At 64.3% G+C, this 55,991-nt stretch carries 54 protein-coding genes, 3 tRNA genes and 1 pseudogene (1 of these 58 running past the window's edge); 8 read left to right on the top strand and 50 right to left on the bottom strand.

From position 1 onward, the window contains the following. The 28 genes from ACYVL5_RS15930 to sppA form a co-directional block, all read right to left on the bottom strand. Positions 1-114, bottom strand: the start of a protein-coding gene (locus ACYVL5_RS15930) for a PilN domain-containing protein (protein WP_460596561.1). The gene continues 405 nt to the left of window position 1, outside the view; 114 of the gene's 519 nt are visible here — the first part of the coding sequence; its start codon is at positions 112-114; its stop codon lies off the left edge, out of view. Then, positions 115-1,029, bottom strand: a complete 915-nt coding sequence (gene pilM / locus ACYVL5_RS15925) for a type IV pilus biogenesis protein PilM (RefSeq protein ID WP_460596560.1) — start codon at positions 1,027-1,029, stop codon at positions 115-117. It lies immediately after the preceding gene. Between the two features lie 6 nt (positions 1,030-1,035). Further along, the gene (locus tag ACYVL5_RS15920; protein WP_460596559.1) at positions 1,036-2,757 is read right to left on the bottom strand and encodes a GspE/PulE family protein; all 1,722 of its coding nucleotides are present in this window, start codon (positions 2,755-2,757) and stop codon (positions 1,036-1,038) included. 4 nt (positions 2,758-2,761) lie between these two features. After that, entirely contained in the window at positions 2,762-3,967 is a 1,206-nt protein-coding gene (locus ACYVL5_RS15915) for a type II secretion system F family protein (protein ID WP_460596558.1), read from the bottom strand. 151 nt (positions 3,968-4,118) lie between these two features. Beyond that, complete coding sequence (locus ACYVL5_RS15910; RefSeq protein WP_460596557.1) at positions 4,119-4,304, bottom strand: hypothetical protein; 186 nt, start codon at positions 4,302-4,304, stop codon at positions 4,119-4,121. Position 4,305: 1 nt separating this feature from the next. Beyond that, the gene (locus tag ACYVL5_RS15905) at positions 4,306-5,031 is read right to left on the bottom strand and encodes a polyprenol monophosphomannose synthase (RefSeq protein WP_460596579.1); all 726 of its coding nucleotides are present in this window, start codon (positions 5,029-5,031) and stop codon (positions 4,306-4,308) included. A gap of 200 nt (positions 5,032-5,231) precedes the next feature. Further along, positions 5,232-5,308: transfer RNA gene (locus ACYVL5_RS15900), tRNA-Asp, on the bottom strand. A 69-nt stretch (positions 5,309-5,377) separates the two neighbouring features. Beyond that, positions 5,378-5,453, bottom strand: a tRNA-Val gene (locus ACYVL5_RS15895). 11 nt (positions 5,454-5,464) lie between these two features. Further along, positions 5,465-5,541: transfer RNA gene (locus ACYVL5_RS15890), tRNA-Asp, on the bottom strand. 31 nt (positions 5,542-5,572) lie between these two features. After that, positions 5,573-5,917 (bottom strand): HU family DNA-binding protein, encoded by a 345-nt coding sequence (locus tag ACYVL5_RS15885; protein WP_460596556.1) that lies wholly within the window; start codon positions 5,915-5,917, stop codon positions 5,573-5,575. Positions 5,918-5,925: 8 nt separating this feature from the next. Further along, positions 5,926-8,358, bottom strand: coding sequence for an endopeptidase La (gene lon, locus ACYVL5_RS15880; protein WP_460596555.1), 2,433 nt, complete (start codon positions 8,356-8,358; stop codon positions 5,926-5,928). A gap of 15 nt (positions 8,359-8,373) precedes the next feature. Then, positions 8,374-9,627 (bottom strand): ATP-dependent Clp protease ATP-binding subunit ClpX, encoded by a 1,254-nt coding sequence (gene clpX / locus ACYVL5_RS15875; RefSeq protein WP_460596554.1) that lies wholly within the window; start codon positions 9,625-9,627, stop codon positions 8,374-8,376. Beyond that, complete coding sequence (gene clpP / locus ACYVL5_RS15870; RefSeq protein WP_460596553.1) at positions 9,624-10,223, bottom strand: ATP-dependent Clp protease proteolytic subunit; 600 nt, start codon at positions 10,221-10,223, stop codon at positions 9,624-9,626. Before clpP ends, clpX begins: the two co-directional genes overlap by 4 nt. An 8-nt stretch (positions 10,224-10,231) precedes the next feature. After that, a complete protein-coding gene (gene tig, locus ACYVL5_RS15865; protein WP_460596552.1) occupies positions 10,232-11,542 on the bottom strand; it encodes a trigger factor in 1,311 nt (436 codons plus the stop codon). A 309-nt stretch (positions 11,543-11,851) separates the two neighbouring features. Then, positions 11,852-12,880, bottom strand: coding sequence for a cytochrome d ubiquinol oxidase subunit II (gene cydB, locus ACYVL5_RS15860; RefSeq protein WP_460596551.1), 1,029 nt, complete (start codon positions 12,878-12,880; stop codon positions 11,852-11,854). A 13-nt stretch (positions 12,881-12,893) separates the two neighbouring features. Next, positions 12,894-14,267 carry a cytochrome ubiquinol oxidase subunit I gene (locus ACYVL5_RS15855; RefSeq protein WP_460596550.1) on the bottom strand — a complete coding sequence of 458 codons (1,374 nt, stop codon included), beginning with the start codon at positions 14,265-14,267 and terminating at the stop codon, positions 12,894-12,896. 167 nt (positions 14,268-14,434) lie between these two features. Then, positions 14,435-14,860 (bottom strand): RrF2 family transcriptional regulator, encoded by a 426-nt coding sequence (locus ACYVL5_RS15850; RefSeq protein WP_460596549.1) that lies wholly within the window; start codon positions 14,858-14,860, stop codon positions 14,435-14,437. Between the two features lie 175 nt (positions 14,861-15,035). Continuing rightward, a complete protein-coding gene (glyA, locus tag ACYVL5_RS15845; protein WP_460596548.1) occupies positions 15,036-16,283 on the bottom strand; it encodes a serine hydroxymethyltransferase in 1,248 nt (415 codons plus the stop codon). 97 nt (positions 16,284-16,380) lie between these two features. Next, on the bottom strand, positions 16,381-16,836 hold the full coding sequence (gene rpiB / locus ACYVL5_RS15840; RefSeq protein ID WP_460596547.1) for an RpiB/LacA/LacB family sugar-phosphate isomerase: 456 nt from the start codon (positions 16,834-16,836) through the stop codon (positions 16,381-16,383). A gap of 3 nt (positions 16,837-16,839) precedes the next feature. After that, positions 16,840-18,072, bottom strand: a complete 1,233-nt coding sequence (gene fabF / locus ACYVL5_RS15835; RefSeq protein WP_460596546.1) for a beta-ketoacyl-[acyl-carrier-protein] synthase II — start codon at positions 18,070-18,072, stop codon at positions 16,840-16,842. Between the two features lie 94 nt (positions 18,073-18,166). Beyond that, positions 18,167-18,400, bottom strand: coding sequence for an acyl carrier protein (acpP, locus tag ACYVL5_RS15830; protein WP_012531540.1), 234 nt, complete (start codon positions 18,398-18,400; stop codon positions 18,167-18,169). A gap of 133 nt (positions 18,401-18,533) precedes the next feature. After that, positions 18,534-19,274 carry a beta-ketoacyl-ACP reductase gene (gene fabG, locus ACYVL5_RS15825; RefSeq protein ID WP_460596545.1) on the bottom strand — a complete coding sequence of 247 codons (741 nt, stop codon included), beginning with the start codon at positions 19,272-19,274 and terminating at the stop codon, positions 18,534-18,536. Beyond that, complete coding sequence (gene fabD, locus ACYVL5_RS15820; protein ID WP_460596544.1) at positions 19,271-20,203, bottom strand: ACP S-malonyltransferase; 933 nt, start codon at positions 20,201-20,203, stop codon at positions 19,271-19,273. Before fabD ends, fabG begins: the two co-directional genes overlap by 4 nt. A gap of 156 nt (positions 20,204-20,359) precedes the next feature. Continuing rightward, a complete protein-coding gene (locus ACYVL5_RS15815; RefSeq protein ID WP_460596543.1) occupies positions 20,360-21,340 on the bottom strand; it encodes a beta-ketoacyl-ACP synthase III in 981 nt (326 codons plus the stop codon). Then, on the bottom strand, positions 21,337-22,395 hold the full coding sequence (plsX, locus tag ACYVL5_RS15810) for a phosphate acyltransferase PlsX (RefSeq protein WP_460596542.1): 1,059 nt from the start codon (positions 22,393-22,395) through the stop codon (positions 21,337-21,339). The genes ACYVL5_RS15815 and plsX overlap by 4 nt, the downstream gene beginning before the upstream one ends. A 55-nt stretch (positions 22,396-22,450) precedes the next feature. Then, on the bottom strand, positions 22,451-22,633 hold the full coding sequence (gene rpmF, locus ACYVL5_RS15805) for a 50S ribosomal protein L32 (protein ID WP_250678561.1): 183 nt from the start codon (positions 22,631-22,633) through the stop codon (positions 22,451-22,453). 12 nt (positions 22,634-22,645) lie between these two features. Continuing rightward, complete coding sequence (locus ACYVL5_RS15800; protein ID WP_460596541.1) at positions 22,646-23,182, bottom strand: YceD family protein; 537 nt, start codon at positions 23,180-23,182, stop codon at positions 22,646-22,648. 72 nt (positions 23,183-23,254) lie between these two features. Then, positions 23,255-24,145, bottom strand: a complete 891-nt coding sequence (sppA, locus tag ACYVL5_RS15795; RefSeq protein ID WP_460596540.1) for a S49 family peptidase — start codon at positions 24,143-24,145, stop codon at positions 23,255-23,257. A 208-nt stretch (positions 24,146-24,353) separates the two neighbouring features. On the opposite strand from sppA, the gene ACYVL5_RS15790 reads away from it, so the two are divergent. Continuing rightward, positions 24,354-24,824, top strand: coding sequence for a metallophosphoesterase family protein (locus tag ACYVL5_RS15790; RefSeq protein WP_460596539.1), 471 nt, complete (start codon positions 24,354-24,356; stop codon positions 24,822-24,824). A 57-nt stretch (positions 24,825-24,881) separates the two neighbouring features. Here the strand turns inward: ACYVL5_RS15790 and ACYVL5_RS15785 are convergent, their stop codons facing one another. The 11 genes from ACYVL5_RS15785 to ACYVL5_RS15735 form a co-directional block, all read right to left on the bottom strand. Continuing rightward, on the bottom strand, positions 24,882-25,271 hold the full coding sequence (locus tag ACYVL5_RS15785; protein ID WP_460596538.1) for a hypothetical protein: 390 nt from the start codon (positions 25,269-25,271) through the stop codon (positions 24,882-24,884). A gap of 100 nt (positions 25,272-25,371) precedes the next feature. Beyond that, complete coding sequence (locus tag ACYVL5_RS15780; protein ID WP_460596537.1) at positions 25,372-25,758, bottom strand: response regulator transcription factor; 387 nt, start codon at positions 25,756-25,758, stop codon at positions 25,372-25,374. 15 nt (positions 25,759-25,773) lie between these two features. Then, positions 25,774-26,652 (bottom strand): ABC transporter substrate-binding protein, encoded by an 879-nt coding sequence (locus ACYVL5_RS15775; protein WP_460596536.1) that lies wholly within the window; start codon positions 26,650-26,652, stop codon positions 25,774-25,776. A gap of 98 nt (positions 26,653-26,750) precedes the next feature. Next, a complete protein-coding gene (locus ACYVL5_RS15770) occupies positions 26,751-28,886 on the bottom strand; it encodes an MtrB/PioB family outer membrane beta-barrel protein (RefSeq protein WP_460596535.1) in 2,136 nt (711 codons plus the stop codon). Beyond that, a complete protein-coding gene (locus tag ACYVL5_RS15765; protein WP_460596534.1) occupies positions 28,883-29,887 on the bottom strand; it encodes a DmsE family decaheme c-type cytochrome in 1,005 nt (334 codons plus the stop codon). The genes ACYVL5_RS15770 and ACYVL5_RS15765 overlap by 4 nt, the downstream gene beginning before the upstream one ends. Then, positions 29,888-30,718 (bottom strand): ABC transporter ATP-binding protein, encoded by an 831-nt coding sequence (locus ACYVL5_RS15760; RefSeq protein WP_460596533.1) that lies wholly within the window; start codon positions 30,716-30,718, stop codon positions 29,888-29,890. It abuts the gene before it with no gap. Positions 30,719-30,982: 264 nt separating this feature from the next. After that, complete coding sequence (locus ACYVL5_RS15755; RefSeq protein WP_460596532.1) at positions 30,983-31,417, bottom strand: hypothetical protein; 435 nt, start codon at positions 31,415-31,417, stop codon at positions 30,983-30,985. 16 nt (positions 31,418-31,433) lie between these two features. Further along, positions 31,434-31,835, bottom strand: a complete 402-nt coding sequence (locus ACYVL5_RS15750; RefSeq protein WP_460596531.1) for a CoA-binding protein — start codon at positions 31,833-31,835, stop codon at positions 31,434-31,436. Between the two features lie 162 nt (positions 31,836-31,997). Then, a complete protein-coding gene (locus ACYVL5_RS15745; protein ID WP_460596530.1) occupies positions 31,998-32,942 on the bottom strand; it encodes a tetratricopeptide repeat protein in 945 nt (314 codons plus the stop codon). A gap of 14 nt (positions 32,943-32,956) precedes the next feature. Beyond that, positions 32,957-33,766, bottom strand: a complete 810-nt coding sequence (locus tag ACYVL5_RS15740) for a hypothetical protein (RefSeq protein ID WP_460596529.1) — start codon at positions 33,764-33,766, stop codon at positions 32,957-32,959. Next, a complete protein-coding gene (locus ACYVL5_RS15735; protein WP_460596578.1) occupies positions 33,747-34,901 on the bottom strand; it encodes an acetoin utilization protein AcuC in 1,155 nt (384 codons plus the stop codon). Before ACYVL5_RS15735 ends, ACYVL5_RS15740 begins: the two co-directional genes overlap by 20 nt. Before the next feature lie 299 nt (positions 34,902-35,200). On the opposite strand from ACYVL5_RS15735, the gene ACYVL5_RS15730 reads away from it, so the two are divergent. The 3 genes from ACYVL5_RS15730 (at position 35,201) to ACYVL5_RS15720 (ending at position 37,907) form a co-directional block, all read left to right on the top strand. Continuing rightward, positions 35,201-36,421 (top strand): ammonium transporter, encoded by a 1,221-nt coding sequence (locus tag ACYVL5_RS15730; protein ID WP_460596528.1) that lies wholly within the window; start codon positions 35,201-35,203, stop codon positions 36,419-36,421. Positions 36,422-36,564: 143 nt separating this feature from the next. After that, on the top strand, positions 36,565-37,422 hold the full coding sequence (locus ACYVL5_RS15725; protein WP_460596527.1) for a response regulator: 858 nt from the start codon (positions 36,565-36,567) through the stop codon (positions 37,420-37,422). Positions 37,423-37,634: 212 nt separating this feature from the next. Then, complete coding sequence (locus tag ACYVL5_RS15720) at positions 37,635-37,907, top strand: PilZ domain-containing protein (RefSeq protein WP_460596526.1); 273 nt, start codon at positions 37,635-37,637, stop codon at positions 37,905-37,907. Positions 37,908-38,024: 117 nt separating this feature from the next. On the opposite strand, the gene ACYVL5_RS15715 is transcribed toward ACYVL5_RS15720, so the two are convergent. Both ACYVL5_RS15715 and ACYVL5_RS15710 read right to left on the bottom strand, forming a co-directional pair. Continuing rightward, positions 38,025-38,888, bottom strand: coding sequence for a sensor histidine kinase (locus ACYVL5_RS15715; RefSeq protein ID WP_460596525.1), 864 nt, complete (start codon positions 38,886-38,888; stop codon positions 38,025-38,027). Next, positions 38,885-40,786, bottom strand: coding sequence for an MEDS domain-containing protein (locus ACYVL5_RS15710; RefSeq protein ID WP_460596524.1), 1,902 nt, complete (start codon positions 40,784-40,786; stop codon positions 38,885-38,887). The genes ACYVL5_RS15715 and ACYVL5_RS15710 overlap by 4 nt, the downstream gene beginning before the upstream one ends. A gap of 371 nt (positions 40,787-41,157) precedes the next feature. Between ACYVL5_RS15710 and ACYVL5_RS15705 the strand changes: the two genes are divergently transcribed. Continuing rightward, positions 41,158-41,571, top strand: coding sequence for a response regulator transcription factor (locus ACYVL5_RS15705; protein ID WP_460596523.1), 414 nt, complete (start codon positions 41,158-41,160; stop codon positions 41,569-41,571). A gap of 3 nt (positions 41,572-41,574) precedes the next feature. Here the strand turns inward: ACYVL5_RS15705 and ACYVL5_RS15700 are convergent, their stop codons facing one another. Together ACYVL5_RS15700 and rsgA are read right to left on the bottom strand one after the other, a co-directional pair. Next, positions 41,575-42,291 carry a spermidine synthase gene (locus ACYVL5_RS15700; RefSeq protein WP_460596522.1) on the bottom strand — a complete coding sequence of 239 codons (717 nt, stop codon included), beginning with the start codon at positions 42,289-42,291 and terminating at the stop codon, positions 41,575-41,577. A 28-nt stretch (positions 42,292-42,319) separates the two neighbouring features. After that, positions 42,320-43,243: a ribosome small subunit-dependent GTPase A gene (rsgA, locus tag ACYVL5_RS15695; protein ID WP_460596521.1), complete on the bottom strand. Its 924-nt coding sequence runs from the start codon at positions 43,241-43,243 to the stop codon at positions 42,320-42,322. 262 nt (positions 43,244-43,505) lie between these two features. Between rsgA and ACYVL5_RS15690 the strand changes: the two genes are divergently transcribed. After that, a complete protein-coding gene (locus ACYVL5_RS15690) occupies positions 43,506-43,949 on the top strand; it encodes a GSU0071 family protein (RefSeq protein WP_460596520.1) in 444 nt (147 codons plus the stop codon). A 96-nt stretch (positions 43,950-44,045) separates the two neighbouring features. Here the strand turns inward: ACYVL5_RS15690 and ACYVL5_RS15685 are convergent. From ACYVL5_RS15685 to buk, 5 genes and pseudogenes are all read right to left on the bottom strand, one after another. Continuing rightward, positions 44,046-44,561: pseudogene (locus tag ACYVL5_RS15685) on the bottom strand (HAD family hydrolase); the annotation flags it as partial. 702 nt (positions 44,562-45,263) lie between these two features. Then, positions 45,264-47,447: an alpha/beta fold hydrolase gene (locus ACYVL5_RS15680; protein ID WP_460596519.1), complete on the bottom strand. Its 2,184-nt coding sequence runs from the start codon at positions 47,445-47,447 to the stop codon at positions 45,264-45,266. 5 nt (positions 47,448-47,452) lie between these two features. After that, positions 47,453-48,217, bottom strand: coding sequence for a glycerophosphodiester phosphodiesterase (locus ACYVL5_RS15675; protein WP_460596518.1), 765 nt, complete (start codon positions 48,215-48,217; stop codon positions 47,453-47,455). A gap of 7 nt (positions 48,218-48,224) precedes the next feature. Further along, positions 48,225-49,754 carry a phosphate acyltransferase gene (locus tag ACYVL5_RS15670; protein WP_460596517.1) on the bottom strand — a complete coding sequence of 510 codons (1,530 nt, stop codon included), beginning with the start codon at positions 49,752-49,754 and terminating at the stop codon, positions 48,225-48,227. Next, positions 49,738-50,817, bottom strand: a complete 1,080-nt coding sequence (gene buk / locus ACYVL5_RS15665) for a butyrate kinase (protein WP_460596516.1) — start codon at positions 50,815-50,817, stop codon at positions 49,738-49,740. Before buk ends, ACYVL5_RS15670 begins: the two co-directional genes overlap by 17 nt. Positions 50,818-51,032: 215 nt before the next feature. On the opposite strand from buk, the gene ACYVL5_RS15660 reads away from it, so the two are divergent. Beyond that, a complete protein-coding gene (locus ACYVL5_RS15660; RefSeq protein WP_460596515.1) occupies positions 51,033-51,533 on the top strand; it encodes a chemotaxis protein CheW in 501 nt (166 codons plus the stop codon). A gap of 167 nt (positions 51,534-51,700) precedes the next feature. Then, positions 51,701-53,515, top strand: coding sequence for a methyl-accepting chemotaxis protein (locus tag ACYVL5_RS15655; RefSeq protein ID WP_460596514.1), 1,815 nt, complete (start codon positions 51,701-51,703; stop codon positions 53,513-53,515). Between the two features lie 179 nt (positions 53,516-53,694). Here ACYVL5_RS15655 and ACYVL5_RS15650 read toward each other — a convergent pair whose 3' ends face one another. Together ACYVL5_RS15650 and ACYVL5_RS15645 are read right to left on the bottom strand one after the other, a co-directional pair. After that, entirely contained in the window at positions 53,695-54,465 is a 771-nt protein-coding gene (locus ACYVL5_RS15650; protein ID WP_460596513.1) for a response regulator, read from the bottom strand. Positions 54,466-54,639: 174 nt separating this feature from the next. Beyond that, positions 54,640-55,500, bottom strand: coding sequence for a Rossmann-like and DUF2520 domain-containing protein (locus ACYVL5_RS15645; protein WP_460596512.1), 861 nt, complete (start codon positions 55,498-55,500; stop codon positions 54,640-54,642). Between the last annotated feature and the right edge of the window lie 491 nt (positions 55,501-55,991).

Below are 55,991 nucleotides of genomic sequence, written 5' to 3'. Positions count from 1 at the left end.
CGCGACCCGCACGACCAGCAACACGCCGAAGACGAGGAAGCCGAGCACCAGGGCAACGTCGAGGGAGCGGAGGTCCAGGTAACGCCTGGTGGCGAGGTTGATGGTAAATCTCATCTACAGGCTCCTTGAGGCGGCGCCGAGCGCGGCGGAGAGACCGTGCAGGGCGTTCTTGTCCATGACCGTCCCCCCCCCCAGGGCAACCGCCCGCTCCAGGTCCAAGAGCACCGGCTCCATCTGGGTGGTTTCCGCCACCAGGGCGCGGAACGGTTCCGCCTCCGCCGGGGAGGCCATGCAGAATACCTCCCCGATGGCCTGACCCGGGTAGCGGTCGCGGTAGACGAGGAGCGAGCTGTTGAGCTCACGGTAGAGGTTCTGGGCCTCCCCCGGGGTCTCCTTGGTACGGTAGAAGGAGAGCACCCCGCCGAAGAAGATCAGCACGGTCAAGGCTCCCCGGTAGAAGCAGACGAAGGCGGCGTCCTCGCTCATCTCGAGGCGCTGGGAGAACAGCCGGTACAGGTTGAAGGAGGTGAAGTCGATGAAGCGCGGCTCGAGCCCGGCCTCGCCGAGCAGCTCCTCGTACTGGGCAACCACCGGCCGCGACAAGAGCGAGACGAGGAGGCTTACCGCACCGTTTTCCCGCTCGTCCAGGGTCTGGTAGTCGAGCTGCACGGCGCCGAGATCGATCGGGAAACTCTTCTTGAGCTTCCAGCGGATGATGTCCAGCCCCTCCTCGCGGCTCCTGAAGCGGGCCTCGAGGTCGAGGAGCACCACCCTGCCGACCGTATCGGGAAGCGAGACGGAGGCCGCCCGCTCCTTGGTCAAAAGCCGCAGGTGCGCTTCCCGGACCGCCGACACGAAGTGGGCCGCGTTGAGCACGTTGGGTTCGCGCCGGGAGAGCTGCAGGGTCCCGGGAGGAAGCGCAACGCTCAGTCCCCCCTGCACGGTCAGGTTCTTCCCGCCGGAGGCAAGCGCGAGGGAGAGCCCCTCCGCCGATATCTCCAGTCCCAGCCCTTTTTTCGAAAGTATCATTAACGGCTACTCCACGAAGGTGACGCGGTTGATTTCCTTGATGCTGGTTTCCCCCGCCAGCACCTTGGCGACCGCCGATTCCCTCAGGAACGAGGTGCCGGCGGCCTGGGCGGCCTTCTTGAGGGCCGCGATGGGGGCCTTGGAGATGATCAGCTCGCGGATCTCGTCGTTCAGGTCCAAAAGCTCCACGATGGCGGAGCGCCCCCGGTAGCCGGTCCCGTTGCACTCGTCGCAGCCGACCGCCCTGTACAGGGTCACCCCGCGCGTCCTTTCCGGATCGATGGCCGATTCCCGGAGCTCCTGGTCGGTGTGGGCGTGCGGCTTCTTGCAGCTCGGGCAGAGCTTTCTGACCAGCCGCTGGGCCATCACGCAGTTCAGGCAGGAGACGAAGTTGTAGGGGTCGATCCCCATGTGGGTGAAGCGGCCGATGACGTCGAAGACGTTGTTGGCGTGCACGGTGGTGAAGACCAGGTGGCCGGTCAAGGCCGACTGCACGGCGATCTGGGCGGTCTCGGAGTCGCGGATCTCGCCGACCATGATCTTGTCCGGGTCGTGGCGCAGGATGGAGCGGAGACCGCGGGCGAAGGTGAGCCCCTTCTTCTCGTTGACCGGGATCTGGGTGATCCCGTTCAGGACGTACTCGACCGGGTCCTCGATGGTGATGATCTTCTCCTCGCCGGTGTGGATCTCGGTGAGCGCGCCGTAGAGGGTGGTGGTCTTGCCGGAACCGGTCGGCCCGGTGACCAGCACCATCCCGTACGGCTCCTTGATCATCTTCCTGAAGCGCTTGATCTCGTGAGAGGCCATCCCCAGGGTCTCCAGGGTGAGGCCCCTGAGGTCGGTGGCGATCGATTCCTTGTCGAGGATACGGATGACCGCGTCCTCGCCGAAGGCGCTCGGCATGATGGAGACACGGAAGTCGATCGACTTGCCGGCGATCCTCACCTTGAAGCGGCCGTCCTGCGGGATGCGCCGCTCGGAGATGTCGAGCTCGCTCATGACCTTCAGGCGGGAGATCAGCGGCCCCTGGAAGTGGTTGTCGATCGGCTCGGTCGCCTTGTAGAGCACCCCGTCGATACGGTACTTGATGATCACCCCTTCCGAGGTGGTCTCGATGTGGATATCCGAGGTCCGGCGGGTGAGCGCGTCCAGGATGGTGGAGTTGACCAGCTTGATGATGGGGCTCGTGTCGGCGGTGACGTTCTCCACCGAGAGGACTTCTTCCCCCTTCTCGGTCTCGGTCACCAGCTGGATCATGAAGTCCTCGGAGACCTCCTTCAGCACCCGGCTGGTCCCCTCCCCCTTCTTCAGGTGGTAGGCGATCTCGCTCTCCTCGGCCACCTTGAAGACCAGCGGCCGCTCGAGAAGAAGCGACATCTCGTCGAGCTTCAAGACCGCGGTGGGGTCCGCGATGGCGACCGACAGGGTTTCTCCCTCGATCTCCAGCGGGATGAAGTGGTAGCGGTACATCATGTCCGGGGGGAGCGCGCTGAAGATCGCCTCGTCGGGGCGGAACCCCTTGAGGTCGACGTACTCCATCCCGAACTGCTCGGCCAGCGCCTGGGCCAGGACCGTCTCGGTGATGAGGGCGTCGGCCAGGCAGATGGCTCCCAGCCTCTCGCCGGTCGCCTGCTGGCGGTCCAGGGCGTAGGCCAGCTGGTCGGGGGTCAGCTCGCCCTTTTGCAGCAGGATGTCCCCCAGCGTCTTTCTCTTGAACGGTTTCAGCATATCGTTAACCCACGGTGCCGGCGAGTTTGAAGACCGGCAGGTACATGGTGATGATGATGGTACCGATGACGACCCCCATGACGATCATGATGGCCGGTTCGATGGCGGTGGTCAGCACGTGGAGGTTGCGGTCGATCTCATCTTCGAAGTAGTCCGAGATGTCGGAGAGCATCTCCTCCATCGAGCCGGTGCTCTCACCGACCGCGAGCATCCTCAGGGCCAGGGGGGGCATCAGCTTGATGCTCTCCAGGGCGCTCGACAGCTTGCTCCCCTCCTCGACCCGGGTCACCGCATGCAAAAGCCCCCGCTCGAGGACCCGGTTGTTGAGCGTCCCCACCGACATCCTGAGCGCCTCCACGATGGGGATGCCGCTCCCGAGCACGGTGGCGAGAGTCCGGGTGAAGCCGGCCACCGCGTAGCGGGTGGCGACCTTGCCGATGAAGGGGGTACTGATCTTCATGGCGTCCACCCGGTAGCGCCCCGCCTCGGTCTCCTTCCAGCGGCGGAAGATCCCCGCCGCCACCGCGGCGATCGCGATGAAGAGGAGGAGGTAGCGCTTCAAGAAGGTGGTGAAGGAGATCAGCATCTGGGTCGGGACCGGCAGCGCGGAGCCCGACTCGGCGTAGATCGTGCTGAAGGTCGGTACCACGTAAATCAACAGGAGCGCGACGGCCGCCGTCGCCACCGCCACCAGGATGGCGGGGTAGAAAAGCGCCGCGGTCACCTTTCCCTTGAACCCCTCGGTCTTCTTCAAGAAGGCGATGTAGCGCCTGATGGTCAGCGGGAGGTCCCCCGTCCGCTCGCCCGCCTGGATGGAGGCGATGTACAGGTGCGGGAAGACCCGCGGGTACTTCTCCAAGGCCGCCGACAGCGACGCTCCCCCCTTCACGTCCTCTCGCACGGCGGTCAGGATCTGGTTGAGCTTGCCCCCCTCCGCTTCGAGGATGGTGTCGAGCGCCTGGATGATCGGGAGGCCGGACTTAAGGAGAACGAGCAGTTCCTGGTTGAAAAGGAGCAGGTCCTTGTTACCGATCCTCCTGCGGGTCCCCCCCTTCTCAAGGAGAAACTGCAAAGGCTTCTTCCTGAGCTCAAAGACGACGTACCCCTGCTCTTCCAGACTCTGGCGAAGCAGGTCGGCATTGACCGCGTCAAACTCCTTGACAGCGATCCTGCCGTCAGAGGAGCCTATCTTGCAGGTGAAGATCGACATAAGCTATTATGAGTACCACAAATGAGAGAGAATGAAAACTCAAAACCTTGAATAAATTGGCGACCTCTAAGGTCGAGGGCGGGAAAAAGGGACGAGTAATGTGGGAGGGACGCTTTCTCTGGAAGGATGGATCGATTCCCCCCCCACCGGATCAGCCATTGGCCATGCCGATCATCCAGAAGAGAAAGCTCACCAGCAAGGCAACTCCCCACGGCAGGCTGGCCCGGACGTCGAAAACCCCGCGGGCGCGAAAGCCCTTGAGGATGAAGACCACGGTGCACCCTACAAATGCCCAAAGGCCGGCCACGCAGGCCACGCTCCAGAACCCGTTCACCATGCTATTTCCGCCCTCCGGAGAACCCCAACAGGGAGCCGATCTTCAGTTTCCAGACCATGAGCACCGCCTCCCGCACGATCTTCTTGGACATCTTCGAGGTACCGGCGTGGCGGTCGATGAAGATGATGGGGACCTCGGCGACCTTGAAGCCGCGCTCGACGCAGCGGAAGTTCATCTCGATCTGGAAGGAGTAGCCGTCCGAGCGGACCTTGGCGAGATCGATCCCCTTGAGGGTCTCGGCCCGGAAGCACTTGAAGCCGCTCGTGCAGTCGGAGATCTGGAGCCCGGTGATGACCCGGGTGTAGACGCTCGCGAAGTAGCTCAGCATGAGCCTGCGAAGCGGCCAGTTCACCACGCTGATCCCGTTCACGTAACGGGAGCCGATCACGAAGTCGGCCTGGTCGAGCTTGTCGAAGAACAGCGGCAGGATGGCGGGGTCATGGGAGAAGTCGGCGTCCATCTGCACCACCACGTCCGCCCCCATCTCGAGCGCCTTGGCAAACCCCTCGCGGTAGGCGGAGCCCAGCCCGAGCTTGCCGGCCCGGTGCAAAACGCTCAGCCGCCCGGTTTCCTCGGCCAGCCGGTCGGCCATCTGGCCGGTGCCATCGGGGGAGTTGTCGTCGACGATGAGGAGATGGAGCGAGGGGTCCAGGGAGAGAATCTGGGTGGCAAGCCTTTCCAGGTTGTCCCGTTCATTGTAGGTCGGAATGACCACGACCGGTTTCAAGGGTTTCAAGGAGGACTCGCTTTCCGTAGGAGATCGTGGCAGGATCGGCAGCGACCCTGCCGCCAGGTTCAGCCGCAGTGGAATATAAACGATTTCCCAGAGTGAAGTCAACCAGGTAAACGGTACCACGCCGGCCGGGAGCCCCCCTGGAGGGGGGCAAAGAAAAAGGCCACCTGCGATGCAGATGGCCTCGATAAGGATGGCGGGGTTGACGGGGCTCGAACCCGCGACTTCCAGCGTGACAGGCTGGCACTCTAACCGACTGAGCTACAACCCCCTACTCCTCGTCCCGTGCCGTAAGGCGGCGGGAGGTATTCGATTGTGACGGACGCGGGCGCCTTCATAATGGTGGGCGAAGAGGGGATCGAACCCCCGACATCCAGCTTGTAAGGCTGGCGCTCTCCCAGCTGAGCTATTCGCCCGTTATGAAAAATGGCGGGGTTGACGGGGCTCGAACCCGCGACTTCCAGCGTGACAGGCTGGCACTCTAACCGACTGAGCTACAACCCCGCGTCAGGCGACCTCGCTTGAAGGTCCGCCGTTACTGCTTGTTGATCAGTTCCTTCAAGGTGTTGCCCGGCTTGAACTTGGGAGCCTTGGAGGCCGGGATCTGGATCTCTTTCCCGGTCTGCGGGTTCTTGCCGGTACGGGCAGCGCGCTCAGCGACGCTGAAGGTGCCGAAGCCCACGAGGGTTACCTTGTCGCCACCGGCCAGGCAGCTGGTCAGCGTGTCGACGATAGCGGTAAGTGCCTTATCTGCCTCGACCTTGGTGATCTGAGCCCCATCGGCGATGGCGCTCACCAGTTCTTGCTTGTTCATTGTCGCCTCCTGGACTGCATCGCAAAGTGAAGCAACCTTATACCAGACTCCTGCGAATGCTGTCAACTCTTTTTCTAATGGGGTACCGCCACATTCTCTGCGGCGGGGGTCGCCCCCTCGGGATAGAGGACGCCGGCCGGGATGGCCGCCTCTCCTAACAGGGCGAATCCCAACACTTCGTCCATGTGGGAGACCGGGTGGATGGTGAGGCCGCTGGTGACCTCCCGGGGGACCTCCGCCAGGTCCTTCTCGTTCTCCTTGGGGATCAAGACGGTGGTGATCCCGCCCCGGCCGGCCGCCAAAAGCTTCTCCTTCAGGCCGCCGATCGGGAGCACGGTGCCCCGCAGGGTGATCTCGCCGGTCATGGCGATGTCGCGGCGGACCGCCCGCCTGGTGAGTGCCGAGGTGAGCGCGCAGGCCATGGTGATCCCCGCCGACGGGCCGTCCTTGGGAATGGCCCCCTCGGGGACGTGGATGTGGATGTCGAGGTGCTGGTAGAAGTCCTTGGCGAACCCCAGGAGCTCGCCTCGGGAACGGACGTAGGTCATGGCCGCCTGGGCGGATTCCTGCATCACCTCGCCGAGCTTGCCGGTCACCGTCAGCTTCCCCTTCCCCGGTACGGTCACCACCTCGATGTTGAGAAGTTCCCCTCCCACCTCGGTCCAGGCGAGCCCGGTCACCAGGCCGACCGCATCCTCGCCCTGCGCCTCGCCGTACTTGAAGCGGGGCGCCCCCAGGAAACCGGCCAGCTGCTTTTGCTGCACCGTCTTCTTGAGCCTCCCCCCCTCCACCAGGGAGAAGGCCATCTTCCGGCAGACGCTCCCGATCTCGCGCTCGAGGTTTCTGACCCCCGCCTCACGGGTGTAGCGCCGGATGATCTCCAAAAGGGCGGCGTCGGCGAGGGTGACCCCCTTGCCGGAGAGCCCGTTGTTGGCCGCCTGCTTGGGGACCAGGTACTGGCGGGCGATGGCGAGCTTCTCGTGCTCGGTGTACCCTTCGAGCCTCACGAGCTCCATGCGGTCCAGTAAAGGCCGCGGGATGGCGTGGATCGAGTTGGCGGTGGTGATGAACATGACCCTCGAGAGGTCGTAGTCGAGGTCCAGGAAGTGGTCGTTGAAGGAGAAGTTCTGCTCGGGGTCGAGCACCTCCAAAAGCGCCGAGGCGGGATCGCCCCGGAAATCCGAGGTCATCTTGTCGATCTCGTCGAGCAGGAAGACCGGGTTGGAGCTGCCGCACTTCTTCAGGGACTGCACGATCTTCCCGGGCATGGCGCCGACGTAGGTGCGGCGGTGCCCGCGGATCTCGGCCTCGTCACGCACGCCCCCCAGGGAGATCTTGACGAACTCGCGGCCGGTCGCCCTGGCCACCGAGCGGGCGAGCGAGGTCTTGCCGACCCCCGGGGGGCCGACCAGGCAGAGGATCGGCCCCTTCATCCCCTTCATGAGGGTGTTGACCGCCAGGTACTCGAGGATGCGGGTCTTCACCTTCTCGAGGCCGTAGTGATCGGCCTCCAGGCAGGCGCGCGCCTCCCGGATGTCGCTCTTCTCCTCGCCGTAGATCCCCCAGGGGAGAGCCAGGACCCACTCGACGTAGTTCCTGACCACCGCCGCCTCCGAGGACATGGGGGACATGAGGCGAAGCTTCTTCAGCTCGGCCTGGACCTTCTCCCGGGCCTCGGTCGAGAGGCTCAGCTTGGCCGCCCGGGCCTCCAGGGCCTGGAGTTCCTGCTTGAACTCGTCCTTGCCCCCCAATTCCTTCTGGATGGCGCGGATCTGCTCATTCAAGTAGTAGTCCTTCTGGGTCTTCTCCATCTGCTTCTTGACCCGGGCCTGGATCTTCTTCTCGATCTGGAGGATCTCGATCTCGGCCCCCATGAGGGCGAGGAGGCGCTCCATCCTCTTGGCGGGGGAGCTTAAGGCGAGGAGTTCCTGCTTCTGGGGGACCTTGAGGTTCAGGTGGGGGGCGATGGTGTCGGCGAGCCGGGAGGGGTCGGAGATCGACTGCACCGACTGGAGAACCTCGGAAGGGACCGAGCTGTTCAACCCCAGGTAGCTTTCGAAGCTGGTCACCACCCCGCGCTTCAGGGCCTCGAGCTCACTCCCCTTGACCGCCGGCTCGGGGAGCGGCTCCACCTCGACCTCGAAGAAGGGACGGCTTTCCGAAAAGCCCGTGATGGCGCCCCGCCGCTTCCCCTCCACCAGCACCTTGACGGTCCCGTCGGGGAGCTTCAGGAGCTGGATGATGTGGCAGACGGTGCCGACCTGGTAGATGTCGTCGGAGGCGGGGTCCTCGGTCTTGGCGTTTTTCTGGGTGGCGAGGAGGATCATCTTGTCGTTGTCGGCCATGGCCGCTTCGAGCGCCAAAACCGACTTCTCCCGCCCTACGAAGAGCGGTACCACCATGTGGGGGAAGATGATGATGTCCCGTAAAGGAAAGAGAGGGAATCTTTCCGGATTCCCTCTCTTCCTGGCTCTGGTCCTGCCGGCCTTACTGCTTTCTTCTGTCATGTTTCTCCGTCCGTCTCAGGCGCTTTCGGCGACGTTCTCGTAGACGATGATCGGTTTTTCCTTCGAGTAGATCACCTCTTCGTTGATCACCACCTCCTTGACCATGCTCTGGGAGGGGATCTCGTACATGATGTCGAGCATCGCGTTCTCCAGGATGGAGCGGAGGCCGCGGGCGCCGGTCTTTCTCTTGAGCGCTTCGCGGGCGATGGCGATCAGAGAGCCGTCGGTGAACTTAAGCTTCACGTGCTCCATTTCGAAGAGCTTCTGGTACTGCTTGATCAGGGCGTTCTTGGGCTCCTTGAGGATCTGCACCATGGCCTCCTCGTCGAGCTCGGCGAGCGAGGCGAGCATCGGGAGACGGCCGACGAACTCGGGGATGAAGCCGAACTTCAGGAGGTCCTCCGGGGTCACCCCGGCCAAGAGCTCGCCCGCCTTCTTCTCGACCTTCTTCTTGACGTCGGCCCCGAAGCCCAGGGTCTTGATGCCGATACGCTGCTGGATGATGTTGTCCAGCCCCGGGAAGGCACCGCCGCAGATGAAGAGGATGTTGGTGGTGTCGACCTTAAGGAACTCCTGCTGCGGGTGCTTGCGCCCCCCCTTGGGAGGCACCGAGGCGATGGTCCCCTCGATGATCTTCAAAAGGGCCTGCTGGACACCCTCGCCCGAGACGTCGCGGGTGATGGAGGGGGAGTCGGACTTCCTGGCGATCTTGTCGATCTCGTCGATGTAGATGATCCCCTTCTGGGCCTTCTCCACGTCGTAGTCGGCCGCCTGCAGCAGGGTCAGGATGATGTTCTCGACGTCCTCGCCGACGTAGCCCGCCTCGGTCAGGTTGGTGGCGTCCGCCATGGCGAAGGGGACCTTGAGGATGCGGGCAAGCGTCTGGGCCAAGAGCGTCTTGCCGCTGCCGGTGGGGCCCAAGAGGAGGATGTTCGACTTCTGCATCTCCACGTCGCCCGGCTTGGTGGCCGCCTCGACGCGCTTGTAGTGGTTGTAGACCGCTACCGCCAGGACCTTCTTGGCCCGGCTCTGGCCGATCACGTACTCGTCCAGAACCTCCTTGATCTCCTGCGGCTTGGGAAGCTTCCTCACGTCGGTCCCCGAGGCATCCTCCAGCTTCGACTCCTCGGCGATGATGTCGTTACAGAGCTCGATGCACTCGTCGCAGATGTAGACCGTAGGCCCCGCGATCAGCTTCTTCACCTCTTCCTGGCTCTTTCCGCAGAAAGAGCAGATCAGCGTATCCGAACGGTCATCCCGTCTGCTCACTTGGCACCTCCTGTAACGATGTTCCTGGTCACTATTGCATCAATGATACCATAGCTGACCGCTTCTTCGCCCGACATAAAGTAGTCGCGCTCGGTATCGGCGGCGACCTTCTCTATCTTCTGGCCGGTGTGTTCGGCCAAAAGCTCGTTCAACTGGTCCTTCATGCGGAGGATCTCCTTCGCATGGATGTGGATGTCGGTGGCCTGCCCCTGGAACCCGCCCAGCGGCTGGTGGATCATGATGCGGGAGTTGGCCAGCGCGAAACGCTTACCCTTCTCCCCCCCCGACAGCAGGAAGGCCCCCATGGAGGCCGCCTGCCCGATGCAGATGGTGGAGACCGGCGCCTTTATGTAGCGCATGGTGTCGTAGATGGCCATCCCGGCGGTCACCACCCCACCGGGGGAGTTGATGTAGAGGTGGATGTCCTTGTCCGGGTCCTCGGCCTCCAGAAAGAGGAGCTGGGCGATCACCAGGTTGGCGACGTTGTCGTCGATCCCGCCGCCCAGGAAGATGATCCGGTCCTTCAAGAGGCGCGAGTAGATGTCGTAGGACCGCTCACCGCGGCCGGTCTGCTCCACTACAATCGGTACCAGCATGTTGGCTCCTAGTCTTTGATTTGATCCTTGGGAAGCTCCACGACGTTGGCCTTGTCCAGCACGAACAGCATGGCCTTGTCCTCGCGCAGCTGCGCGCCGAGGCTGTTCTTGGCCTGCTCGTTGTTACGGTAGAAGGAGGCGATCTTCTCGACGTCCTGGCCGCTGGAGGCGGCCATCTGCTCGACGCGCTCCTTGACGTCCTCGTCGGTCACCTCGATCCCTTCCTTGTCGGCGATGGCGTCGAGAATCACCGACCCCTTGACCTGGTCGCGCGCCGCACCGCGGAACTGTGCCCTATACCCCTCATCGGTAAGTCCCATCATTTCTAAAGTGAGACGTTGGGCGGCGAGCCGCTGCTTGGACTGGTCGAGGAGCACGTTCAAGTGGCGCTCCACCAGCACCTCGGGGACCTCGACCTCGTTCTTGGCCACCAGGACCTTCATCACGCGTTCGCGGAGGTCGTTCTCCACCCGCTGGTTCTCCTGGGAGGCGTGCACCTCGGCGAGCTTGGCCTTGAGCTCGTCCAGGGTCTCGAACTCGCCGAATTCCTTGGCGAAGTCGTCGTTGAGCTCGGGAAGTTCCTTGACCTTGATCTCCTTGATCTCGACCGCGAACTCGGCCGGCTTGCCGGCCAGCTCGCTGTTGCCGTAGCTCTCCGGGAAGGTCACCTTGACGGTCCCCTGGGAGCCGACGGTCATGCCGACCATCTGCTCCTCGAAACCGGCGATGAAGCGGCCGCTCCCCAGCTCGAGCTGGTAGTCCTGGGCCTCGCCCCCCTCGAAGGGAACGCCGTCGATGGTCCCTTTGAAGTCGAAGGTGACGAAGTCGCCGTTGGCGGCGGGATGCCCTTCGGCGGCGGGAGCCAGCTGGGCCAGGTTCTCCTGGAGCTGCTTGAGCCGGGATGCTACCGCCTCGTCGTTGTCACCGGAGAGCTGCTCCTTGGCGACCTGGAGACCGAGGTACTCCTTCAGCTCGACCTTGGGATAGACCTCGACGGTGGCCGAGTAGCTGAACGGTTCGCCCGGCTTCAAGGGATCGGAGTCGATCATCGGATAGGAGACCGGCTCCAGCCCGTGCTCGGCCACCGCGGCGTAGTAGGTATCGTTGATGAGGGTCTTCACCACCTCCTCGGCCATCTTTTCGCCGTAGTGCTTCTCGATCAGGGTCATGGGAACCTTCCCTTTGCGGAAGCCCTTGATGGCGGCCTGCTTGCGGATCTCGGCGTAGGCCTTGTCAACCTCGGCGTTGACGCGGTCGGCGGGGATGGTGAGATTTATCTTCTTCTTGATGTTGCTCAGCGATTCGATGTTGCTCTGCATGATTTCCTCTCTTTATCACTTAATCAATCTATAGCGGCAGGATCGGGCCTGCCGCAATGCCTCGTGCGTGGTATCGGCGGGGAAACGTGGAGGGTACTACGGGGCGTCGTTGGCCAGTTGCCACCCGGGGCCGCCGGCAGGCGACCGCAATTTGGGCACGCGGCAAAGGCGTAAAGTAACAAAGGAGGAGTGAATTTGTCAACCTAGAATACCCTTTTGAAGGTTCCGGCGCGGCGAGGAGGAGGGAAACGGCACGCTCCCCCTGCCCGAAAGACAGGGGGAGCGGCCGGCATGGTCGGAGATGGCGAACTAGTAGGCTTCGTGGTCAGCCAGCACCGCCTCGGTGGTAAGCCGCTCCCTAAAGACCCGGTAGGCCCAGATCTTGTAGAGGATCACGATCGGAACGAAGATGAGCGCGACCGCGGTCATGATCTTCAGGGTGTACAGCGAAGAGGAGCTGTTGAAGATGGTCAGGCTGTAGTTCGGGTCCAGGGTGGACGGGATCAGGTTCGGGAAGAGGCCGATCACGCCGGTAGCCACCACGCCGAGGACGGTCAGGCAGGAGGCGGCGAAAGCCTTGCCCGGGGCGGCCTTAGCTAAAAGGGCCCGGACGGAGAGCAGCGCCACCACGGCGACCACCGGGGCGATCAGGAGGACCGGGTGGGCCAGATAGTTGTTGTAGAGCTTGGTGGCGAAGGCGGTGAAGACCAGGAACCCGACCGCGACCACGGTGAGCGGCAGCCAGAGGGCCTTGGCGAGATCCTCGGCCTTCTTGCTCAGGCTCCCGACCGTTTTGAGGGAGAGGTAGAGGGCGCCATGCACCAGGAAGAGGAGCACGAAGAGGACGCCGGTCACCAGGCCGTAGGGGTTAAGGAGCGACAGCAGGCCGCCGTGGTACCCCTGGGCATCCATCGGAAGCCCCTCGAAGATGTTGCCGAAAGCGACGCCGAACAGCAACGCCGGGAGGAAACTGGTGACCACGATGACGGTGTCCCAGGTGCCCCTCCAGGCGGCACCCTCTTCCTTGCTGCGGAACTCGAAGGAGACCCCGCGCACGATGAGGGAGGCAAGGAGCAGGAAGAGCGCGGTGTAAAGGTAGCTGAACATCTGCGCGTAGGCGGTCGGGAAGGCGGCGAAGGTCGCGCCCCCGGCGGTCAAGAGCCAGACCTCGTTGCCGTCCCACACCGGCCCGAAGGCGTTGATCACCACGCGGCGCTCGGCGTCGGTCTTGGCCAGCACGCGGTGCAGGATGCCACCACCGAGCACGAAGCCGTCAAGCATGAAGTACACCGCCCAAAGGACGCCCCAAAGCACAAACCAAGTAATCTGGAATTCCATCTCAGCTCACCTCCTAATTGGTCGCCGCGTCGGCGGCGAAGGAAATATCTTCCGTTTCGTGGGCTACCGGCTCGTTGTGCCCTTCCGGACCCTTGCGGGCGAACTTCATCAGCAGGTAGATGTCCACGAAGCCGAGCAGTGCGTACAGGACGGTGAAGCTCACCAGCGAGAAGATGATCTGCGGCATGGTGACCGCCTTGGAGACCGCGTCGGAGGTCTTCATGACCCCGTTGACGATCCAGGGCTGGCGGCCAACCTCGGCCACCACCCAGCCGAGCTGGTTGGCGAGGTAGGGAAGCGGGATGAACCAGACCAGGATGGTGAGGAACCAGCGGTTCTTCTCGAGGGTCCCCCGCTTGGAGAACCAGAGGCCGAGGGCGGCGAAGAGGATGAACAGGGTGCCGAGGCCGACCATCAGGCGGAAGCTCAGGAAGACCGGGGTGACCGGCGGGCGCTCCGATTTCGGGAAGGAGTTGATCCCCTTGATGACGGCGTTGGGATCGTGGAAGGCCAGGATGGAGAGGAGGCTCGGCACCGGCAGGGCGGAGACCAGGTTGCACTGGTTGCTCTCGTCCGGGAAAGAGATCAGGTGAAGCGGGGCGTTGGAGCAGTTCTCCCAGACCGCCTCCATGGCGGCGAACTTGGCCGGCTGGGTCTTGGCGACCTCGGCGGCGTGCAGGTCGCCGATCACCGCCACCGCAATGGTGGCGAAGAGGCCGTAGACCGCGGCAATCCCGAAGGACTTCTTGAAGAAGTCGGGGTTCTGCTTGCGGAGCAGGTGCCAGGCGGAGATCCCCATCACGAAGAAGGCGGCAACGGTATAGCCGGAGGTGACCTGATGGCCGAACTTGAGAAGACCGACCGGGTTGGTGGCCACGGCGAGGAAGTCCACCATCTCGGCGCGGCCGTTTTTCAGGACGTAGCCGACCGGATGCTGCATCCAGCCGTTGGCCAGCAGGATCCAGAGGGCGGAGAGGTTGGTGCCCAGAGCCACCAGCCAGATGGAGAGGAGATGCACCCCTTTGGAGACCTTGTTCCACCCGAAGGTCCAGACCCCGATGAACACGGATTCCATGAAAAAGGCGACCGTGGCCTCGATGGCCAGGGGAGCACCGAAGATGTCACCCACGTACCGGGAGTATTCCGCCCAGTTCATACCGAACTGAAACTCGAGGGTGATACCGGTCACCACACCGAGGGCGAAGTTGATCAGGAACAGCTTGCCCCAGAACTTGGCCATCTTCTTGTAGACTTCGTTTCCGGTCTGCACGTAGCGGGTCTGGATAATCGCGGTCAGGACCGAGAGCCCAAGGGTGAGCGGTACGAAAATGAAGTGGAACATGCTGGTGAGGGCGAACTGCAGCCGGCTTAGGGTGAGAACATCCATCTGCTTCCTCCTTTTTTGTTGTGATGCTGAATTATGGCTGGTACCGAAGAGGCTTACGTGGCGCGCAGAAAAAAGACCCCGGAGATCGTATACGGGATCTTTAGGACCGATTTAGTCCTTTTCTTGGGCAAATTTTTTTGGGCACGGGGGAAGCCGTGCCCCGCCGGTCAGGCAGCATCACGGCCGTCTCGGCCACGTGCCAAAGTATCTATGGTGACTGCATCGAGGATATTGACCACCTCGGTCTGCACCTGGCGCCAAACGTCGTGCACCATGCAGTGGCCGGTACCCCGTTCGCAGGAGGCACCGAGGAGGCAACGGTTGGGGAGGATGGGACCTTCCACCGCCTCCACCACTTCGCGCATGGTGATGGCGGATGCCGGACGGGCCAGCACGAAGCCGCCGCCGGTACCGCGGGAGGAGACCACCAGGCCGAGCTTGGCGAAGCTCTGGAAGATCTTGGCCAGGAAAGTCTGCGGCACGTCGGCCGCCGCCGCGATCTCGCTGATCAGCGATACCCGCCCCGGAGGCTGCTGGGCCAGGTAGATGATGCCTCTAATCGCGTATTCTCCCTTGCGGGTCAGTTCCATCATAGATAAAACACCTTTAGGATCATTTTGATCCTGTTATAGCTAAGGTCGCGGCCTCTGTCAAGGGGAAATTCTGCGCTGGGAAAAATTTCTCTGCATGGCGGTTCCGACCGGGGGATGGGTGGGAGGAGGGGGACTCTACGCCCCCTCCCCTGTGATTACCAGTACTTGCCGCCGGTTACCGGAGCCTGCCGGCGTAGAGCGGGAACTGTTTCATGAGGGCGTTGACCTGCTTTTTCACCGCGGCGAGCTTCGCCTCGTCGCCCACGTTGGCGAGCACCTCGGCGATGAAGCCGGCCACCTGCTCCATCTCGGCCTCTTTGAGGCCGTGGGTGGTGGCCGCCGGGGTCCCGATGCGGATACCGGAGGTGATGAACGGGGAGCGGGTGTCGAAGGGGATGCCGTTCTTGTTGACCGTGATGCCGGCCCGGTCGAGCGCCTCCTCGGCCACCTTGCCGGTCAGCTCGGTCTCGGTGAGATCCATCAGCATGAGGTGGTTGTCGGTGCCCCCCGAGGTGAGCTTGAAGCCGCGCTTGGTGAGGGCGGCGGCCAGCGCCTGGGCGTTCTTGACGATCTGCTGCTGGTAGCTCTTGAACTCGGGGGAGAGCGCCTCCTTGAAGGCGACCGCCTTGGCGGCGATCACGTGCATGAGGGGACCCCCCTGGATGCCCGGGAAGATGTTGGAGTTGAGGGTCTTCGCGTAATCCTCGCGGCAGAGGATCATGCCGCCGCGCGGTCCCCTGAGGGTCTTGTGGGTGGTGGTGGTCACGAACTCGGCGTAGGGGACCGGGCTCGGGTGTACCCCGGCGGCCACCAGGCCGGCGATGTGGGCCATGTCCACCATGAGGACGGCGCCCACCTTGTCGGCGATCCTGCGGAACGCCTCGAAGTCGAGGACGCGGGGGTAGGCGGAGGCCCCCACCACGATCATCTTCGGCTTGTGCTCGACCGCCAGCCGCTCGGTCTCCTCGTAATCGATCCTGCCGGTCTCGCGGGAGACGCCGTAGGGGACGATGTTGAAGAGCTTGCCGGAGAAGTTGACCGGGGAGCCGTGGGTCAGGTGCCCGCCGTGGGCCAGGTTCATGCCGAGCACGGTGTCGCCCGGCTTCAGCACGGAGAAGTAGACCGCCATGTTGGCCTGGGAGCCGGAGTGCGGCTGCACGTTCGCGTGGTCGGCGCCGAAGAGTTCCTTGGCCCGTTCGATGGCCAGGTTCTCCACGATGTCGACGTTGTGGCACCCTCCGTAGTAGCGCTTGCCGGGGTAGCCTTCCGCGTACTTGTTGGTCAGCACCGAGCCCTGGGCTTCCAGCACCGCCGGGGAGACGAAGTTCTCCGAGGCGATCAGTTCGAGGTTGTACTCCTGGCGCTCGGTCTCGAGGCGGATCGCCTCGGCCACTGCCGGATCGAAAGTTTCCAGTACGGACATGTCTTTCTCCTGAAATTTTTGGTGTTAAAAGAAAACGGGACTTTTGTGGAGTCCCGTCGTTTTTCTCGGTATTTCCGGGCGCATCCGGAGACCCCGGCTAGCAGCAGGTGATCTTCAGCTCACCCTCCAGCGCGGTGATCTTGTCGAGGCGGTTTTGGTGGCGGCCGGCGGCGAACTCGGTGTCGAGCCAGGCGCAGACCATCTCGCGGGCAAGCTCGGCGCTGATGACACGCCCTCCCAGCACCAGGATGTTGGCGTTGTTGTGCTCCTTGGCCATGGTGGCCATGAAGACATCGGTGGCGAGCGCAGCCCTCACCTTCGGGAACTTGTTGGCCACGATGGACATCCCGATCCCGGTGCCGCAGACCAGGATACCTTTCTCGGCCGCCCCGGTGGATACCCGTTTGGCCACCTGCACGCCGAAGTCGGGGTAATCGACCGAATCGCCGTTGTTGGTCCCCAGGTCCTGGCAGGCTATGCCACGCTCCTTAAGGAGTTTCTTGATCTCTTCCTTGAGATCGAGACCGCCGTGGTCGCTTCCAATCACTATCATCCGTTAGATCCTCTTGAAGAGCAGGGTGGCGTTGGTGCCGCCGAAACCGAAGGAGTTGCTCATGGCGTACTCGATCTTGGCGTCCCGGGCGGTGTTGGCAACGTAGTCGAGGTCGCAGTCGGGATCCGGATCCTGCAGGTTGATGGTCGGGGGGACCACCGACTTCTGCATCCCCATCAGGGTAAAGACCGCCTCCACGCCGCCTGCGGCACCTAAAAGGTGACCGGTCATGGACTTGGTGGAGGAGACCATCAGTTTGTAGGCGTGGTCGCCGAAGACCGATTTGACGGCCATGGTCTCGTACATGTCGCCGTAGGGGGTCGATGTCCCGTGGGCGTTGATGTAGGTGACCTGCTCGGGGTTAAGCCCCGCGGTGGAGAGCGCCATCTTCATGCAGCGGGCCGCCCCTTCCCCGCCCGGAGCCGGGCTGGTCAGGTGGTAGGCGTCGCCGGAGAGGCCGTAACCTACGATCTCGCCGTAGATCTTGGCGCCGCGGGCCTTGGCGGCCTCGTACTCCTCGAGCACCACGATGCCGGAGCCCTCGGAGAGGACGAAACCATCCCTCCCCTTGTCGAAGGGGCGGGAGGCGGCAGCCGGATCGTCGTTGTTGGTGGAGAGCGCCTTCATGACGGCGAAGCCGCCGATACCGAGCGGGGTCACGGTCGACTCGGTGCCGCCGGCGATCATGGCGTCGGCATCGCCGCGCCTGATCATGTGGTAGGCGTCACCGATCGAGTGGGTGCCGGTAGCGCAGGCAGAGACCGACGAGACGTTGGGCCCCTTGGCCCCGTAGCGCATGGAGATGTGGCCGGGAGCCAGGTTGATGATCAGCATCGGGATGAAGAAGGGGGAGATCTTCTTGTAGCCGCCGTCCGCAAGCGCGGTGTGGTAACGCTCGATGGCCGGAAGCCCGCCCAGGCCGGCGCCCACCAGGACCCCTACCCTCTCGGCGTTTTCCTCGTTGATGACCAGCCCCGAGTCCTCCATGGCGAAGTGGGCCGCGGCCAGGGAGTACTGGATGAAGAGGTCCATCTTCTTGACCTCTTTCTTGTCGATGAACTCCTCGGCGACGAAGTCCTTGACCTCGCCGGCGATCTTGACCGGCAGATCGGTAGTATCAAAGCGGGTTATGGGAGCGATGCCGGACTTGCCGGCCACGATGGCCTCCCAGTTCTTGCCGTTCCCGATCCCCAGAGGGGAGACCACGCCGACACCCGTTACGACGACTCTTCTCATGCGTTGAACTCCTTGAAATCTGATGCATCATGCCGGACTGCGGGCATGAAAAAGGGGAAGTGAAACTCCCCCCGTTGGGTACTGTCAGTTTGAATCAGGTGTGATCGGTGATGTAGTCGATTGCGTCCTGGACGGACTGAATCTTCTCGGCATCCTCGTCGGAGATCTCGATTTCGAACTCTTCTTCAAGAGCCATCACGAGCTCAACAGTGTCGAGGGAGTCAGCGCCGAGGTCGTCCATGAAAGAGGACTCATTGGTTACCTGAGCCTCGTCTACACCGAGCTGCTCAGCGACTATTTCTTTGATGCGTTTTTCAATCGAAGCCATCTATACACCTCCATTTGATTTGCTGCGTCAGACGATTGTGATTGGGTTAAGCCACCTCAGTTTCATAGCATGAAAAGCCGAAATTGCAAAAGGTATTTTTGGCGCCTTTTCAACAAATCCCGGCTCAAATGCATTACATGTACATGCCGCCGTTCACCGACAGCACGTGCCCGGTGATATAGGCAGCGCCCTCGGAAACGAGGAAGACGACGGCGGCGGCGATGTCGTCGCCGGAGCCGAGTCTCCCCATGGGGATCTGCTCCTGGAGCGCCTCGCGGGCCTTGTCACCAAGTTCGGCGGTCATGTCGGTCTCGATGAAGCCGGGGGTGACCGCGTTGACGGTCACGTTGCGGCGGGCAAGTTCCTTGGCGACGCTCTTGGTGAGGCCGATCATACCGGCCTTGGAGGCGCAGTAGTTGGCCTGGCCGGGATTCCCCATCTCCCCCACCACCGAGCTCACGTTGACGATGCGGCCGTAGCGGGCCTTGGTCATCACCTTGGAGGCTTCCTTGATGCAGTTGAAGGCACCTTTGAGGTTAACATCCAGCACCTGATCCCAGTCGGCTTCTTTCATGCGAAGCAGAAGGCCATCTTTGGTGATGCCGGCATTGTTGACCAGGATGTCGATTTTCCCGAAAGCGGCCAGCGCCTCCTTGAAGAGGTTATCCACCTCGGCGACCTGGGAGACGTCCACCTTGACGGCCAGCGACTTCCCGCCGGCGGCCGCGATCTCGTCGGCGGTCTTCTGGGCCCCCTCCCGGCTGGTGGCGGTCACCACCACGGCGGCCCCTTCGGCGGCCAGCTTGAGCGCGATGGCGCGGCCGATGCCGCGGGATGCCCCGGTTACCAGGGCGACCTGTCCGTTGAGACTCATTGGGCACCTCCCGCCATGGCCTTTACGCCGGCCACGTCCTGTACGTTGAAGGTCGCCGCTTCCTTGGCGATCCTCTTGACCAGACCGGCCAGCACCTTGCCGGGGCCGATCTCCACGAAGTCAGTCACGCCGTTGGCGACCATCCACTGCACCGAGGCATCCCACAGGACCGGGGAGCAGACCTGCTCGACCAGAAGCGGCTTCACGCGGGCGGCGTCGGAATTGGGCTTCGCTTCCACGTTGGTCACCACCGGGGTGACCAGCGGGGAGACGGTGACCGGCTCCAGGGTGGCGGCCAGGCGGTCGGCGGCCGGCTTCATGAGGGCGCAATGGAAGGGAGCGGAGACCGGCAGCGGCATGGCCTTCCTGAACCCTTTCGCCTTGGCGATCTCGATGGCACGGTTGACTGCGGTGGCATTGCCGGCGATGACGATCTGGCCGGGGGAGTTGAAGTTGGCCGGAGAGACCACCTCGCCCTGGGCGGCTTCGGCGCAGATCTCCTGGAGGAGCTCAGGCTCGACCCCCAGGATGGCGGCCATCCCCCCTACCCCGACCGGCACCGCTTCCTGCATGAAGGTGCCGCGGGCGCGGACGGTGCGAAGGGCGTCGGCGAAGTCGAGCGCGCCGGCGGCCACCAGGGCCGAGTACTCGCCCAGCGAGTGACCGGCGACGAAGGATGCGGAGAGGGAAGACTCTTCCTTGAGAACCCGGAAGGCGGCCACGCTGGCGGCCAGGATGGCCGGCTGGGTATTGGCGGTCAGCTTCAGATCCTCCTCCGGCCCCTCGAAGCAGAGGGTGGAGAGTTTGAAGCCCAAGGCCTCGTCGGCCTCCTCGAAGGTGCGGAGGGCGGTCTTGAAGTTTTCGGCGAGTTCCCGGCCCATCCCCGCGTGCTGCGAGCCCTGGCCGGGGAAGATGAATGCGTAGGACATAGGTACCCTCGTTAAGAAGTGATGCGAACTTACATTACAGGGTCAAAAGAAGTAACCGAGAAAAGCCCCCGGGGCCCTTCTGATAGTACAGGGAAGTGACGCGCAACGCCCCCCCTTTGCCAAGGGGGGACAGGGGGATTTTTGCTTACCTTGAAGCTACCAGCGGATGGCGGCCGCACCCCAGGTGAGCCCACCGCCGAAGGCGTCGAGAAGGACCACGTCGCCGTCCTTGATGCGACCGGCGCGGAAGGCCTCGTCGAGCGCGATCGGGATCGAGGCAGCCGAGGTGTTGCCGTAGCGGCCGAGGTTCACGTAGGTACGGTCTGCGCCGATCCCCAGACGCTTGCCGACCGAGTCGATGATCCTCTGGTTGGCCTGGTGCGGGATGAAGAGCGAGACGTCGTCGATGGTAAGGCCGTTGGTGGTGAGAGCCTCGAGCCCCACCTCCCCCATGGCGCGCACGGCGTACTTGAAGACCTCGTTCCCCTGCATAGTCAGGTAGATCAGGCGGTCGTCCAGGTTCTTCTGGGAAGCGGGGTTGCGGCTGCCGCACCCTCTCTGGTAGAGGAGCTCCCAGTAGTTGCCGTCGCTGTAGAGATGGGTAGAGAGGACACCGTGATCGCCCTCGGCCGCCTCGAGCACCACGGCACCCGCGCCGTCACCGAAGAGAAGGCAGGTGTTGCGGTCGGTCCAGTCCACGACGCGGGAAAGTACCTCGGCGCCGATCACCAGCGCCTTCTTGGCCTGGCCACAGCGGATGAACTTTTCGGCAGTGGAAAGCGCGTAGATGAAACCGGAGCAGGCGGCGGAGAGGTCGAAGCAGGCGGCGTTGACGGCCTTGATGTTCTGCTGCACGATGCAGGCGGTGGCGGGGAACGGGAAGTCGGGGGTCAAAGTGCCGATGATGAGCAGGTCGATCTCCTCGGCCTTGGCGCCCGCAGCCTCCAGCGCCCTGAGGGCTGCCTGGGTGGCGAAAGTGGAGGTGTACTCCCCTTCCGAGGCGATGCGGCGCTCGCGGATGCCGGTCCGGGTGACGATCCACTCGTCGCTGGTATCCACCATCTTCTCAAGGTCGAAGTTGGTCAGTACCTTCTCCGGCAAACAGGAACCGGTGCCGGTGATTTTTGCGCGAATCATTGGGCTGCTTTCTCCTTTGCGGCGTCGGGGACCGATGCGCCCTCGCGCTCGCGGGCCGATCCGGGGAAGCTTTCATCGAGCTTGTCAGCCATCCGGCCGTTGACCCCTTTCAGCGCGTAGTCATGGGCGAAGCGGATGGCATTCTTGATCGCCTTCGGGTTGGAGCCGCCGTGGCAGATCATGCCGACGCCGTTGATCCCCAGAAGGGGAGCGCCGCCGTACTCCGCGTAGTCCACAGTTTTCTTGAAGTTATTGAAGGCCTTGCGGCAGAGGAGATAACCGACTTGGGAAAGGAGGCTGCTTTTGATCTCGGCCTTGAGCATCTTGCCCACGGCCTCGGCGAGCCCTTCGGAAACCTTGAGAACCACGTTGCCGACGAAGCCATCGGTGACCACCACGTCGACGGTGCCGTTGAAGATGTCCCTTCCCTCCACGTAGCCGATGTAGTTGATCGGCTTCTCACGCAGCATGAGACTGCTCTCGCGGGTCAGATCGTTCCCCTTGCTGTCTTCCTCGCCATTGGAGAGGAGCCCCACCCGGGGGGCGGCGACACCCATCACGAAGCGCGCGTACACCTCGCCCATGATGGCGAACTGCAAGAGGTGGATCGGCTTGCAGTCGACGTTGCCGCCGACATCGAGCACGAGGGTCTTGCCGGTAAGAGTGGGAAAGATCTGGGCGATGGCGGGACGGTCGATTCCCTTCATCCGTTTCAGCACGAACATCCCCGCGGCCATGGTGGCACCGGAGTTACCTGCGCTGACCACGGCGGCGGCCTTCCCCTCCTTGACGAGCTCGAAAGCGACCCTGATGGAGGAGTCCTTCTTCTTCCGGACCGCGTCGGAGGCGGAATCGTGCATGCCTACCACCTCGGAGGCATGCCAGAGATCGATGTCCAGACCGGTCACGTCGTAGCGGGCGAGCTCGGCCTTGACCCTCTCGGTGTCGCCCACCAGGGTGACCGGTACTCCGAACTCCCTGGCTGCGGCTACGGCACCTTCGACCTCAACATGAGGGGCGTTATCGCCCCCCATCACATCGACAGCAACTCTCATATTTCCCCTGGAAAGCGGATTTCCTGAAGTCACGACAGTGTGAACGCCTGGGCTATTAAGCTTCTTCGGCGTTCAGGACCTGGCGTCCCTTGTAGGTTCCGCAGGAGGGGCAGACGCAGTGCGGGAGTTTGGGGGCCTTGCACTGGGGGCAGGTGGAGACGGTGGGAGCGGTCAGGAAGTCGTGAGCCCTTCTCATGTTTTTGCGGGACTTGGAAGTTTTCTTCTTGGGTACAGCCATGGTGTTCTCCTTTTACTTTTCTATCTTGATCTTCTTCAGCGCGGCCATTTTCAGGTTGATCCCGCCGCGGTCGCAGCCGCACTCGCCGTGGTTTAAGTCCTGGCCGCAGTTGGGGCAAAGCCCCAGGCAGGACTCCTTGCAAAGGGGTTTGTACGGGATCTCCAGCAGAACCTGCTCGGCGATCTCCGGGTCAAGGTCTATCTCGTCCCCGCTGTAGCTGGCCGAAATCAGCTCTTCGTCGGAGAGCTCGACCTCCTCGTCCATCTCCTCACCCCTGGACTCGGTGTAGAAGATGGTGAACTCGGAGGAAAGGGGAATCTCGTACTCGGTCAGGCAGCGCGAACAGGAGAGGCGGACGGCGCTTTCGACCTTGCCGGCGACCCTCACGTGCCCGTACTCCCACTGGGCGGACATCTCGGCTTTGATCGGCATGATAAAGCTGCACTCTCCGGCGGCCTCCATGTCGACCAGGCTCGGGTAGTGCTCCGCGGGTTCCTCTTCGATGAGGTCGATCCGCTTCTTTTTGACGTCATCGACGCGTATCTTCACGGGATGGACCCCCTCTTTTTCAAAGTTTCCCAGTATATAGATGGAGGTTATTTTGTCAAGACAAATGATGGGCTACCATCCACCCCCCAGCCGGTAGTCGACGCTCACCTCGCCGTCGGCCCGCGACAGGGCCCCCAGCCGGTCGGCGGCGCTCTCCACCAGGAGATCTACCATCCTGGATTTTTTCTTGGAAGGTTTGATCAGGTGAGGCTCCCCCTTGATCCCCGCCAGTCTCCCCGCCTCCTCGATGGCGTCCTGGAGGGTCCCGAGCCGGTCGACCAGCTTGACGGCCAGCGCCTGCTCGCCGGAGAAGATCCTCCCGTCCGCGATGGCCCTGACGCTCTCCACCGGGAGCTTGCGCCCCTCGGCCACCGCCTTCACGAACTGGGCGTGGGTGGAGTCGATCACATTCTGGAGCATCTGCCGCTCTTCTGCGGTCATCGGGCGGGCAGGAGAACCGACATCCTTGAACTTGCCGGTCTTGATGGTGAAGGCCTTCATTCCCACCTTCCCCATCAGCCCCTCGAGGTTGGAGAACTTCATCAACACCCCGATGCTCCCGGTGATGGTGCCGGGGTTGGCGTAGATGAGGGTCGCGGGGGCCGAGATGTAATAGCCACCCGAGGCGGCCACGCTCCCCATGGAGACCACCACCTTCTTCACCCGGGCGAGTCCCTTGATCTCCGCCGATATTTCCTGGGAGGGGCCGACCACCCCGCCGGGGGAATCCACCCGGACCACCACCGCCTTCACCCGCTCGTTCTTCCTGAGCTCATGCAGTTGGCGGACGGTGTCCTGGCCGTCGACGATGACCCCCTTGACCTCCACGTAGCCGATGCCGTCCTCGCCGGAGAAGCGGTCATGGTCGCCGAAGAGAGCGGTGGCCGCCGCCACGCAGACCACGAACAGAAGCAGCAGTCCCCCCGCCGTCAGGGCGCCCCAGAATAAACATCCTCGTTTCATGCCCCCTCCACTTTATGTGAGTTGTAGCCCCCGTCCCTGTAGTCCCTGTAGTCCATTGGGTCCCTTGGGTCTCTGACAGTCCCTTCCCCCAATGAGCCTACAATTTTCTTGAACTCATGTGCCACAAAGGTCTATACACCACTGATATACACGGTATCGGGGAACTCTCAACGCGGCATCCGCTCCCCGCCATGAAATGAGGAATGCGATGAAACTTCTGGTCATTTCCGACAGCCACGGCAACTACCCGCAGGCCTTCAAGGCTCATGAACTGGCCGGCCCGGTCGACCACATTATCCACCTGGGAGACGGCAGTGAGGACGCGAAGCTTCTCGAAGAGGTGCTGGAAGTGCCGGTCCTCCGGGTAGCCGGCAACTGCGACTGCGATCCTCAGCTCCCCCGCGAGCTCACCCTGAAGTTCGGCGATTGCCAGGTGCTAGTGACCCACGGTAATAGGCAGGCGGTGAAGTCGGGGCTGGGCGAACTGATCGGCCGGGGGAAACAGGTGGGCGCCAACCTGATTCTGTACGGGCACACCCATCTTCCGGCGGTGGAAGCGGCGGACGGGATGCTTTTGATCAACCCGGGCTCCCTCAAAGAGGGTGGCTCCGCCTCCTACGCGGTCATCACCGTGGAGGGAGACGAGGTGGGAGCGGTCATCCACGGCATCGCCCCCTGATCTCCCCCGGCTCCCACCAAAACGAAAGGGCCTCCATCTCCGGAAGCCCCTCGCCCATCAGCAGCCACATCCACAGTTGTGACAGACCCTGCGGTTCTCGCTGTCGGGAGGCACCGTCTCCGGCGCGAAGGCGATCCTGTTGACCGCCCGCCTGATATCCTCCAGGGGGTCGAGGTTGGGGCTTTTCCCGATCACGTGCCCGACGCAGACACTGGTGATCCCGTCCGAAGGGGAGCCGATCCTGACGGCGTTAAGAAGATCCACGTAGCTCTTTATCTCGATCACCTGCTCCTGGCTGTCGAGCCTCTCCAGCTCGATATCGAAAGGCGCCAGCTCCTTTACCAGTTCCTCGCAGAACCGGTCGAAACCGGCACCGGAGAGCACCTTCTCCCAGTCAGGCCGGGTGTGCTTCTGCCCGTAACAGATCAACCGCATATGCTTTCCCATCACAACCTCTCTCATTGCTATTCGAACTGGAGCTCGTGGCAGCGCCCTCCAGCCTCACCCTGTCCCTCTCCTTGAGGAAGAGGTACGCGACCGCCGGCTGTCAGCTTTCCGCGGCCTTTCGCTGCAGGGAGCTGAAGATCATATCGAGCACCGCCTTCTGCTTCGCCTCGTACTTGTTCAAGACCGCCAGGCAGGTCCCCATCGGGAACTGCTCGTGTAGGTAGTCCGAGTCGCGCCCCGACAGGATGACGATCCGGTTCTTGTCCATTCCCACCGACAATGCGTAGCTCACGAGCTTGGTACCGTCGAGCACCGGCATCTCCAGGTCCACCAGCAAAAGATCGAGCTTCTCATCTTTCAGGATGGTGAGCGCCTGGAAGGGATCGGTGCAGGTCCTCACATCCAAAAGTGGATAGAGGGACTGGATCTTTTCCTTAAGCGCCTGAACGAAGGCCGCATCATCGTCGACGATCATGATCTTTCTCATCAACACCTCATACTATCACTTCAGAACCCGAGTGGCCGCGGAAAACACCGGGAAGGGGACATGAAGATCCAGCGCCTTTGCCATCTTCAGGTTGACGATCAGGTCCACCCGTTTCGGGGTGGCTACCGGGAGTTGGGACGCCCGCTTGCCTGAGAGGATGCGGGCGGCATAATCGGCGGCGACCTGCCCCTGCTCGGCAGGGTCGGCCTCCAGGGAAACCAGCGCACCCTTGTGGGCCGCCCCCGGCATCTGCGAGATCACCGGGATCTTCAGCTCGGCCGCCCGGTGCACCACCTTCTCGAAGGCGCGGCTCGCCGCCGCGCACTCGGTGATGTAGATCATCTCCACCCGGGCCCCGAACAGCGAGGCCAGGGCGGCATCGACCCCGGAAGTCCCGCTCACGTTGGCCTCGGTGAGAATCACCCCGCTGGCGGCGGCAATCTTGCGGGCCTCGCGGAGCTGGACCAGGGACCCCTCTTCCCGGACCGAGTAGATCACCCCCATCGACTTGGTCGGCTTGATCTCGAGCGCGGTGCGGATGAGGGTGACCAGCGGGACCTTGGAGCTTATGCCGGCCGCGTTGGTGCCGGTGGAGTTCATGCTCTTGGCGACGCCGGTTTCCACCGGCCCGTAGACGTCGGCGAAGACCACCGGGATGTCCCCCCGCTCGTGCAGCGCCGCCAGGGTGGCGGAGGCCCCGTAGGAGACGATGAGATCCGCGCCGATGGCGTTGAACTTCCTGACACTGTTGGCCCAGGAAATCGGGTCGGGGTTCGGGGTCTGGGTGATGACTTCCACGCTGCTCTGATCGTACCCCTTGAGGACCATGGCCTTGATGAAGGCCCGGTGAGCCTCGCGGTAGCGCGGCAGGTCGCAGGTCAGGATGGCGGCCACGAGCTTCCCGGCCGCAAGGGAGCGCGACGCGGGGGTGGCTGCGCAGATGACCAGCAGCAGGATTGTCAGGCGAAAAACTTTCAGGATCTACCTCTTGCTCACCACGTGGCCGCCACGGTCGCCACCACGGAATGGACGGTCCCGTTGTACAGGCTGTAGGCCGGGTTCTTCTCGTCGTAATCCCTCACCTGGTACTGCAGCGAGGAGGAAAGCATCGGGGTGAAGTGGTACTCCCCCCGCGCGGAAAGCTGGCTGATCACCGTCTTTTGTCTGGTGATGTCGGTAATGCCGCTGGTATCGCTGCCGGCGGAGAAGGAGGTAAAGGCAGGTTCGAAGGCCGAAGCGGAGCGGACCTGCTGCAGCATGAGGGAGAGGTCGAGCCTGTCCACCCCGGTGTAGGTGGCGCTGACCCCGAACACGTGGGAGCGGTCGTAGAAGTCCGAGCCGGCCTCGTGTCCCACCGCCACCATCGAGAAGAGCACGCTCTGGTCGATACGGGTGTCGAGATAGGCGTAGTTGGCCCCCAAAGTCAATCCGGGCAGCGGAACGAACCACCCGATCAGGTTCCCGTTGACCACCTGGCGGTCGCGGGAGGTGAGGGGATAGGCGGTGTAGGTCACGTCGGTGGAGACCGTGGGGTCGACCGGGAGGTTGACCAGGAAATGCTGCACGTCGGGGTTGAGCTCCCGCCTGACGATCAGGTTGGCACTCCCCCCCCAGCCGTTGTTCCTGATGAAGCTCGCCAGCAGTTTTCCTTCGTGCTTCTCCTGGTAGGAGGCACCGTAGGAGGGGTGGTCGACGGTGGTGTAGCTGTAGCTTCCGTTGAAGCGAAGACCGGTCACCGGCCGGTAGTTGGCCGAGATGGCCCCGCGATGGCTCGCGCTGTCCTCGGGAAGCGCCCAGCTCGTGTAGGACTGCAGGGAGGAGACGTTGCTCCTTTGCTGGAACTGCCCCCGGTACTCGCCGGTCATCGAGAAGTCGCGCCGCGGATGGTAGGCGACGGTGGCAGTCACCGTGTCCCTGGTGGTGTCCATCGGGGCCTTGACGAGGACCACCGGGCTGGCGAAGTTCACGCTGGTCACCTCGCCCCGCCCGTCGTTTTCCAGCTGCTGGCGGCGGTATTTCACCGTCGCGCTCCACTCCTTGTTGAGGATGTAGGAGAGATCGCCGGCGGCGTTATGCAGATCCTCGCGGAGGGACTTGGCGCCGGTGGTATCGGAGAGGTTGGAGAGGTTCTCGCGCTGCTCGACGCTGTAGGCGCCGCTCGCCACCAGCCCCCCGGACATCGAGCTGTGGACCTTGAGGGTGTGGGAGACGAAGCGGCTGTCGGGATTCTCGTTGTGCTCCCTCACCCCGCCCACCGTCTCCGGGTTACCCGCGATGTCGTTACGCGAAACGTAGGGGGCGGTCGGAATGGGCTGGCGGTCCTCGAAGACCCGGATCTTGAACTCGTAGGCGAGATCCACCGGTCCCAGGTGGGCGTCGGCCCCCACCCTCCCCTCCTGGGTCTGCTGGTTCACGTTGCGGGGGGTGGCGTAGATGGTGTTCGGGGTCCCCTCGAAGGCGATGTCGGCAAAGCGCTGCTGTCTGGTCCCTTCCCGGACCAGCCGCCAGTAGCCGAGGTTCACGTGGAGGGGATAGTTGTGCAGCCGGTAGCGGAAGTCGGCGTTGTCCTGCACCACGCTGACCCCGTAATCCTGCTCCGGGTCCTGGACCGCCACGTAGTCGGCCGGGGTGCGGGGGGGATCGACGCGGCCGGCCTGGAAGTTCGGCGAGAAGAGGATCTCGCGGTCCAGGTTGTGGAAGAGCGACTCGGTCCTCAGGTGGAGGCGGTAGTCCCCCTGGTAGTCGAGGAGGAGGTCGCCGTGATAGTCGTGCTCGTTGAGGAAGGCCCCCTCGACCTCGAGGTTGCCGTCGCGCTGGAGGTTGCGATAGAAGAGGCCGCCGGTCCGGCTGGAGCGGAGGAAGCCGAACGGTTCCGCCCGGCCGCCGTAGCCGTCGGTGGCCACGAAGCCGTACCCTATGAAGCCCCCCTTCTGCTCGAGGGTTTCCACCTGGCGCTCCTGCTCAGGCGGAAGGCTTTTCGCCACGGTCGGATCGGGCTCCAAAAGCGGCTCCCACGGCTCTTCGGCCGCCGCGGCCCCCGCGGTAAGGAGCACCACCACCAGCGAAAGCGCCGCCGCGAGCCTCCGGTCCCACCCTCTGGTCACCCTCCGATCATGTAAACCGTTCATTGGCGCAGCGTCCCCTTTCCGGTCAGCCCCTGGGTGGGGGTGTCGGTTCCGTGGATCTGGGAATGGCAGTCGGTGCAGCGGTTGGTGAAGAGCTGCTTAAGCCCGGGGGTGTTGGAGGAGAGATGGGCGGAGTGGCACTGCAGGCAGAGAAACGGCATGGCCGCGTTCAGGAGGTGGTTGTTGACCGAGCCGTGGGGGGTGTGACAGTTGAGGCAGTTCTCGGTCAGGTCGCCGTGCTCGAAGACGAAGGGGCCCTGCTTCTCCATGTGGCAGCGGGTGCAGGTCTCCTTGAGGGTGTTCCCCTTGAGAAGCTTCGGCTGGGTGGAGCCGTGGATCTCGTGGCAGTCCACGCAGACCATCTTCTTTTCCCGGATGGGGTGGTGCGAGTAGAGGGCGTTTTCGGCCCGCACCTGGGGATGGCAGCCGTAGCACATCTCGGCCATCTGCTCGCGGCTCACCTTCTGCTGCGGCCCCTTGTGGAGCTTGTGGCAGTCGAAGCAGCTCACGTCGTTGATGGCGTGCACGCTCGCGTTCCAGAAGGCGAGCGCGGGCTGCGAGGCGGCCGAATGGCACTTGAGGCAGATGAGCGACTGGGCCTGGGGGGGAAGGTGCATCAGGTCGAGGAAGGTGCTGGTGTCGCACTTCCTGTTCTCGGCGGTGTTCTTCTCGGGGTTGTCGGGGAGGTTGGCGATGGCGAGGCTCCCCGGGCCGTGGCACGACTCGCAGTTGACCAGGGGGAGGCCGGTCTCGGCCTTGATCTGCTCGCCGTGGACGCTGTGGCTGAAATCGTCGGAGATCTTGTCGTGCTTGTGGCACTTGGCGACGCAGTTGGCGGTCCCGACGTAGTCGGCGTCGAGCCTACCAACGATCATCTTCTCGTACTCGCGCACCGGCAAAAGCGGCTTGCTCTGCTTCAAGTCGGCGCAGGCCCAAAGGGAAAGGGAAAGCCCCGCCAAAAAGGCGGTCAAAAGGATGCGGCGGCCAAGCGGTGCCTTTGCCATCTAGTCTCCCCTTATCCCCTTGGTGGTGGTGTAGATGAAGCTGCGGACGACCGGATTCTGGCTCTGCTTGATCTCCCGGGGGGTCCCCACCTCCACGATGGTCCCCCCGCTCATCATGGCGATGCGGTCGGAGATGTAGAGCGCGAAGTTCAAGTCGTGGGTGACGATCACGGTGGTGTTCCGGGTGGTCTCCTTGAGCTTCAGAATGGTGTTGGCCAGCTCGTCGGTGGTGACCGGGTCGAGCTCGGCGGTCGGCTCGTCGTAGAGGATCAGGTCGGGGTTCATGGCGAGCGAGCGCGCGATGGCCACCCGCTTCTTCATCCCGCCGGAAAGCTCCGAGGTCCTGAGCCCTTCACGTCCGGCAAGGCCGACCATCTCCAGCTTCTCGCGGATGATCTCCCGGATCCGCTGCTCCTTGCAGACCCGTTTCTCCCTCAGCCAAAGCCCCACGTTCTCCCCCACGGTCAGCGAGTTGAAAAGGGCCGAGGACTGGAAGACCATGCTGTAGCGGTAGTCGCGGGAGGAGTCGTGCGGGTCCCCCGAGAAGATCGGGAGATCGTCGATGTAGATCTCCCCGGAGTCGGGGGTCTCCAGCTTGACGATATGCTTCAGGAGCACGCTCTTGCCGGTCCCGGAGGGGCCGATGATGCAGAAGGTCTCGCCCGCCTTGATCTCCAGGTCGATGTCCTTGAGGACATGGGTGGAGCCGAAATACTTGTTGAGCCCAACTATCCGGATCCCCACCCCGCGGGTCTCGTGGAGGTCCACCGGACGGCTGTGGTCGGAGTGGAAAAAGGATGCGCTGAGGCCGTGCTTGAGTTTGGCGAACAAGGTGGATCCTTTGCGCTGACCTCCCCCGTAAAGAAGGGGGTGGTGGACCGGGAGCCGGGGCGGCGGCAGCCGGAGGGGTCAGCGCTGAAAAATGCCGCAATAGTAGCAGAGTGGTACACGGTCTGGCAAGCAGAGATGTGTACATTCCTTAACGATCACTGAAATTTGCCCCTCCGTCCCGGACGCCGGCAACCCCTTGATATCTCTATGAGATACCTGGGCAACCCGGGGCGGTCCGAAGGTAAGAACCGGGTAAATCTTCGATTAGAAGAGATAGGGGGAACGGTTGGTGAAATGGCGCCGGGAAACGACGGTAAACCAGGTGACCCCCAAGACGAAGATCCCGGCGATGAGGGTGTTGAGCCGCATGTCGTCGGGGGTGACCGCCACCCCGCTCAAGGCCGTGTAGCGGTCGGGGGGGATCGACCAGAGGTTCACCAGGGCGTTGAAGAGGTCGAAGAGGTTGTAGCAGAGGAGGAGGTAGTAGGTAAGCCGCTGCCTCTTGAGGATCCCCAGGCAGAGATACAGGGAGACGAGGCTGTCGGCAAAGGTGAGGAAATGCCCCTCCCCTCCGGTCACGAGTTTTCCCAGGAAGGGGTAGGGGCTTCCGTAGCTGGAGGCGGAGAGGAGAAAGGAAAAGAGGTAGACGGCGGCGAGCAGGTTGAGGGAGACCGGGCGCCGGTTGGCATGGGAGATCACCGCCGCGTCCCTCCGCTCACTGACGGGCCTGCTTGACGTGCTCCTTGAGCAGGCAGCGGTCCATCACCACCGAAAGCCCCGCAGCCTCGGCACGCTCGGCGGCCTCTTCGTTGACGATCCCCTCCTGCATCCAGACCACCTTGGCTCCCTTGGCGATCGCCTGCTCGACGATCTCGGGGACGAACTCGGAACGCCGGAAGATGTCCACGATCTCCACCGGCTCGGGGACGTCGGCCAGGGTCGGGTAGCACTTCTCGCCGAAGATCTCGCTCGCGGCCGGGTTGACCGGGATGATCCGGTACCCTGCCCTCTTCAGGTAGGCCGCCACCTCGTGGCTCGCCTTCCCCGGGTCCGGCGACAGGCCGACCACCGCGATGGTGCGGTAGTCGAGGATTTTCTTGATGTCGGGTCGTGTCATGGGAACCTCCCTTTCATGAGTCTATATCCCAAGTCTACCACCTGCTCGACCGCCCGGTCACCTCTTCCTCATGCCGGAGATGGTCACGAAGAAGAAGATCACCAGCATGACGCCGGCGATGAAGATCCAGTCGGCCGGGGTGTACGCTTCCATGCGGTCCTCCTATCCGTTTAGTTGGTCGAGGAGGCTTTGGGCCTCGGCGAAGTCGGGGTTCATCCGGAGCGCGCTCCGCAGGTAGGTGCGGGCGTCGCCGTTTCCTCCCATGCTGATGCAGCACTGGGCGAGGAGGTAGGGGATCTCCGGCATCGGGAATTCGCAGGCGAAGAAGGCGTCGGCCATCACGTCGTTCAAGACGGCGGTGGCCTCCAGGTAGTCACCATCCTCCTTCATGGCCATGGCACCGGCGATGGCCTCCAGGTAGTCGACGGCCGGGACCCGGGGGAGCTCCCCCTTGCCGATCCGCTCCAGCCTTCCCCGCACCTCGCCCGCCGACTGCTCGGGAAGGGTCGGCAGCAGGGAGTTCCAGAGCGAGGAGGCCTTCTCGTACTTGCCGAGCAGGAAGTAGACCTCGGCCAGGTTGGAGATCCCCCGCAGGTTGCCCGGGTCGAGGGAGAGCCCCCGCTCCAGGAATTCGGCCGCCTTGTAGAGGGTCACCGTGGAGAGGTGCAGCGCGGAGAAACGGCACCCCTTGTCCAAAAGGGTGGAGCCGATCTCCAGCGGGAAATGGCCGTTCTCCGGCTCCATCAGGGCGAAGATCTTCAAGAGGTTGACCCGGCGGTCGAGGTAGGGGACCTCGACGTCCTTCTCGCCGAGCATGAGGATGTTGCTCGCGAGCTCCGAGACGTAGTGGGGATACCCCTCCTTGAGCCAGGCGGCGTAGCGGTCGGCGAAGCGGCAGCCGGGGTCGGTCCTCAAGGCCTGGTAGATCCCGCGGCCGAGCTCGTCGTAGCCGGGAGCCTCCCCCTGCAGCTTAAGGAAGTCGGTCTCCACCAGCGGGATCGGCTCCGATCCCACCTCGATGCGCACCTTGCCGTCCAGCCCGGTCACCTCGAAGGGGGCCGGGGGGCCATAATACACGATCCCCGCCAGGGGAGTTGCCTGCTGCATGATTGCCTAACCTCCTACCCTTCCCGTCCCGGGAAGGTGTTGACGCCCGCGTGGACGCCTATGGTCTTGTAGATACGGACTTCATCCCACGGCTCGCCGAGGATGCCGTCGTGGATGGCCCAGCTGCGCCCCCGCACCGTCCGCTCCATGCCGGGACGCCGGAAGGGGGTGGAGCCGTCGAGCTTGCGGAAGAGTTCCCCTCCCGGGGCGAAGCCGGCGTCGATCTCCAGCATGAGCTTCTTTCCCACCACGTAGTCGAAGCCGTACTTCTCGTAGCGGATGGCGTTGTCGTAGCTCAGAGGCTCGGCGACGATGAGCTCCATCCCGAGCGAGTCGGTGAGCCGCTCCAGAAGCGGGAGGAACTCCCCGAACATCCGCAGGCCGTGGCGCACCTGGTGCGGGAAGAGCCCGGCCTCCATGGCGCGGAGCTCCTCGGCGAGGTTCCTGCCGTGGGTGGCGAAGACGTTGTTTCTCCCCTCGCTGTCCCGGTCCACCTCGAAGCGCCGGGCGGCGGGGTCGCAGATCTGGCAGAAGGCGAGCTCCATCTGGCGGTGGTGGGTGTCGCAGAGCTCCAGGAAGAAGAGGGGATCGCGGTCGCCGGCCGCCAGCCGGGCCTCCATCCTCACCAGCCGAAGCCCCCGGGGGGCCACGATGTCGACCACCCCGCCACCCGCCTTCTCCAGCAGGGCGGCCAGCCGCGGCGGGAGGAGCCGCCGGTAGATGGCCTCCTTCTCGGCGGGCTCCAGCCGGTTGATGTCGTGCAGGGAGAAGAGCTCCCGCCCGGACCGGTCCCGTAACTGATCGTTACCCGCGATCCTTGGCATGGCCACCAATGTGCACCGGGAAGATGTGGGCGCGGAGGTAGGCGATCACCCGCTCCACCGCGTCCAGCGCCGCGTTGCGATCATCCTCCTGGGCCCAGTGCATGGCGTCGAGCAGCATGCGGTGCGGGTACCCCAGGGGTCCGATCAGCTTGATAAATTCAGCCGGCAGCCTCGGAGAGATCTCCCGGTCGTTCATCACCGCCCAGGCCATTGTCCAGGCCCGGGCGACGTTCATCATGTCGTATCCCCCTCCCCCGACCGCCACCCAGGGAATCCGGAGCGCCCTGAGCTTCTTCAAAAGATAGCCGTAGGCGTGGGTGGTTACCTCCAGCCGGGTCAGCGGGTCGGTCCGGAAGGTGTCGGCGCCCAGCTGGGTGAAAAGCACGTCCGGGTCGAAGGCGGCTATAAGCGGGTAGGCGATCTCGTCGAAGGCCTTCATGAAGAGCGCGTCGTCGGTGTGGGCCAGAAGCGGCACGTTGACCGCGTACCCCTTCCCCTTCCCTTCGCCGGTCTCGTGCTCGAAGCCGGTACCGGGAAAGAAGTAGATGCCGCTTTCATGGAGCGAGATGGTGAGCACCCGGTCGCTATGGTAGAAGGCGTTTTGGACCCCGTCGCCGTGGTGGGCGTCGATGTCGAGGTAGACCACCCGCTTTCCACGGGCCACCAGGTGGTTGATGGCCACCACCGCGTCGTTGAGATACGAGAAGCCGGAGGCGCGGCTTTTCTGGGCGTGGTGCCACCCGCCGAGCGGGTTGAAGGCGGCCGCGAAGCCCTCCTCGGTCACCAGCCGGGCCGCCTCCAGGGTGCCGGAGACGCCGAGGCAGGCCCAGTCGTAGACCCCGGGGAAGATCGGGTTCTCGAGATCCCCAAGCCCGTAGCGGAAGTCGGCGCGCGACTCGCAGTCGTCGCTGAACTCCTTGAGCCGGTCGAGGTACTCCGGGCCGTGGGCGGTAAGGAGCTCCTCCCGGGTGACGGCCCGGGGGACCCGCTGCTCCATCCCCGGCAGCTCCAGCAGCCGGTAGGCGGCCATCAGGTCGCGGGCCAGCCGGAAGCGCTGCACCTTGAAAGGATGGTGGTCGCCGTAGCTAAACCCCGTGAGATCGGCGCAGGTTATCAGTGCAGTCTTGGCAGCCAGGAGATCCCCCACCTTCTTCGTCCCCGGCCGGGCCGGGGGATTCGAATGTACCCCGCCCGCGGTGGGGAGGTCAACCTCTAATGCTGCCCATTCATTAGGCATGACTGCCTCCCCTTTAGGCAGAACACTCACCCCACCTGCGGGCAGCCGGCACTGTTTTCCAATGATTACAGACTTTTGGCTTTTTGGCAAGCATCTTGCTGGACCTGGCGGGCCCAGGATTAAAACCATGGCCAGCGACTGCTCATTAATCAGGCTCTCACAACGAGGTGGGGCTATTTACCAACGGAGGTAATGTAATGAACGGGATGTCAATGACGACTCCACTTGGCAACAGCAGCGATGTACTCTTCCTCATGCTCGGCGCGGTCATGGTCTTCGCCATGCACGCCGGGTTCGCCTTCCTGGAGGTCGGCACCGTACGGCAGAAGAACCAGGTCAACGCCTTCGTGAAGATCCTCACCGACTGGTCGGTCTCCACCGTGGTCTACTTCCTGATCGGCTTCCCGATCGCCTACGGGATCAATTTCCTCAAGCCGGTCAAGGAGCTTTTGGGGGAGAACCAGGGGTACGACATCACCCACTACTTCTTCCTCCTCTGCTTCGCCGCCTGCATTCCGGCCATCATCTCCGGGGGGATCGCCGAGCGGGCCAAGTTCTGGCCGCAGGTGATCGCCGGCGCCATCTTCGCCGGGGTGAGCTACCCCCTTTTCGAGTCGCTCATCTGGGGAAAGAACATGTCCCTTCTGCAGGACGTCTTCAAGAAGGTCGGGGGGGCCGAGTTCCATGACTACGCAGGGTCGGTGGTGGTCCACTCCATCGGCGGCTGGATCGCCCTCCCCGCCGTGCTCATCCTGGGACCCCGCATGGGGCGCTACCTCGGGAGCAAGTCCCACCCGATCCCGATCAGCAACATCCCCTTCCTGGCCCTGGGCTCCTGGATCCTGGCGGTCGGCTGGTTCGGCTTCAACGTGATGAGCGCCGGCCATTTGGACAAGATCTCCGGCGTGGTGGCGGTCAACTCCCTGATGGCCATGGTCGGCGGGGTGCTCGCCGCCCTCATCGCCAGCAGAAACGACCCCGGCTTCGTCCACAACGGCGCCCTGGCCGGCCTGATCGCCATCTGCGCCGGCTCCGACCTCATGCACCCGCTGGCCGCCTTCGTCACCGGCGCCATCGCCTCGCTCATCTTCGTGTTCGGCTTCCAGATCGAGCAGGAGAAGCTCAAGATCGACGACGTGCTCGGCGTCTGGCCGCTGCACGGGGTGATCGGCTCCTGGGGCGGGATCGCCTGCGGCATCTTCGGCCAGGAGGCCCTCGGCGGGCTGGGCGGAGTCTCCTTCGTCTCCCAGTTGATGGGGACCGTGTCCGGCATCGCCTTCGCCCTCGTCAACGGCTTCCTGATCTACGGCCTCCTCTCCAAGACCGTCGGCATCAGGCTGGACCCCGAGCAGGAGCACGCCGGCGCCGACCTCTCCATCCACCAGATCGGTGCCTACCCGGAAGAGCACGTCCGCTGATCGGTCACCCTCACTCCAACCAGGCAATTTTTTTGTCGAAAAGGCCCCCCCGGGGCCTTTTTTATTTTGCTATTTACAAGGAACCCGGTATTATTGGCACCATGGTTAGAAAATCCTAATTACAATCAAAGGTCGGTTCGATCATGAAAACACCCTTAGGAGAGTTACTGGTCGAGTCAGGGATCATAACCATCAAGACCCTCGAGCGCGCCCTGATCAGGCAGCACAAGCAGCGGCGGCGCCAGCGGCTGGGGAGCGTGCTGGAGGAGATGGGGGTCATCACCAGGGACGAGCTGATCGAGGCCCTCGCCAGCCAGCACGGCTACCAGACGGTGCGGGAGCTCGCCTCCCAGAGTTACCCCCGTCAGCTGCTGGAGCTCCTCCCGGTGCAGTTCGCCCAGGAACGGGTGGTTTTCCCCCTGCGCCGCCAGCGGGAGGGGGTAGTGGTGGCCATCACCGACCCCTGCGATACCGACACCATCTCCGAGCTGCGGGCCTACTGCCGCACCCGCATCATCCCGGTGCTGGCCACCCGGGAGGCGATCGTGGCCGCCATCAAGCGCCACTACCTCGGTGCGGAGGAGGTGAACGTCGAGGCCCCCCGGGTCCTGGTGGTCGACCACGCAACCGACACCACCTCCGAGGTCGCCGAGGCGCTCAGGAAGGAAGGGTACCAGGTGCTGATCGCCAACGACGGTGTGGAAGGGCTCGGGATCGCCTTCTCGCAGCGGCCGGAGCTGATCCTGTGCGACGCGGTGATACCCCGCATGGACGGCTACGCGCTCATGCGCGCCATCAAGGCCAACCCCGCCACCGCCGAGATCCCCATGATCCTGTTGACCTCCAAGGCCTCTCCCGAGGAGGAGCACCGGGCGCTGAAATCGGGTTTCCACGACTTCATCGCCAAGCCGATGATGACCATCAGGGTGGTCTCCCGGGTCAAGCGGGCCTTCGAGATCATGCAGCAGGTGAAGGAAGAGCATGCCGCTCCCGCCGCCTGACCCCTTCCCGGGATGCCCGGCCGCCGGCCGGGTATGTGGTGAAAATACACATGAGAGGGAAGCAAAGGTGATCTTAACGGTCTTCGATGGTAGGTAAATTCCGGAGGGACAGTCTTTTTATCCTTACAGCGCTTGCATTTTCGAGACATTAAATTACACTAAGAGTGAAGTTTCAACCCGGCATTCCCATTAAACCGAACAAGGGAGGGGCGATGTACAAGGAAAAGAGAAACTTCGCCAGGCTGGCACTGCACGCCAAGGCAAACATACATTTCGATAACGAACTGATCGAGGGGGAAGTAGAGAACCTGAGCATGAAAGGTGTCTTCGTCACGGCCGCCAGGAAGGTCGAGATCAGCGACACCGTGGCCATCACCATCTACCACACCCTCACCCCGCAGGTGCTGTGCGACCTCAAGGCGAAAGTCGTGCGGGTCACCGAAAAAGGTATGGGACTGCAGTTCGAGAAGACCCTTTTGGACTGAGATCTCCAGGCACGGATTACCCGCGGGGAGGAGCCGACCGGTTCCCCCCGCCTAACCCCTCCCCGCTTTACCGCATTTCCCCCGCTTCGCTTACGAGCCCCCTTCCACCGATCTCACTCAGGCAGCAGTCAGCGTGAAATAGAAGGTAGCCCCCTTGTCGACCTCCCCTTCCGCCCAGATCCGTCCCCCATGCCGGTTGATGATCCGCTGGACCGTGGTGAGCCCGATTCCGTGGCCGGGGTACTCGGCGCTGTTGTGGAGCCTCTGGAACGCCTGGAACATCATCTCCGCGTGGCACATGTCGAAACCGACGCCGTTGTCCCGCACGAAGCAGGCGCGGTCGCTCCCCATCTCGCGGGCCCCGAACTCGATGCAGGCGGTCTCCCTGAGGCGGGTGAACTTCCAGGCGTTTCTCATGAGGTTCTTCATGGCGATCTCCAAAAGCCTCGCGTCCCCGATGGTGGTTATCTTAGGCTCGATGAGGAACTCGGCCCGGCGCTCCGGCATCCCCTGGGCGAGTTCACCCGCCGTTTCGCTGGCGATGGCGGAGAGGTCGACGAGCTCCCTCTTGAGGCTCTGGTAGGAGAGCTGGGAGAGCTCCAGCAGGGCCTCGATGAGCTCGTTCATGTGCTGGGACGACTTGTGGATCCGCTCCAGGTAGTCGATCGCCTCGGGGTCGAGGCGGGCGCCGCAGCGCTCCTTGAGGGCCTGGGTGAAACCGCAGATGCGGGTCAGGGGGGCGCAGAGGTCGTGGGCGACCGAATAGTTGAAGGCCTCCAGGTCGCGGTTGATCGACTCCAGCCGCGCCCCCTGCTCGGTCAAGAGGCGCTCGACCTGCTGGGTCAGGGCCCCGAGCTCCTCGTGATCGGGACGGCGCAAAAGGAGGTCGCGGATGCTCTCCAGCGAGTTGTGAATGGAGCTCTTCAGGTCCGCCGGGTTGGGGACCTCCAAGAGCGGGGGAAGCCCTTTTTCATTGGTCACGTCACCACCTCCGGGGGGGCCGTTTCCTGCCAGCTCTGGGGCTCCCCTCTCCCCTCCACCGTGAAGCAGAAGGTTCCTCCCTGTTCGCTCTCTCTTGCCGCCCAGATCCTGCCCCGATGCAGGGTGATGATCCTTTCGACGGTCGCCAGGCCAAGGCCGCAGCAAAGGTGCTCGGCGTGCGGCTTCCGGCATCCCGCCCGGTCGGGGGCGAGGAGCGGCGGCCGGGGGCCGTTGTCACTCACGTAGAAGCTCCGCTCACCGGCCGTGACCACGGTGCCGAACTCGATGACCGGGGCGGGTACCCCGGCCGTGTAGTTCCAGGCGTTCTCCAGAAGCTGCTCGAGGGCCAGCCGGAGGAGCCGGCGGTCGCCGCGCGCGCGTACCCCGTCCTCGATCCGGAAGGTCACCGGACGCTCCCCGTTTCCCCTCAGCCAGTCGGCGATGTCGCGGGCCATGGCGCTCAGATCCACCTCCTCGGGCTCCACCCACGCCGAGGCGAGCGCGGTGAAGCGTTCGAGGGCGTTGATCCGCCCCACCATCCCGAGGGTTGCCTGCTGGATGCTGGATAGGAGCTCCCGGCACTGCGGGGTGAGCGCGGGGGCGTGCAGATTCTGCATGAGCGCGCAGTGGGTGCTGATCTTGGCCAGTTGGGAGCTGAGATCGTGAGAAACGGCGTGGCCGAAGAGCTCAAGCTCGCTGGTGCGGGCCTCCAGCTCGCTGCTCAACGACTTGAGGCCGACCTCGGCATCGATCCTCGGGGTCACGTCGAGCCCGGTGATCCAGTTGGCCCACCCCTGGATGGGGACGTAGCGGGAGATGTTGGACCAGGAGATGCTGCGGAACGAGCCGTCCTTGCAGCGAAGCTCCCACTCCCTGCCCCGGTAATGTCCCCCCTCTTCGGGGTGCGCCTCCAGCACCTCGGGCAGCTGCTCGTCGGGAAGGTGGAAGACCTCCCGCATCGGCCGCCCCATCACCTCCTCGGGCCTGAAGCCGGTGACCCGCTCGAACTCGTGGTTGCAGGCGGAAACCGAGCCCTCCCTGTCGAAGGCCAGCATCACCGCGGGAAGGTGCTGCAGGATGGTCTGCAGCCTCCTGCGATGCTCGAGCAGCAGATCGTCCTGCTCCTGGAGCCTCTTTTCACTCGCCTTAAGGGTGTCCTCCTCCTGCCAGTTCTCGTAGATCTTGCGCGCCAAGGCGGCGTAGGCCTGCTCGAGCTCCTGCCGCATCCGCTCCCGCTCGGCCGCCGCGGTGGCGCAGAGCTGGGATACCGCCAGCAGCAGGTCGAGCTCGCCATCGGAGCGGCTGCGGCGGGGATCGTGGTCGACCGGTACGAAGAGGGGGTTGGGGCAGATCTTGCCGGCGATGACCAGCTGGGGGTGGAGCTTGGCGAGCTCCAGGATGACCTCGGCGGGGAAGGCCCGGCGGCGGAAGAGGGAGAGGATGGTGGTGTCGAGTCGCCCGACCAGCCGGTTGAGGAGCAACTCGAATTCGATCAGGAGCGAGGTGAGCGATGGGTCGCCGGCCGCCCACCCCATGTCGCAGATGACCCGGGTGGCCCGGAAGCCGTCGGTCGACGCCATGGCGGCGAGGGAGGCGAGGAATTCGATAACGCTCTGCGGGGTGAAGCGTCCCCCCTTCAACCAGCAGTCCTCCACCGGCAAAAGCTTGAGCGCCCCGATGTCGTGCTTTTGCCCCAGCACCGCGTTCTTCAGCACCCGCTCCAGGGTCTCCTCGCCGCCGTGGAGATAGAGACAGCGCTCCCCGAGGGAGAGCCCCTTCTGGATGAAGGGGACCACCGGGGTCAGGATATCCTCCTCCCCGTCGTACAAAAGGCAGAGGTGGTGGTGACGTCCCGCCTCCTCGAGCCCCGGGAGCGGTATCGGTTCTCGTTGCGCCATCGGCCCTCACAGAAAATTATTTTCTCTTAATACTACTGGAAATGGGGCGAGGTGCAATAAACCGGTGTCGGAAGGAGGTGGGAGAACAGGGTAAGGAAACCGCCAACTTCCACCGAGGAGAAGTCACCCGGGCCCCGGCGGGGAGAGAGCGGGAGTCGCCGAAGGAAGGGGAAGCGCTCACTGGTCCGGGGAAAGGTGCCGTAATCGTCGGCGGTTAGCGTGGAGACGGGTGAAAGGGACGGAAAGGAGGCGGGGTAAGATTCCCTCCGGGAAAGGGGGGCGGGGTAACATTCTCATTAAAGTTTCGGCTAGACACCGGGACGTCCCTGTGATATACAAAACAGCGTTCTGTTTATTTCTGAGGAGGGTGAATGTCGAAGCACATCGTGGTCATCGATGACTGTCAGGTCGTGCTGGCCATGGCCAGCGATTTTCTCGAGGCGGCCGGTTTCCGGGTCTCCGTTGCGGACAACGGTGTCTACTCCAACCACCTGATCTACTCGAACACCCCACCCGACCTGATCATGCTCGACGTGGTCATGCCGCTCATGTCGGGGGACAAGAAGCTCCGGCTGCTCAAGTCGCGCGACAAAAGCCGCCACATCCCGGTGCTGCTGATCTCCTCCAAGGACGAGGACGAGCTCAGCAGGCTCGTGGACACCCACGGCGCCGATGGCTACCTCGCCAAGCCGTTCACCGCCGAGCAGCTGGTGGCCACCGTCAAAAACCTCATCGCCCCCGGCCCCGGAGGGGACCGGCCGGCCCGGATGCTGCGGGCCGCCTAGCCGCTAGCGCCGGCCTCCCCCCCGTCTTCCCCGCGGCGCCTCCTGCTGGACGGGAAGGCGCGCCAGATAGACCACGTGCCGCAGACCTCCGCGGCCGGGGCGGTCGGTGGTGACCGCAAAGCCCGCCCCCTTGAGCCGCTTTTCGAAGGCGGCATCCACATTCTCCCCCCACACCGCGAACACCCCGCCCGGCTTGAGCGCCAAGCGGGTCAGCTCGGTCGCCACGCTTCCGTAGAGGGGATCCATCACCTTGTCGGAACGGGAGTGGGGACCGGTGTAGAGGTCGAGCACCACCGCGTCGAAGCGCTCCCCCCCACCGGCACTCTTCCTGATCACCCGGGAGACGTCGTCGATCTCCACGGTCACCCGGGGATCGCTCACCGCCGAGGCGGTCAGCGGGGCGAGCGCCCCCCGGCACCAGTCGACCACCACCGGGTTAAGCTCGGCCACCACCACGGCCGCCGAGGCGGGAAGGGCATCCAGCACCGCCCTCAGGGTGATCCCCATCCCGAGTCCCGCGACCAGCACTCGGGGGGCGGGATGCTCCTTGAGCGGCGCACAGGCCACCTCGCCGAGCGCGACCTCGGAGCGGTGCAGGGAACTGTTCATGAGCACCAGCCCGTTGACGGTGATCAGGAAATCCCGCTCCCCCCGCCGCCTCAGTTCCAGCACCCCGTCCGGGGTCTGCACCCGGTCAAGAACCACCCAGGGTTGCGCCATCAAAACACCTCCTTAATCGTTTGCTCGATCATTTTCTGCGCGGGCGCCTGAGCGCCTCCTCTTCGGCCGCCTCCGCCTCGTCGAGGATGGCGAGGTAGTTGCGGTAGCGCTCCGCCGAGAGCCGGCCCGTTTCCACCAGGGCCGCCACCTCGCACCCCGGCTCCTTGCGGTGGCGGCAGTTGCGGAAGCGGCAGGGGCGGCTATCCAGCGACTCGAAGCCGGGGAAATGCTCGGCAACCTCGGAAGAGGAGATGTCCACCAGGCCGAAATCGCGAAAGCCGGGAGTATCGACCAGTTCCCCCCCGCCGGGGAGGCCGTGCAGGGACGACACCGTCGTGGTGTGCCTGCCGAGCCAGCGGTGGTCGCTCACCTCCCCCACCTTCAGGTTGATCTCCGGGCAGAGGGCGTTCATCAGGGAGCTCTTCCCCACCCCGGTGGAGCCGACGAAGACGCCGCGGTGCCCTTCCTTGAGAAAGGCGGCCAAGGCATCGATCCCCTGACCGGTGGCGGCGCTCAGCGCGAAGAAGGGAACCGTCCCGCGGTAGGTCCTCTCCGCCTCCTCGGCCATGGGAATAGCCTCGGGAAGGTCGCACTTGTTGAAGATCAGGAACGGCTCCAGCCTCGCCGTGCGGGCGGCGACGATGGCGCGGTCGGCGAAACCGGGAGGAGAGAGCGGGGCCAGCACGATCCCGAGGACGTCCAGGTTGGCGGCCACCAGGTGGACCCCCCCCCGGGCGTCACGCCGGCGCAACTCGCTTCGCCTCTCCAGGCGGTCGAGGACCTCGCCCCGGACGACGACCCGGTCTCCGACCACGTGGCCGGAGTTCCGCTTGACCCGCACCATCATCCGCCCGCCGCCGGCCACCTGCACCTCGACCGCGACGCCGAAATGGGAGACGATCACCCCCTCGACCGGCGATCCCCCCCCCGCCTGATGCCGTTCCCTACTCATCCTTTTTCCCACTCCGCTGCTTCACACTGGCTCCTTGGGTCCGCCGCCAGCCGGGGCAAACGGAGGAAGAAAGGGGGCGCGCACGGGGCCCCCATTTGACAAGCCGATTTTTTGCACCATCATCTAAACTAACTTCCGGTGGTACCGATAAGAGGAGGCATCAGAGCCTGGAGGTGGATCCTCCCCGCCATGCGGCCCAGGCCCTTTTCCCTGCAATGCGGAGCCGAAGCTTGGGCACCGCCCGCTCTTTAGGTGGTGGATCATGAACAAAGAGACCGTAGACGAAGCAATCGATGGATACGTGAACGAGCGCATGGCCAAGGACAAGGAGACCGCCCTCACCCATTTCCTGGCCCGCATCTACTTAAAGCAGCCGGCCGGCGAGATCGCCGAGGCGATGCGCCGGGTGCGGGGGATGACCCGCTACTACATCGAGCTTACCAAGGTGATGGTCAACCCGTTCAAGGGGCCGGAGGTTGCCTGGCTGGCCTCCATGATCTTCATCGCCATCTATGCCATCATCCTCATCTCCATGGATGACCAGCGCCTGCTGGGGATCGCCCTGCTATCGGGGACCCTGGTCAACGCCGCCTACCTGGTCACCAGCGGGGTGAAGAAGTGGTGCCGCCTCCACGTCATGCTCGCCATCTACGACGAGATCGTCCAGATCACCGACCACGAGCTGGAGAGCCTCGCCTCCCTGTAAAAAGGCCACCGCGGTAGCCAGTTCCGCCAGGCTGGCTACCGCCAGGTCCGCCAACTCCGGCCAGGCGAAGAGCCGGCTGGGGTCGACGTGGACCGTTCCCGCCCCCGCGGCACGCCCCGTTTCCAGGTCGAAGCGATAGTCCCCCACCATGACAACCTGGTGAGCAGCCACTCCCCAGCGCTGCGCCAGCTGGTGGATCCCGTCCGGGTCCGGCTTGGCGAGCGCCTCGTCGCGGCCGAGCACGTGCGCGGGGGGGAAGTACTGCGCCAGCCCGATCCGCCCCAGGGAGACCAGCGCGTTCTCCCTCGTGTTGCGGGTCAGGATCCCGAGCCGCGCCCCCTGTGCATGGAGAAGCCCCACCAGCGCCCGGGCCCCTACCGCCGCCCGGCTGCGTCCCGCCAGTTCCACCTCGATCTCGTTGAGCTTCCCCCGGGCCAGACGCGCCTCCTCCTCGGGAAGCGCGTGCAGGTAGGCGAGGATGTCCCCCCCGTGGGGGACGCCGAGGGCCTTCCTGATGGCGTCGAAGTCGTGCACCGCAACGGTGAGGGTGCCATCGAGATCGAAGACCCAGTGCTTTCTCGCCAGGATTGTCCCGGATTGCGCGTTTTCCATAGCTCCCCTTTTAACAGATCCCGCCCAAAAGTTAAACGACCAATAGACGCGCCACCGCATCCGGGGGGCGATCGCGTTCAACAAGGCTACCGTGGCCGCCGGCGGCGCTCTCACCGGGGGGCGTCCGCGCTTGCCGCGGCCAGCGGCACAACTGCCTGTACCGAAGCTGAACAGGGGGTGTGCGAAACCTGAACAGGAAGATGAAGCGGGGGACCCGATATCTTTAATGAAATTGCCAGCTTACCGTTGGCACACTCCGCGCAACAAGGCTCATCAAATGAAATGCCGCAGGAGCGGCCGGAGGGAATTCTATGATGATGGCAGTGATCGCAATGGCAGTCGTGATGGTGGCGGCAGCGGTGCGGGTATCGGCAGTGGCCTGGGCCAGACAGTCACGAATGGCCACCGGGTCCGTGCCGGGTACCGGAAGCTCCCTGGAGGAGCCGGTCCTCGCCCGCAAGGTCACCTTGAGCGGTCGTCCACACAACAAGGGAGGTGAATCATGCTCAGCACCGTGGTAACCATTTTCGCGCTGATTTCTTTTGTCGCTGTTTCCACCCAGGTGCTCTCCTACGTGAGGCACAAAAACCAGCAACCCTAACCCCCGCCGCCGATGGCTCCCGGTTTTCATGACCGCGGGGTCTTGAGGCCCACCCAGCCAACGCAAGGGCGAGGCGCATTTTCCTCGCCCTCTCGCCATTTCTACCCGGGAAGTTGTCCGGCCTCCTCCCCGAAGAGCGGCGCTCCCCCCGCCACCCCCTCCAGGAAACGATCGATGGAGACGAAGACCTCGTCGGAGCCGGGGCCGGCCAGGATGCCGTGGCGGTCGAGCGGGAAGAGGCGGTACCCCTTCTGCCGGCTCCCCAGCAGGTCGAACAGGCGCCGGGAGCCCCTCGGATCCACCACCGGGTCCCCTTCGGACTGCACCACCAGGACAGGCGTCTCTATCCCGTGCAGCTTCCCCTCCAGATCCTTCATGAAACGCCCCAGGGCCAGCACCCCGCTGACCGGGAGGCGGGCGTAGTTGATGTGCGGCCTCTCCGGGACGGTCTCCACGAACTCCTTCTTGGCCCACTGGTAACTGAAGGCGTCCATCAGCCGGTTCCAGACGGTGATGGCGGGGGCAAAGCGGGAGGAGATGTCCATCAGCCTTAGCGGCGGGCAGACGGCGAAGACCCCGGCGATGCCGGGAACCCGACTGGCGCAGTCGAGCGCCACCCCGGCGCCGAAGGAGAATCCCCCCAGCACCACCTGGTCGCACAGAGCCTTCATCAGGGCCACCCCGAGGTCCACCGACTCCACCCAGTCCGCCCCGCTCCTTAGCGCGAGGTCGTCCGGGGAGGTGCCGTGCCCCTTAAGGCGCACCTGGTAGACGTAGCACCCCTTCTCGTTGAGGTAGTGGGCGAGTTCCGCCACCTCGGCGGGGGCGGCCAAAAAGCCGTGCACCAGCACCACCCCGAGTTTCCGCGAGCGCCCCCTCAAAAGTACCGGCGCGCCGACCCGCCGCTCCTTGGTCTCCCCGTCCCGGTAGAACTCCCGGTAGTCGGCCTCGAACTCGGCCAGCGCCTGGCGCTCCAGGAGGGCGGCCACCCGGGCCCGCACCACGAAGGCGGGGAGCCAGTCCATCAGGTGCACCTCCCGCTGGAGGGCCGAGAGCGGCATCACCTCGTTGGCGATCACCCCCAGCGGGTTCTCGATGCGGACCCGCTGCAGGTCGAAGGGGGCGGAGAACTTGCTCCGGTCCTTGTGGAGCACCCCATCCTTCCTGGAGACCACCCCGGTCTCCAGGGCCAGCAGGAGGAAGTCCCGGTACTTGTGATAGCGGTCGTCGGTGAGCAGGGCCAGTTGGCCGATCCTGAGGCTCGTGTGGCAGTGGGCCCGGCTCTTGGCGAGGCACTCGGAAGCGAGCAGGAAGGCGCGGCGGCGCAGGTCGTCCTCGGCGATGCTTGCCAGCGGGTAGGCGCGGAGCAGCGAGGCGAAGAGGTGGTCGTGGTTGACGGTGGTGAGCCGGTAGATGGAGGACATGAAGCTCTCCATGAGCCGGCGCGCCTCCCGCCGGAGGTCGGGGAGCGAGGGGAGCGGGTCGTCGAACCCGAGCCCGCCCCGGGAGCCGATGTCCCGGCTGATGGGGGGTTTCAAAAGGGGGAGCGACGGGTCGAGCGGCTCGCCGAAACGGATGTCGATGTCGACCCCGGAGAAGAGCATGCTCCCCTCGGTCAGCATCTCCTCCTTAAGGCGCGGCGAGGCCCCCTTCAGGTAGACGTTGGCCAGGGTGCCGAGGATGTTCTCCTTGGCCCTCAAGGGATAGTAGGTGAGGTTGACCGGGACGATCCAGCACTTGCCGCTCAACACCGGTCCCGGGTCCTCGATCCCGAACCGCTGGAGGATCCGGTCGGCCTCGGCGGGGTCGCTGCCGGACAAAAGGGTGAGGCGCTGGCGGTAGAATTCGGTCCTGAGCGCGAGGGTGGCGGCGCCCGAGTGGGGCCGGGTCCCGCGGGAGGGGAGCAGGAAGCGGCGCCGGAAATGGCGCTTGTCCTTGACCATGCGCCCCTCGGGGAAGATGATCCAGTTGGCCTCGCCGGTCAAAAGGGTCTTCACCACCACCTGGTCGCGGTCCGGGCTCTTGGTCGAGATGGCCCCCATCATGTCGAGCACCCCGCTCAAGGGGCCGTCGAAGAAGGAGGCGTCGGCCAGCGACCAGACCGGGTGGTGGGTCAGCAGGTGGATATGGTAGGGAAGGAGCAGGGTCTCGATGCGGGTGAAGTGGTTGACCACGAAGATCACCCCCCGGTCGCGGGGGATGTTCTCCTGGCCGTGGACATGCACCCGGAGGCGGGAGAACTTCTCCACCATGGCGATCATCCGGCCGGTTGCGAGGTAGGCCATCCGGTTCACGGTCTCCCCCCCTTCCCCTCCAGCGAGTTGCGCAGCCGACCCGGACGGTTGGTCATGATGGAGTCGACCCCGAGCCTGCAAAGCCTGCGGGCGGCAGCCGGGGAATCGACCGTCCAGACGTGCACCTCCATCCCCCGGCTCCTCAGGGTGGCCATGAAGGGCTCATCGAGGACGGCCCGGTCGCGGCTGGCCAGGCCGTCGGCCGAGATCTCGGCCAGGGTGGCCAGCACCTCGGCCGGCGAAGGGCGCCAGTAGCCGCGGAAGCGGTAGTCGGTCAGCCAGCAGGCCCGGCAGTGGGGGAGCCTTTTCTTGAGGAGGAGGATCACCCCGGCATCGAAGCAGAGGAAGCGGAGCCTGGCCGGGTCGACCGCGTGCAGGGCCACCTCGCGGGCCACCGGCTCGACGAGCTCTGCCCCCCCCTTGAGTTCCACGAAGAGCTTCTTGCCGTCCGGGAGGCTCCCCAGCACCTCCCGCAGGGTCGGGATCCTCGCCTCCCGCCACCTTTCCCCCTTCCAAAGCCCCACGTCGAGTCGGCGCAGCTCGGCCAGGGTGGAGCCCGCCACCGCGAGGTCGATCCCGGCGGTGCGGCCGGTACCGGCGTCGTGCAGGCAGACGATCTCCCGGTCGCGGGTAAGCTGGAAATCGGCCTCGATCCCGTCGGCCCCCTCTTGGAAGGCGAGCCGGAAGGAGGCGAGGGTGTTCTCGGGGGCCTCGGCGGAGGCCCCCCGGTGTCCGATGATGAGGGGGAGAACGGGGGTCATAGGCTCCTCAGGGGGTGGAGGCGGCGGCAGGAGCCGGCTCGGCGGTGGTGGAGCGGCGGAGGAAGTGGCCGTGGAGGGCGCTCACGCAGATGGTCAGGAACTTGGTCAGGTCGGAATCGTTTCTGGAGGTCATGATGACCGGGAAGCGGGCGCCGAGCACCACGTTGGCCACCTCGGCCCCCATGGTGAAGGCCCAGCTCTTGTAGAGGAAGTTCCCCCCCGAGATGGAGGGAACCACCAGCACGTCGGCCCTCCCGGCCACCGGGTGGCCGGCGAGCCCCTTCTTCTCCACCGCCTCCGGGTACAGGGCGAGGTCGTACGAGAGCGGCCCGTCCACCTCGGCGTCCGGCCAGCGGCGCTCGGCCAGGGCCTTCTCGAGGAGCGTGGTGGGGATCTTGTCCGAGGGGACCTCGTTGGCCTCCAGAAGGGCCACCCGCGGCCGTTCCACCCCGAGCCCCCGCGCCACCTCGATGGCGTTTTCGATGATGTCGATCCCGCTCGCCGGGTCCTGGTGCTGGAAGAGCTCGGGGTTGATGGCCGGGTCGGTCAGGAAGATGAGCCGCTCCACGCCGGGGAGCTCGAAGACGCTCACGATGGAGAGCCTCCGGCCGGTGCCGATCCCCTCTTCCCGGTCGAGGATCGCCCTGGTGAAGGGGGCGGTGTTGATGCCACCCTTCATGACCATGTCGGCCTTCCCTCCCCGCACGAGCCCGACGGCGGTGCGGGCGGCCCGGTCGGCGTAGTCGGGGACGTCGTCGGGGACCTCCACCAGGAGGTAGCGCTTGTCGAAGATGAGTTCGCTCCCGCACGCCTCCCGGACCTTGGCGGCGCTCCCGACCAGGTAGACGCGGTCGACGAGCCCCTCCTCGATCCCCTTGTTGAGGGCGGCGAGCGAGCTGTGATCGGGGCAGGCAAGGGCCACCTTCTGCCGGGTGAGGAGCTTCGCGGCCTCGATCACGCTCCGCATCCCGCGCCCCTTGGTGAGCCTCAGCATCGACTCGCTCTTGTAGATGACGGCAATCACCCGGGCCATGGGGGTGACCGCCTGCAGCGAATGGGTGAGCCCCGAGTCGAAGTAGAGGGAATCCCCCTCGGCAAGGAGGTGGCTCTCCCCGCCGACGGTCACCAGCAGTTCCCCGGCAAGGACATGGAGAAACTCCTCGCCGGGGTGACGGCTCACCTCCAGGTCGTGGGGGGAGCCGTGGTGAAGGTCGATGACGAACGGCTCCAGGTGGCGCCCCGCGAAGGAGGGGGAGAGGCTTTCGTAGTGGAGAAGCCCCTTGCGGTCCACCCCCACCCGCTCGTTCCTGGCGGTCTTCACCACCCGGCTCTCCAGCTGCTCCCGGCCAAAGAGGAGGGTGGAGAGCCCGACCCCGAGGAAGGTGGAGAGGCGCAAAAGCTCGGAGATCCGCGGGGCGAGCCGGTCGCCCAGCACCGCCGAGAGCGTCTCTGCATCCCACCCGAGCGCCTCGCAGATGCTGGCCGCCGGCACCTCCCGGGCCTCGAGCACCGCCTGCAGATTAGGGCCGATCTTCATGGCTTCCCCCGTAACTCTTCGGTTTATCGACCCCGGTCAAGACCCGTACCCCCGCCTCCACCAGCGCCTCGAGCTCGTATTCCCCCGGCCGGACGAGGACCGGGCCGACGAAGGAGACCTTGGCGGCGAGCGCCCCGGTGAGCGCCGGCGAGAAGGCGAGCCCGCCTGTCAATAGTACCGCATCCACCTCGCCGTCGAGGGCGGCGGCCAGGGCACCGATCTCCTTGGCCACCTGGTAGACCAGCGCCTCGAAGACCTGGGCCGCCTCCCGCTCCCCCCGGGCGATCCGCTCCTCGACCTCGGTCAGCTCCACCGTCCCGAGGTAGCTGAAGACCCCGCCGCGGCGGGCGATGGTCACCTTGAGCTCGTCGATGGAGCAGCTCCCCTCTTCCAAAAGGCGCAGGACCCCGGTCAGGGGAAGCCCTCCGGTCCGCTCCGGGGAGAAGGGGCCGTCGCCGTTGAGGCCGTTGTTGACGTCCACCACCCTCCCCTGCCGGTGCGCGCCGACGGTGATGCCGCTTCCCAAGTGGGCCACGATCAGGTTGAGCTCGCGGTAGTCGCGCCCGAGCTCGCGGGCGGCCCGCAGCGCGCAGGCGCGCTGGTTGAGCGCGTGGAACATGCTGGTCCGCTCCACCCCCCTGAGGCCGGAGAAGCGGGCCGGCGGCCAGAGCTCGTCGATCACCGGAGGGTCGACGATGCAGGCGGCTACCCCGTGCCGGTCGGCCACCCGCCGGGCGAGGACCCCGCCGAGGTTGCAGGCGTGTTCGCCGCTCACCCCCCGCACGAGATCGGCCTCGAGAAGGTCGTCCACCAGGTAGGTCCCCCCCGGCACCGGCCTGACGAGCCCTCCCCTCCCCACCACGAGATCGAAGGTGGCGGCGTCGCCGCGCTCGGCAAGGTAACGCTCCAGGGACGCCAGCCGGTAGTCGAGCTGGTCCATCACCCGCGGGAAGCGATCGATCTCCGCGTGGGGGTGCCGGATGCACCCCTTTTCCAGCTCGCCCCGGCGGTAGATGCCGATCTTGGTCGAGGTGGAACCGGGGTCGATGGCGAGGATGTTCATCTGGTCCCTCCAGGTGGAGACGTTCAACGAGGCGGGCGGCGTCGGCCGGAGCAGGTTAGCACCCCTCCGGGGTCTTGCGGAAGATTATAAGCGAATAAGGTGAAAGAAAAAGCTCAATATTTTTGCACGACAGTCGATACCAAACCCATTCGGTCAGGATAGCGCTCCGGGAAAGGGGCCGCTCGGCGATGATCAAAGCGGAAAGGAGAGACGAAATGGCGGTGGATGCGGTAACCGAAACTACACAGTACCTGACGTTCAAACTGGAAGAAGAGATGTTCGCCCTGGAAATCGCCAAGGTCCGGGAGGTCCTCGACTACACGACCACCACCAAGGTCCCCCAGACCCCCGACTACATGCGCGGGGTGATCAACCTGCGCGGGAGCGTGGTGCCGGTGCTGGACCTCAGGCAGAAGTTCGGGATGGCCAGGGCGGAGAAGACGGTGAACACCTGCGTCATCATCGTGGAGGTGGAGCTCGACGGCGAGAAAGTGGTGATGGGGGCCATGGCGGATGCGGTGCAGGAGGTGCTGGACCTGGAAGCGAGCCAGATCGAGCCGCCGCCCCGGATCGGCACCCGTCTCAACATCGATTTCCTGAAGGGGATGGGGAAGCACAACGACCAGTTCATCATCATCCTCGACATCGACAAGATTTTCGCCGGGGCCACCGCAGCCGGCCGCGAAGATGCGGAAGAGCAGCGACTCTCGGCGTAGCGGCTCCCGCCCGACGACTCCACGTGAGCAACCGGTTTACGGGAGGAGCCCCGGGAAGCGCGCAGGGGACTCCCTGTGCCAAGCGGCAGAGAATGGAGCGGAGCAGAAACGGCAGTCCCCGGCCGCAATCGGGGAATCACGCACGGTAGCAACGAGGAAACTGAACCATGAAGTGGTTTTATGACTTGAAGATCGGAACGAAACTGCTGACGAGCTACCTCGCCCTGGCCCTGGTGGCGGGGGTGATCGGCTGGGTCGGCGTCACCAACATCCAGAAGATCGCCCAGGAAGACCGGGTGATGTACGAGAAGATGATGGTCCCGGCTACCGAACTGGGAACGATCTCGACCTCCTTCGAGAGAATGAGGGTCAACGTACGTGACCTCATCCACGCCCAGACGCCGGCCGCCCGCGAGAAATACCTCGCCAACATAGCCACCCTTCGCGATGAAACGGACAAGGGGCTTGCATCCTTCGAGAAGACCCTGGTGACCGACGAGGCGAAGAAGATGTTTGCGGCCCTGGTGGACACCCGCAAGACCTACCTCCCCCTTTTGGACAAGACGCTGGCCTTCGCCAAGGCAGGGAAGACGGCCGAGGCCTCCGCCCTTCTCTACGGCGACCTGAGTAACGTCTCCAGGGATTTCCAGGCTGGCATCGCGAAGCTGACCGACCGCAAGGTTGCCCAGGCCAAGGCGATGGCCGAGGCCAACACCGCCAGTGCAAAGGCATCGGTCAAGTCGACGGTGACGCTGGCGACGGCAGGCGTCGTCCTGGCCATCTTCTTCGGCTTCTTCATCGCCCGCATCATCAGCCGCCCGGTGAAGGAGCTCGCTGCCGCCGCCGACCGGCTGGCGGTCGGGGACGTCGGGGTGACCATCACCGCCGACTCCCGCGACGAGATCGGCATGCTGGCCACCTCCTTCCGGAACATGGTGGACAACATCAAGGAGGCGGCCCAGGCGGCCAGCAAGGTGGCGGGGGGCGATCTGACCGTCCGCATCAAGGTCAAGTCGGAGGAGGATCTCCTCGGCAAGAGCCTCGACGGCATGGTGACCAACCTGACCTCCATCGTGGGCCAGGTAAAGAGCGCGGCCGACAACGTGGCGGCCGGGAGCCAGGAGCTCTCCTCGAGCTCGGAAGAGATGTCGCAGGGGGCCACCGAGCAGTCGGCGGCGGCCGAGGAGGCTTCGGCGTCCATGGAGCAGATGTCGGCCAACATCAAGCAGAATGCCGACAACGCCCTGCAGACCGAGCGGATCGCGGTGGCTTCGGCCGCCGACACCAGGGAGGGGGGAAAGGCGGTGGCCGAGACGGTGGTCGCCATGAAGCAGATCGCCGGCAAGATCTCCATCATCGAGGAGATCGCCCGCCAGACCAACATGCTCGCCCTGAACGCCGCCATCGAGGCGGCCCGCGCCGGCGAGCACGGCAAGGGGTTCGCGGTGGTGGCCAGCGAGGTGAGAAAGCTTGCCGAGCGGAGCCAGACCGCGGCGGGCGAGATCGCCGAGCTCTCCATCTCCAGCGTCGGGGTGGCCGAGAAGGCCGGCGAGATGCTGGCCCGCATGGTGCCGGACATCCAGCGGACCGCCGAACTGGTCCAGGAGATCAGTGCCGCCAGCCGGGAGCAGGACACCGGTGCCGAGCAGATCAACAAGGCCATCCAGCAGCTCGACCAGGTCATCCAGCAAAATGCTGCCGCCTGCGAGGAGATCGCCTCGACCTCGGAGGAGCTGGCCGCCCAGGCGGAGCAGCTGCAGGCGAGCGTCGCCTTCTTCAAGACCGGGGATGATGACAACGGCGCCGCCCCACGGCACCGGAGCAGCAAACCGCAGGTCAAGAGGATGCCGAGCTACGCCAAGCAGCGGGGAGCCAGGGGTCCGGAGGCGGAGCAGGCGAGGAAGGTAGCGAACTCTTCGGGGGCCTACCTGGAGCTCGGCAGCGGCGACGACCACCACGACCAGGATTTCGAAAGCTACTAGCGGGAGAGTCTTCCCTCACCCCGGCCTCTCCCGGAGGGGAGGGGGAGCCTGCACGAGGGGCATGGGCGACGGTAGGAAAGGATCCAGCGGGTACACATCGGAAAGAAGTCCCGGCGATAAAACGAAGGGGGAAGCGGCCAGATCCGCTTCCCCCTTGGTCGTACCGGAGACATGGGGCGTCAGCGCAGGTAGAGGTAGTTGTGCTGGTCGTAGAAATCGAAGGCGCGCTTGACCCTGGTGAGGATGGTGGTTTCCTTCACCGGCTTGGGGATGAAGTCGAAGAATCCCCGCTCGAAGGCTTTGGATTCCGCTTCCGCCGAGGTGGTGCCGGAAATCAGGATGACCGGGATCCCCTTGGTTTCCGGAATGCTCTGCAGCGCGGTCAAAAGGCCGAAGCCGTCCAGCTTGGGCATCTCCATGTCGGTCAGGATGACCTGGGGCTTTCTCCCGATGGCTTCCTTGTAGGCGTCCATCCCGTTGGTGGCGGAATAGACCTCGTACTGCTTGGAGAGGAGGCTTCCCAGCATGGAGAGGACGAACTTGTCGTCCTCGGCCACCAGCACGCTTCTTCTGGCCGGCTCACCGACGTCCAGCCCGAAGTAGTGCCGGCAGATCGCCTGGTTGATCTCCTTGCGGGAGGCCACGTAGGGGATCACGGTAACCTGGTTGTTGGCGGCGATGTTGGCGATCAACCGGGTGGGGGTGGGATCGAACATGGCGAGGTGGAGCTTCCCCTGCTCCAGCTTGAGCGGGAAGATCAGGTTCTGCAGGGCGGTCTCGGCGGTCAGGACACCGAGCAGTTGGGGTGGAAAGGAGGCCCGGGCGAAGTTGGAGACGGTCCGGCAGTTGTACTGGCGGGCAAGCGCCTCGGCCAGCTCGCCGGCAGTGATGAGACCCATCTCTTCCAGTACGGTACCGAACCGTTTATTGAGACTCTTGGAGATGGCCACCACCCTATCAACGGTTATCTGACACAGGAGCCCCTGTTCAACGAATATTTCTCCCAGTCTTTTCCTGTGAGGTGTTGTCATATCTGGCATTCGACCCGTTATTTGATATATGGAAAGGTTACTATTATAGGACGAAAATCCGGCTAGTCTATCAAAATTTCAGGTAACAATCATTTATATCATCAATTTTGCCAGTCGCTCGACCTCTTCATCCGACAGACGCCTCCGCCCCAGATCCAGTGCCACCTTTCCCAGCGCCCGGTAAAGCGCTGCCACTTCGGCATTCCATCCCTCAAGCGCCTCCAGCTGGCGGCCAACTGCCTCACTGTCTCCCCGGGCGATGGGGCCGGTCAGCGCCTCCTCCGTTCCCGTCCTGAAGACGTTGTCCACCGTCCCCCGCACCAGCGGCTCCATCACCTGGAAGGCCACCTCTCGCGGTACCCCTCCCTTTTCATAGCAGCGAGCCCCCACCTCGAGCAGCGCCGTAAGGTAGTTGCACACCACCACCGAGCCGGCGTGGTAGATGCTTTTAAAGGCGGTGTCGACGGGGAAGATCCTCCCCCCTATCCTGCCGAAGGCTTGGGAGAGGAGCTCCACCGCATCACGGTCGCCTTCGATCCCGCAGAAGGTCCCGGGGAAGTCGGTCACCGAGCGGGACGGATCGGGGAAGGTCTTGACGGGATGGACGCTGGCGATCATGGCTCCGGCGGCCTGGACCGGTTGCAGGACCGAGCTCGGGAGCGCCCCGCTCAGGTGCCACACAACCGAACCGGCGCCCACCAACGAGGCGTCGGCCAGTTCCCGGGCGCAGCCGGCGATGGCGTCGTCGGAGGTAGCGATGAGGAACAGGTCGGCAGGAGCAAGCTCCCTGAGGGAGGAGACCGGACGGCCGGCACCGATAAAGCGGGCGGCGTCCGCCGCGGACCCCGGTGAGCGGCTTGCCAGGTCGCCGATTTCGAAAACGGCGGCTTGGTGGAAGAGGCGGCCGAGCACCTTGGCGACCTTGCCGCAGCCGATAATGTTGAGTGTCGTCATCCGTGGGGCCCCCTGTCGAGATCGGCACAGGTTACCGGCGGAAACGGCGGGTGTCAATGAAGCAAACGCAGCGGTGCGCAAAGCCGCCGCACGGGGATGTACGGCTAGGCCAGGGGGGAGATCGGCGGCGCAGGGAGGATCGGGTGATCGCTCCCGGGCCTTAGGCTGTTTGAGGGAGTACCGGGGGATATCGGCAGTCGGCCTCGGAGGAACCGTTAGCCGCTCTCCTCACCGAGGGAATAGTCATCGCCTTCGACACACTCAGTCTGTGCCTCGAGGAAGGAGTCAACCTGTGCGTCCTTCACTATCTCGACGACGCCGTGATTGATAGACCAGACGGTTCCACAGATCACGCATTCAGTTACCTGATTAGCGCCAATCTTCCGCTGGAAGACAAGCGCGACATATTACGTCGTAGGTGGTTCATATAATCACGGCACATTCCATCCGAGGAGGCTGCCGTGAAGAATCGTTTCCAGTTCCAGTCAGGC

The sequence above is a fragment of the Geomonas sp. Red276 genome (assembly GCF_054784495.1).
The sequence above is the reverse complement of the archived record's forward strand: the minus strand, read 5'-3'. Positions and strand labels throughout refer to the sequence as shown.

Excerpts from the sequence above, each read along its gene's own strand:
- pilM (WP_460596560.1), bottom strand. The coding sequence starts at position 1,029 with ATGATACTTTCGAAAAAAGGGCTGGGACTGGAGATATCGGCGGAGGGG.
- ACYVL5_RS15920 (WP_460596559.1), bottom strand. The coding sequence starts at position 2,757 with ATGCTGAAACCGTTCAAGAGAAAGACGCTGGGGGACATCCTGCTGCAA.
- ACYVL5_RS15915 (WP_460596558.1), bottom strand. The coding sequence starts at position 3,967 with ATGTCGATCTTCACCTGCAAGATAGGCTCCTCTGACGGCAGGATCGCT.
- ACYVL5_RS15910 (WP_460596557.1), bottom strand. The coding sequence starts at position 4,304 with ATGGTGAACGGGTTCTGGAGCGTGGCCTGCGTGGCCGGCCTTTGGGCA.
- lon (WP_460596555.1), bottom strand. The coding sequence starts at position 8,358 with ATGACAGAAGAAAGCAGTAAGGCCGGCAGGACCAGAGCCAGGAAGAGA.
- clpP (WP_460596553.1), bottom strand. The coding sequence starts at position 10,223 with ATGCTGGTACCGATTGTAGTGGAGCAGACCGGCCGCGGTGAGCGGTCC.
- tig (WP_460596552.1), bottom strand. The coding sequence starts at position 11,542 with ATGCAGAGCAACATCGAATCGCTGAGCAACATCAAGAAGAAGATAAAT.
- cydB (WP_460596551.1), bottom strand. The coding sequence starts at position 12,880 with ATGGAATTCCAGATTACTTGGTTTGTGCTTTGGGGCGTCCTTTGGGCG.
- ACYVL5_RS15855 (WP_460596550.1), bottom strand. The coding sequence starts at position 14,267 with ATGGATGTTCTCACCCTAAGCCGGCTGCAGTTCGCCCTCACCAGCATG.
- ACYVL5_RS15850 (WP_460596549.1), bottom strand. The coding sequence starts at position 14,860 with ATGATGGAACTGACCCGCAAGGGAGAATACGCGATTAGAGGCATCATC.
- glyA (WP_460596548.1), bottom strand. The coding sequence starts at position 16,283 with ATGTCCGTACTGGAAACTTTCGATCCGGCAGTGGCCGAGGCGATCCGC.
- rpiB (WP_460596547.1), bottom strand. The coding sequence starts at position 16,836 with ATGATAGTGATTGGAAGCGACCACGGCGGTCTCGATCTCAAGGAAGAG.
- fabF (WP_460596546.1), bottom strand. The coding sequence starts at position 18,072 with ATGAGAAGAGTCGTCGTAACGGGTGTCGGCGTGGTCTCCCCTCTGGGG.
- acpP (WP_012531540.1), bottom strand. The coding sequence starts at position 18,400 with ATGGCTTCGATTGAAAAACGCATCAAAGAAATAGTCGCTGAGCAGCTC.
- fabG (WP_460596545.1), bottom strand. The coding sequence starts at position 19,274 with ATGAGTCTCAACGGACAGGTCGCCCTGGTAACCGGGGCATCCCGCGGC.
- fabD (WP_460596544.1), bottom strand. The coding sequence starts at position 20,203 with ATGTCCTACGCATTCATCTTCCCCGGCCAGGGCTCGCAGCACGCGGGG.
- ACYVL5_RS15815 (WP_460596543.1), bottom strand. The coding sequence starts at position 21,340 with ATGATTCGCGCAAAAATCACCGGCACCGGTTCCTGTTTGCCGGAGAAG.
- plsX (WP_460596542.1), bottom strand. The coding sequence starts at position 22,395 with ATGAGAGTTGCTGTCGATGTGATGGGGGGCGATAACGCCCCTCATGTT.
- rpmF (WP_250678561.1), bottom strand. The coding sequence starts at position 22,633 with ATGGCTGTACCCAAGAAGAAAACTTCCAAGTCCCGCAAAAACATGAGA.
- sppA (WP_460596540.1), bottom strand. The coding sequence starts at position 24,145 with ATGAAACGAGGATGTTTATTCTGGGGCGCCCTGACGGCGGGGGGACTG.
- ACYVL5_RS15790 (WP_460596539.1), top strand. The coding sequence starts at position 24,354 with ATGAAACTTCTGGTCATTTCCGACAGCCACGGCAACTACCCGCAGGCC.
- ACYVL5_RS15785 (WP_460596538.1), bottom strand. The coding sequence starts at position 25,271 with ATGGGAAAGCATATGCGGTTGATCTGTTACGGGCAGAAGCACACCCGG.
- ACYVL5_RS15780 (WP_460596537.1), bottom strand. The coding sequence starts at position 25,758 with ATGAGAAAGATCATGATCGTCGACGATGATGCGGCCTTCGTTCAGGCG.
- ACYVL5_RS15770 (WP_460596535.1), bottom strand. The coding sequence starts at position 28,886 with ATGAACGGTTTACATGATCGGAGGGTGACCAGAGGGTGGGACCGGAGG.
- ACYVL5_RS15765 (WP_460596534.1), bottom strand. The coding sequence starts at position 29,887 with ATGGCAAAGGCACCGCTTGGCCGCCGCATCCTTTTGACCGCCTTTTTG.
- ACYVL5_RS15750 (WP_460596531.1), bottom strand. The coding sequence starts at position 31,835 with ATGACACGACCCGACATCAAGAAAATCCTCGACTACCGCACCATCGCG.
- ACYVL5_RS15745 (WP_460596530.1), bottom strand. The coding sequence starts at position 32,942 with ATGCAGCAGGCAACTCCCCTGGCGGGGATCGTGTATTATGGCCCCCCG.
- ACYVL5_RS15740 (WP_460596529.1), bottom strand. The coding sequence starts at position 33,766 with ATGCCAAGGATCGCGGGTAACGATCAGTTACGGGACCGGTCCGGGCGG.
- ACYVL5_RS15730 (WP_460596528.1), top strand. The coding sequence starts at position 35,201 with ATGAACGGGATGTCAATGACGACTCCACTTGGCAACAGCAGCGATGTA.
- ACYVL5_RS15725 (WP_460596527.1), top strand. The coding sequence starts at position 36,565 with ATGAAAACACCCTTAGGAGAGTTACTGGTCGAGTCAGGGATCATAACC.
- ACYVL5_RS15720 (WP_460596526.1), top strand. The coding sequence starts at position 37,635 with ATGTACAAGGAAAAGAGAAACTTCGCCAGGCTGGCACTGCACGCCAAG.
- ACYVL5_RS15710 (WP_460596524.1), bottom strand. The coding sequence starts at position 40,786 with ATGGCGCAACGAGAACCGATACCGCTCCCGGGGCTCGAGGAGGCGGGA.
- ACYVL5_RS15705 (WP_460596523.1), top strand. The coding sequence starts at position 41,158 with ATGTCGAAGCACATCGTGGTCATCGATGACTGTCAGGTCGTGCTGGCC.
- ACYVL5_RS15700 (WP_460596522.1), bottom strand. The coding sequence starts at position 42,291 with ATGGCGCAACCCTGGGTGGTTCTTGACCGGGTGCAGACCCCGGACGGG.
- rsgA (WP_460596521.1), bottom strand. The coding sequence starts at position 43,243 with ATGAGTAGGGAACGGCATCAGGCGGGGGGGGGATCGCCGGTCGAGGGG.
- ACYVL5_RS15690 (WP_460596520.1), top strand. The coding sequence starts at position 43,506 with ATGAACAAAGAGACCGTAGACGAAGCAATCGATGGATACGTGAACGAG.
- ACYVL5_RS15680 (WP_460596519.1), bottom strand. The coding sequence starts at position 47,447 with ATGGCCTACCTCGCAACCGGCCGGATGATCGCCATGGTGGAGAAGTTC.
- ACYVL5_RS15675 (WP_460596518.1), bottom strand. The coding sequence starts at position 48,217 with ATGACCCCCGTTCTCCCCCTCATCATCGGACACCGGGGGGCCTCCGCC.
- ACYVL5_RS15670 (WP_460596517.1), bottom strand. The coding sequence starts at position 49,754 with ATGAAGATCGGCCCTAATCTGCAGGCGGTGCTCGAGGCCCGGGAGGTG.
- buk (WP_460596516.1), bottom strand. The coding sequence starts at position 50,817 with ATGAACATCCTCGCCATCGACCCCGGTTCCACCTCGACCAAGATCGGC.
- ACYVL5_RS15660 (WP_460596515.1), top strand. The coding sequence starts at position 51,033 with ATGGCGGTGGATGCGGTAACCGAAACTACACAGTACCTGACGTTCAAA.
- ACYVL5_RS15655 (WP_460596514.1), top strand. The coding sequence starts at position 51,701 with ATGAAGTGGTTTTATGACTTGAAGATCGGAACGAAACTGCTGACGAGC.
- ACYVL5_RS15645 (WP_460596512.1), bottom strand. The coding sequence starts at position 55,500 with ATGACGACACTCAACATTATCGGCTGCGGCAAGGTCGCCAAGGTGCTC.